Here is a 57,671-nt window from a genome sequence, read left to right as displayed (position 1 = left end):
AGGAGTGAAAATTGTAATTACTGGAGGAAGACCGGAGCCCTTAGATTTCAAAAATTATCCAAGCTATCTATATTTCGATGGTGATCTGGATAAAAATTATTCTGCTGATCAGCTAAAAAGAGTAGGAATGTTTAGTGCAGATTTACCAGCATTGGTCAAGTGGAACGGAAAAGGTATTCCCCGAGATGAAGAAACAGAAAAAATAAAAAATGCTGTAGGAAAAGCTCATGCTCAACAAAAGCCGATGCGTTTCTATGGTGCGCCTGATTTCCCTAATGCTTGGGTGAATTTAATGGATCTGGGAGTAGATTATATCAATACCGATCATATTCCTGATCTTAAGAAATTCATGAATACAATTCCGAAAAATTTCTATAAAAATACAAAAGAATACAGCACGTACACTCCCACATATAAAACAGACGGAGTAAATAAAAAGGTGAAAAATGTAATCCTTCTCATCCCTGACGGAACGTCTTTACCTCAATATTATGCTGCTTTTACCGCCAATAAAGGAAAACTTAATGTATTCAATATGAAGTCTACGGGTTTATCCAAAACCAACTCTTCCAATGCTTATGTTACCGATTCTGCACCGGGATCTACAGCTTTTGCAACAGGAATAAAGACTAAAAATACATTCGTGGGTGTAGATAGTATGGGAAAAGCGCTGGCTCAGATTCCTGATATTGTTGCAGAAAAAGGATTGGTTTCAGGACTGATTTCTACGGGTGATGTAACGGATGCAACTCCTGCGGATTTTTATGCACATTCAGATAATAGAAACAGCTCGGAGCCTATTCTTAAGGATTTTGTTACTTCCAAAACAAAAATACTGATAGGTGGTCCCACAAACGGATTAACACAGGATGCAGAGCAAAAATTGAAAGATGCAAAAATAGATTTATATCATAATCTTAAATCTGCAAATAAAATCAATAACCGAACTCTGATTATTGATCCTTTGGCTTCAATACGAGTAACGGAAGGAAGAGGAAATTGGCTTGCTGATGCCTTTGATCTTACTTTAAATGATCTGAAGAACAATAAAAAAGGATTCTTTATGATGGTGGAAGCATCACAAACCGATGGTGGCGGACACAGCAACAATATAGAACAATTGGTTACTGAATTACTGGATTTTGACCATGTTGTAGGAAAAGCAATGAAGTTCGCAGATGAAAATAAAGAAACATTGGTTGTAGTGGTAGGAGATCATGAAACCGGGGGGCTGACGCTTTTAGATGGAAGCTTAAAAGATGGTTGGATATTCGGGAATTTCAGTACGAATGATCATACGTCAATTCCATCAAGTGTTTTTGCATACGGACCGAATTCCAAAGAGTTTACAGGGCTGTTTGAAAATACCGAGATTTTCAATAAAATACTTGCAGCCTACGGGATTCAGAAATAGTTTTGCATTTCAAAAAACATAATGACTGTTTCATTTTGAAGCAGTCATTTTTTATGAGTAATTGTTAATAACACAGAAGTTATCCACAATTGTTCGTTTTGATTCCCTCTAGCTGTGGGAAAAATATTTTATAATATACAAAGGCTATCCCTAAACAGAGATAGCCTAACAATAAATCTAACAAATAAATTAATCTAGAAATTGGTTTTTACAATCAGTCCGGATAATTCTGCATTCACAAAATCCATCGGCATAATTCCAAAAGAACCTTTAGTGTTGGATTGAAAATATGTTTTAAGTCTCGGATTAATGTTATTTGAAACAGTAGGAATACTTGGAATTCCGAATATTCCAGGTTTATAACCGCTTGTAAAATTGATGAAAAGTCTGTCGCTGTTGCTGTTTTTCGCTTCGTTGAACAGATTGGAAATACCATTCCATTTATCATCATTGTTTGTCACCTTATAATAATCCTGAACTTTTAGTTGGGCGCCTGGATTATTGATTTCAAATGTTGTATTATCTGCCCATGATGTTGCGTTGATTCCTTTTGCTGTTTCAGCAGAGAATCTTCTTAACAATCTGATTTTCCCTCTTACTTCTCCAAGCGTTGGAATATTAGTTCCAAGATTCCACTTTGCCGAGTTTTTCTGAACATAAGCATCAAAGGTTTTCTCAAAACTTCTGGTATTATTTGAAGGATCATGCTCTTCTTTTACAGACATGATAATCGTTTCCGAAGGATGACTCTCCAGAAATGAATAACAGGCATTAAGAACATCATCAAAATTTAAATTCTGATAAATAGGACCGTGATGAATTGTAAAAGAATTATCAATATGTCTACAACGGATATCAAGGAAACGAACTCCTGCATTCAGTTGTTCTGCAATACTAAGATCCTGGGTTTTAGCGGTTCCTGATACTACAGGAGCATCTATACGCGCTCCGGAATCATGAGTTCCAGGGATTGAAATTTTTGAAATTGAAATATTATCCTGTAAACCGGACATCCAGCTGTTCATTTCAATTGCAGCTCGAGATGAAACCTTATAATTTGCCTTTTGAATAGTAGACATTTCATTTGAATCTCTGTCAAGAGTACTTTCCGAACAAGAAAAGAAAACAGTTGCTGTCGCGATACTCAGTGTAAAATTTTTTACATATTTCATGTGGTGTTTGAACATAGTTTATTTTTTTAATTGTATTTTAAAAATAGTAATATTTCAAACAGATAGGAGTTAATTTAACTTTAAAAGATGGTTAAGTTGTTGAGAGGTAAATAACGTGATCAAATTAAAATATGAAATCTTCTTTCAGCCGGGAAAGGAGTTCATAGCCGGATGCTTTTTTATGTGAATCGTTACGAATTATAATCCCGTATCTTCTTTTTCTATTAATGTAGATTCCTCCAGATTACATATACAGCCCTTTATTGTTTTATAAATTCCGGGAATTTCAGTTTCCTTGCCCCTACTATCAGTTATAGTGATTCCTGTATTGTAAGAACCATCTTCTGCATAATACGTTTTATAGAGCTGGTACTGATAACCCTTGTTAGTAAAGGTTAAGTAACTAAGCTCCATTGCAGCATTTTGTTTTCCACCACCACGCATATAAGATTTGTATTTGAATTTTTTCCAGCTGTCTTTTGTTCTTTCAGCAGGAAATTGCATATCTACATGATTTTTACTTCCGAATCGGTATTGTATATATTGATCTTGTTTATCCTTTACCAAAGTCATTTTCTTTCCGGCTTTTGTCTCAAAGGAATAAATGATTTCTTCATTAGGAAGAAGATACTGTGCCCAAAGCGACAAAGGAAGTGCTAAGGCAAATAAAAAGAAATACTTTTTCATGAAATGGCGTCTATATAATTAATGAATGCAGTAATTTAAAAGAAGTATAATCACCCTTTTTCAGATTACTGCATTCATAAAGTTTTCAAATTAATTCATCACATTGGCAAGATCTTCCCAAAACATCGGATAAGACTTTTCTACGACATTTTCATCTTCGATATTAAGCTCTTTAATCAGGCAAAAAGGTGCAAAACTCATTGCCATTCTGTGATCCTGATATGTTTTAATGGAAATATTATTTTCAGGTTCTCCAAAGCTTACAGATTCAATGGTAAGGTCTGTAATTTCTGTCTCAGTGCCCAGTTTTTTCAGTTCATTATATAATGCCTGAAGTCTGTCAGTTTCCTTTACTCTTAACGTTCCCAGTCCTGAGATTTCAAAAGGAATCTTTAATGCTGCTGCCGTTACACAAAGTGTTTGTGCGATGTCCGGGCAATTATTCATATCCAGAACAATCTTTTCAGGGAATACAAAACCTTGTTGAGGTTCTAAAGTTAATTTGTGCTCATCTTCAGTAAAAATAGTTTTAACTCCGAAGAAGTCTTCATATATTTTTGCAATTGCAGAATCTCCCTGGGTAGAAGATCTATAAAAACTTTTCAGATGAATAGTTTCTCTTCCCAAAGCACAAATAGAGTAGAAGTAAGACGCCGAGCTCCAGTCACTTTCTACCTCATAGCTATCTGTTGTAGATCCATTATCCGGATTGAAAGGCTCTACTTTAATCGTATTTCCTTCAAAACTGTTTTTAATTCCGAACCTTGTCAGAATATCAAGAGTCATTTCAATATAAGATCTCGAAGTTACTTCACCCACAAGATGAATCTCCAAACCATTTTCAAGCTTTCCGGCAATAAGAAGCAAAGAAGTGATAAACTGGCTGGAAATATTAGCAGGAACATTCACTGAAGTCTGTGTAATCTTTTTTCCTGTGATTTTTAAAGGCGGAAAACCTTCATTTTCCATGTATTCAATCTCAGCACCAAGATCTCTTAAAGCACTTACTAAATTCTTGATAGGTCTTTCCTTCATTCTTCCAGAACCGGTAAGTACGGTTGTTTTTCCTTCCTGAATAGAATAATATGAAGTAAGAAAACGCATTGCAGTTCCCGCGTGGTGGATATCCACAACATCTGTAACTTCAGATAATGCCTTTTTAAGTAATTGAGTATCCTGAGAATTAGATAAGTTCCCAATCGTTATATTTTTAAATAAACTTTCCAAAATCAATAAACGATTCGAAATACTCTTCGAACCGCTGATCTGTACCGTCTTATTTCCTGTTAATTTTGATTTTTCCAGCTTCTTCATTGTTATTTACTGCATTAAATTAAAAAATTATGAGTTAGCAATATTGTGATGATTGATAACTCATAATCTATAATTATTTTAATTTTTCATTATTCTGATGACGGTCCTTATCGCGGTCCGTTTTGATCTTCATTTTTCTGTCAAAAGCATCCTGTAGATTCACTCCGGTTTGGTTGGCTAGGCATAACGTTACAAAAAGCACATCTGCCAGTTCTTCCCCAAGATCTTTACTCTTGTCACTTTCCTTTTCACTTTGCTCACCATATCTTCTTGCAATGATTCTTGCCACTTCGCCTACTTCTTCGGTAAGCATTGCCATATTGGTCAGCTCATTAAAATATCTTACGCCGATGGTTTTGATCCATTCATCGACTTGTTGCTGTAGTTGTGTAATTTCCATTATTGATAAGCACCAAGAGTTGGATTAGTAGTTCTGGATACATTGACAATATCAAGAGGAACAGTTCCTGCAACAGATACATTTCCTTTATTAATAGCCGGAGATGTAGGTTTTACTCTTAGGTTCATTTTTGCCATAAAATAGTTCATAAACTGTGGCTCCTCATTTTTAATACTCTGTATGACCTTTGTATTATTATCAAAAGGGAAACCTGCTTCAGACGTTCCTGAATATTTCAACAGGCAGTTTTGAATTAAAAATTCAAACTGCTGTCCCGGAGTCTGTTCAAATTGTACAGAATTATCTCTGTCAGAATAGACGATACTGTTTCTTATATTAAGCTCCTGTAAAGCTCCTTGCTCGGTTTGTCCTGCATCATTTTTCCATTCATTCGTTGCGAAAATCCCATTTCTGTCAAACGTTCCCATAGATTTGGAATAGTTGGCAATCGTAGCATGAGTATAATTGTGCTTTCCACCTCTGAAAATTCCGATACAAGATAATCCGCAATTGTTCATCACAAGGTTGTTCGCATCAATTGTAGCACCTACAGCGTAAATTCCATATTCAAAGAATGTATGAATAAATGAATTCGTAATATTAGCTTTCGATTGTCTCAGTTCCAATCCTTTCGTTCCTCCGAAAAGTCTTGCATGATTCATATTAAGAATAGAGTTGGCTTCCATCCTTATAGAATTCCAGTTTTTAGAAATAGTATCATAATAAGGATCATTTCTGTCTCCACGTAGAATTACCTGATCATCCTTTGTTCCATTGATATTCAAAACACCGCCCTTGGCAACCTTCATTCCACTGTTTTTGTGGAAGTATACTTTGGTTCCCGGATCTATATCCAGGGTCACATTTTCATCAATAGTAAGATTTCCGTAGATAATCTTAGCCTTATTATTATGCCAGGTTGTAGAGCTGGTAATGGTATTAGGGTTCGTAGGAGTCTGAATAAAGAATTCAGCATCCTGAACTACTGAAAATAAAGTCACATGCTGCTGTCCAGCCGGACCGGTGAAAACTACTTTATCTTCAGCAATAGCTTCTGGTCCTGTTGCCTGTGGAGCAATTTCAACGAAAATATAAAGACTGTCTTTCTTTCTTAAAGGAACATCCTTAAAATCATATCCCGGTTTTCCGTCTACATTGATTCTATATAATGAAGTTGCTCCTTTTTCAAGATTTACCCTTGGAATTAAAATATCCTTGTCTTCATTATTATATACCTTTACAACATAAGTCTCTGAACGTACCTGATGATAAACTGTATCACAGAATACCGTATCTTTTGAAAAACTTAACTGCTGTGAAGGAGTATCAAACGTAATGTCATCCTTATTACATGATACTGCGACAAGTAGCATCCAGAAAGAAAAAGCCAGTAATAATTTGAATTTCATCGAAATTAAAGTTTAAGTAGGTTCCAAATTTAACGAAAATACTTTGAATTTCTTATCATTAAAAAAATATTGGATTCAGTATTTGGAAATTAGAAAAAAAGTTGTACTTTTGCAACCTAAAATTAGCAGAGAAATATCCATTACTATTTCGAAAGCAAACTTTAATTTTTTTAAAAATTGTATTATGAAAAACGGAATTCACCCAGAAAATTATAGACTTGTTGTTTTCAAAGATATGAGTAACGACGAGGTGTTTCTTTGCAAGTCTACTGCAGAAACAAAAGACACTATCGAGTTCGAAGGACAAGAGTACCCACTAATCAAAATGGAAATCTCTTCAACTTCTCACCCTTTCTACACTGGTAAAGTTAAATTAGTTGACACTGCAGGTAGAGTTGATAAGTTCATGAACAAATACAAAAAATTCGCTAAGTAATTTTTGTAATTTAAAATATAAAAAAGTCTTCCAATTATTTGGGAGACTTTTTTATTGTAAATTTGTTAACCTTGAATTTTAAACCTTAAATTAAAAACTGAGTGATGCAATTAGTATTTTCAGACGCACAATATTGGGAAGACTTCCTTCCGCTTACTTTTACCAGACCTGTTGCCGCAATGCGATGTGGAATCCTTACATTCTCTGAGAGATGGCAAAAGATCCTCGGGAATACTGAAGTTACCTATTTTACAGAAACGTATCTTCAGGATAAATTTAAAAATCCGGAAGATAAAGAAAGCCTTTTTCTGGTTCCAAACTTCATTCCTACAGAAACTGTTATTCAACAGATAAAAGATCTTAAACAGGGAGAAGCACTGGTATATGAAGATGAATTGGTAGCTGCAAAAATTAATATGAAAGGATTTTCTTTGAATCAGATCGAGAAGATGACCGATATCAAAGAAGAACTGATTTTCTTTAAAAAACCTAAAGACCTCTTTACTTATAATCATTACGCCATCGATTTCGATTTTGATCTGCTTACCAAAGGTAGAACTTCTCAGGAACTGTCTTCTACAAATGGCTTTTTAGGGGATAAAAAAGACCTTTTCATCGAAGAGGGAGCGTCTATTGAATTTTCAACGATCAATACGAAAACTGGTAAAATTTATATCGGTAAAAATACTGAAGTGATGGAAGGCTGTCATCTTCGTGGACCCATTGCACTTTGTGATGATTCCAAATTTAACCTTGGCGCAAAAATTTACGGAGCAACTACAATAGGACCGCATTGTAAAGTAGGAGGAGAGGTGAATAATATTATCATCTTCGGATATTCCAGTAAAGGGCATGAAGGTTTTGTAGGGAACTCAGTAATTGGAGAGTGGTGTAATTTCGGTGCAGACACAAATTCTTCAAACATGAAAAACAACTACGGAAATGTAAAATTCTGGAGTTACAGAACCAAAGCATTTGAAGATACAGGATTACAGTTTGCCGGACTTATCATGGGAGATCATTCTAAAACAGCAATCAATACACAGCTAAATACAGGAACTGTGATTGGGGTAGCATCCAATATCTTCAAGCCAGGTTTTCCACCAAATCTTGTAGAGAGCTTTTCTTGGGGCGGATTGAAAGATGATGAAAGATTTAAACTTGATAAAGTCTATGAAGTAGCGGAAAGAGCTATGGCAAGACGAAAAGTAGCTTTAACAGAGGAGGATAAGTCTATCCTTAAACATATTTTTGATACGTATTAATCCGATTATAATAAAAACTTCAATTTTTTTTGAAGTTTTTTTATTTTTGATGTAATAGATTTGAAACTTTAGTTGTCTTACCTATAAGAAACAAAACTCATGACCCAGGAAACTTTCAAGAATACGGTGTTTATTCTCAAAGACGAGATGTATCGTTTTGCGAAGCGATTCGTCATGAGCAGTGATGAAGCGGAAGATGTGGTACAGGATCTCATGATGAAGTTTTGGCAGAAAAGGGATGAGCTTGAGCAGTTTGGAAATTTAAAATCCTATGCACTGAAGTCCGTCCGGAACGAATGTCTGAATCGGCTGAAGCATCACGACGTAAAGATCGGCTTTGCGGATATGCAGCTTCACAGATCGGAGCTTTATAGTATGGAAGTTGATAACCTTAAGGAACATATTATAGGATTTATCAATCAGCTCCCGGAAAAACAGAAGATGGTCATCCACTTGAAAGATGTAGAAGACTATGATGTTTCCGAAATTTCTGAAATGCTGGAAATGGAGGAAAATGCAGTAAGGGTAAACCTTATGCGAGCGAGACAAAAAGTAAAAGAACAAATCTCACAACTGATGAGCTATGAAAAAAGATCAATTACAAGATAAATACGATAAAGTCTTCCAAGATATAAAGGAAGAAAAAATGGACTGGAGTTTTGAAGACTTTCTTCAAAAAGCAGAAGGTACAGAACCAGAACAAAGCGTAACTCCTATTATTCCGCTGGAAGAAAAGAAAAAACCGTCTTTTCCTAAATGGTTCTGGATGGCAGCCAGTGTGATGCTGGTGTTCAGTATCGGGTTATTCCTTAATAATAGAGATTCCGGTGCTGGTGTGCTGGATCAGGAAAAACTGGTAAAAGATGAAGTTTTAAGACAAAAATCCAGCTTCATTGAAGAAAATAAAGATCACGAAGCACAAGTAGCAGTGAATCATACAGATTCTATTTCCGGAACAAAAAAAGATTCCATCTTTCAGGAAAACCCTGTTGCTGAAAAAGATGTTCTGGATGAAATACTGCCCAAAAGAGGAAGACTGAAAAAAGAAAGAAAACCAAGATATGCAGACAACTCTTCTATCAGTAATAAAACCTCCAATGACTCTACAATGTATAATGACTCTTATGTAATTGTAAACGGAAAAAGGATCAGTAGTGAAAAAGAAGCAATCGATGTTACAAAATATTCCTTTATGAAACTTGGAAACGAGTTTAAAAAGACTGTGGCATCTTCTCAAAGAAACGAAAACCTTGACAACGAATACTAAAACCAGATTAATCCCATGAAAAAAATATTTTTTATAATAGCGATGATTTTAACCAGCTTTGCGACTTATTCTGCGCAAACTGATAAATTAAATAAACTTTTTCAGGATTTTGAAAAGAATGGAGGAGTTACATCTATCAATATTAAAAAACCTATGTTCAAACTATTGAACACGATAGATGTTAACGATGCTTATGTTGGAAAGATTAAACCTATTTTGAATGAGGTTGACGGACTTAAAATTCTGATTATCCCAAAAGCAACATTCCCGGATGATTTAAAGAACGAAAATGGTCAAAATATAAAACTGAATGCTCAGCAAAGCGAAAAAGTTAATAGAGCATTGAAATCCCTTAATTTCAACGAACTGATGACGCTGAACAGTGATGGTACTTCGATGAAATTTCTGGCTGAAGAAGAAAAGGATAACTATCTTGAAAATCTTGTGTTCAATGTGGATTCTGAAGATGAGAACGTTATTTTTATTCTGAACGGGAAAATGAGAATGTCCGATGTGAATAAAATCATTAGCTCTGGAGAAATTGCAGCAGTTCCGGCAAAAACAGCTTTAAAAAACGATCTTACAGCAGAAAATGCATCTTCTTACCTTAATGGTGACAGTAGAAATGTAGGTGAGTTCTCAAGGATAGATGTAAGCATGGGGGTTAATGTTGTCTATAAGCAGGAGAGCCCAAGAAGTGTAAAAGTCATTGCTGATGCGGATAAGCTTCAGAATGTAATTACTGAAGTTGAAAACGGAGTATTAAAGATCTATGTAGATAATAAAGGAGCAAGAAACCTAAGATTTAAAAATTTGAATGTAAATGTTTCATCTCCTCATCTAAACGGGATAAAAACTTCTTCAGGAAGTGTATTTACTGCCGTGAATCCTATTGCTGAAAATGCAGTGAACATAGATGCGGAATCAGGTTCCATTATTAAAGGAAAGTTTAATATCAATCAGGCTGCGAATGTTGTGGTAGGTTCTGGTTCTATATTAAAAACTGAAATTAATGTTCCTAAAATCAATTTAGATATTTCAAGCGGAGCAAGTGTTAATTTATCAGGATCGGTAAATACTGCCCATATGGATGTTAGCAGTGGCTCTTCATGTAAGGCAGAAGAACTTAAAATAAACACAGCGGTAGTAGAATCTACATCAGGATCAAGTCTTTCTCTGTTTGTAACGGATAAATTGAAAGTAAGTGTATCATCCGGTGCTGCTGTTAAGCTGAAAGGAGATCCTGAATTGAATGCAAAAATAGACAAGGTATCAGGAGGAAGTTTTAAGCAAGTGAAATAAAAAAACAAAAACTATGAAAATTCTTATAAAAACTTTTCTCATTGTTTGGGCAATAGGTATGCTTCAGTCATGTATTGTTTCAGAGAAACCTAATATCGATTTCTTTGCCAATTCAAAACAGGATTTTAAAGGAGCAAAATTTATGAGCGTAAATGTTCCGATGTTCTTAGCAAAGTCTTATATAAAAAAAGCATTAAGGGAAGAGGGAGAAAGTGAAGAAACAATTAAGCTTGTAAAGAAAGCGTCAAAAATAAAAGTTCTTACTGTAACCAATGGAAACCAAGATATGCTGAATGACTATGCACAATATTTAAGTGATAATCATTATGAAGATTGGGCAACCATTAAACATGACGGTGATAATATTAATATACGAGTGAAACAGAATGGAGATGTGATAAAGAATATGCTGCTTACAGTGGATTCCAAGAATAAAGAATTGGTTTTTGTGGATGTAAAAGGGAATTTTACGCCTGAGGATATCTCAAAAATGATCAATTCCGTTAGCTATAAATAAAAATAAAGCAAGTATTTCGTACATACCAAAATTATTTTGTGAAGAAAAGCCGTTCCTGTAAAGGAATGGTTTTTCGATTTAAGTTATTGATTATTAAATTTTATTTAAACTATCAAAAAGGATTTTCATATCTCGTCAAAATAACCTAATTTTGCAAAGAAAGTAAAGATGTCTATTCATAACAAAATTGTAGAGACAGCCATCACTTTCGATGACGTTCTTCTAGTCCCTTCTTATTCAGAAGTTTTACCTAACCAGGTTTCATTAAAATCAAGACTTACCGACAAAATCACGCTGAATGTTCCGATAGTTTCCGCTGCGATGGACACAGTTACTGAAGGTGATTTAGCAATTGCGCTGGCAAGAGTTGGAGGTTTAGGCTTTATTCACAAAAACATGACGATTGCCGAGCAGGCAGCACAAGTAAACCGCGTAAAGCGCTCCGAAAACGGAATGATCTCTGATCCGGTTACTCTTTCTAAAGATCACACTTTAGGACAAGCTAAAGAAATGATGTCTAAGTTCAAAATTTCAGGTTTACCGGTGGTAGATGCTGATAATGTTCTTATCGGAATCATTACAAACAGAGATGTAAAGTATCAGGAAAATCTTGATATCAAAGTGGAGGAGATCATGACAAAAGATAACCTGATCACTTCAGACAAAGATACCAACCTTGAAAAAGCAAAAGAAATCCTTCTTAAAAACAGAGTGGAAAAACTGCCTATCGTAGATAAAGATAACAAACTTGTTGGATTAATTACGATCAAGGATATTGATAATCAATTAGAATATCCAAATGCTAATAAAGATGGAAACGGTCGCCTAATCGTAGGAGCCGGAGTTGGAGTTGGAGAAGATACATTAGAAAGAATTAAAGCTTTAGTTCAGGCTGGAGTGGATATTATAGCTATTGACTCTGCTCACGGGCATTCTAAAGGAGTATTGGATAAAATTTCTGAAATAAGAAAAGCATATCCAAACTTAGATATCGTGGGAGGAAATATTGTAACTGCAGAAGCAGCAAAAGATCTTATCGAAGCAGGAGCAAATGTTCTTAAAGTAGGAGTAGGACCTGGTTCTATCTGTACAACAAGAGTAGTTGCTGGAGTTGGTGTTCCTCAGTTATCAGCTATTTACAACGTATACGAATACGCAAAATCTAAAAATGTAACAGTAATTGCTGATGGTGGTATCAAGCTTTCAGGAGATATTGTAAAAGCTATCGCAAGTGGAGCAGGAGCAGTGATGCTTGGATCTCTTTTAGCTGGTACAGATGAAGCTCCGGGAGAAGAAATTATTTTCCAGGGAAGAAAATTCAAGTCTTACCAAGGTATGGGAAGTCTTTCTGCAATGAAGAGAGGAGGAAAAGAAAGATATTTCCAAAGTGAAGCTAAGAAATTCGTTCCGGAAGGAATTGAAGGAAGAGTACCACACAAAGGAAAATTAGAAGATGTAATTTTCCAATTAACAGGTGGTTTAAGAGCAGGTATGGGATACTGTGGAGCTAAAGATATCGAAGCTTTACAGAAAGATTCCAAATTGGTAATGATTACAGGAAGTGGATTGAAAGAATCTCACCCACACGATGTAATTATCACTCAGGAAGCTCCGAATTATTCTTTATAAAAAAGATTTTAATTCATATTATAAAAGCCGCACATTTGTGCGGCTTTTATTTTTGTTTATAATTAGAGTTAATTCGGTTTATTGCTTTTTTAGTATTGATTATTAAATAGTTGTTTGATTATTTTGCGACTTTAATAAATATTATTTTAAGTGAATTTTTTATTAAAATAACCTATTGTTGTAATTCGGTTTAAAAAATATTCATTTAAATTGTTAAGTTTGAATTTTAGTAAATGTAACAAAAAAGTATTTTTTACTACTAACTGTAATGATATTTATGTTTTATTTGTGTTTTGATTGAAAAAAATAAGTAAAATATACGTTTGATTATTGTAATGTTGTAAATTTAAAAACTTTTTAAAAATTATTGAAATGAAGAAAACTTTCCTTTATGGAGCAATGCTATTTTCCCTTTCATTTGCTGCGCAGCAACAACAAAGAGTCTGTGGATTTGAAAAACTTTTGAAAGAAAATGATCAAAAGTTTCCAGGAGCAAGATTAGCAATGGAGAAAATCGTAAGAAAAATGCGAGTGGATAGAAATAACCCATCTTCTGTGTTTCATAAAAACGTAAATGGAGTATATGAAATTCCTGTTGTTGTTCACGTCATTGAAGGAGGTGGTAGTTCATTTAATAGAACAGATGCTCAAATTCAAAACTGGATAGAGAATGCAAATAAAATGTATGCTGGTACATATCCTTGGCCAGTTGGTGGGATACCTGGAGATTTTGGCGCATCCGCTGTTTTTCCAATTAAATTAGTATTAGCAAAAAGGACACCTAATTGCACAGAGACTACTGGAATTGTAAGATATAATGGTAGTACTATTCCAGGGTATAGTACTGGAGGGGTAGCACAAGAGACAAACATAGGTGCAAGCATGGATGCAATTAAAACATTAGCTCCGCACTGGTCAGAGGAATCTTATTTTAATATTTATTTAATTAGCATGTTTGATGGGGATACTTCTCCTAATTCTGGTTTAATGGGATTTGCTGCATTCCCTAATTTTGCAAATTCTAATTATGAATCATTTATGAAGGCGGGAGTGGTTACAAATCTACACGATACAACATTTGCTCATGAATTCGGTCATGCAATGGGATTATATCATACATTTGGTGAGGCCGATTATTCATTGCCAAGTACCGATCCTGATTATTGTCCTGAAACCACTGGAAATTGTGAAGAAGATGACGATATGGTTTGTGATACGGAAAGAGCTGGAGCTGCATTTTATGGAGCTCCTCCTACGAATGCAACAATTAATCCTTGTACTCAAACCAATTATCAAGGTGTACAGTATAATATGATGAATTATAGTAATTCAATTGCTCAAAAATTTACTCCAGGGCAGGGAGATAGAATTGATACATTTTTTATGTTGCTTAAAAGTAGCTTAACAACATCAAAAGGAGCAACTGCTTTACCTGTTACAACTCTTCCTACTACACCAGTAGCAGCTACATGTCTTCCTTCCGGTAGAACGAACTCAGCAGCAGGAGGTACTTTAGTAGGACCTACATCTGTTAAATTAGGCAGTATTAATAATTCTACAGCAGGTGCCTGGGGAGGGAATCCTGAATTTTATATGGATTATACTACAAAGAATTGTATAATGAATGCTCATACAGAATTAACTGTTAATCAGCCTCAGAATGTTCAGGTAGGATTCTTAGGTAATCCTCAATCTGTAAGAGTATGGATTGATTATAACAATAATGGAACATTTGAAACGTCAGAATTAGTTGCTTCAGGAAATCAAGTAGCTGTTGATCCTGTGAGTGAAATAGGCAATTTTTCTGCTACTTTCACTCCACCTGCTACAGCAGTTTTAAATACTCCTTTGAGAATGAGAGTTTTATCTGATTTTACAAACCCTGCATCAATAACAGCTTGTGGGCAGTTAAATTACGGACAAGTAGAAGACTATTCTGTAACTTTAAGAACAAGCTTGAGCACAAACGAAGTAAAAGCTAATAATGATGATCTAGTAGTTTATCCTAACCCGGTTGCAACTGGGGATAAAATTTTCATCAAAGCTAAAAATGGTAAGAACTTAAAAGTTTCAATCTCAGACATGGCAGGAAGATTGGTAGCAAGCCCAGCTGTAGCTGAAGAAGGAAATGGAATCTATAAAGTGAACCAACAATTAGAAAAAGGAGTTTATATGATTCAAATTTCTAATGGTAAAGACAGCAAAACGTCTAAGTTGATCATTAAATAATTTTGATTCAAACAAATACATAGAAATACCTCCATTTAATGGGGGTATTTTTATTTAGCTTTGGGGGAGTATAGAAGCCTTAATATCTGAGTTTTTATAAAAATAAAAACCTCCCAGAATAAACTGAAAGGTTGAAATATATTTTAAAATAAATGATCTAGGAATTCAATAAATTATGATACTCTGCAATGTGAAGATATCCTTCCTCTTTAATGCTCACTTTTAATTTATGTTGAGTAGCAATATCATAAATTTCTTTTGGGGTCATGTTTCCTTTTTTGCTAAGCCCTATACTCATGTTTTTCAGAAGATCTATATGTAAAGTGAGGTCTTCTTTTGTTTTTTTTGCGAGTTCCTGCATCAGTTTTTCTATCTTATCATCTGTAATATGCTGTTGCATACGATGAGAATAATCTTCCAGATTATAAGTTGCCTGATAATCATCATCAAAGCCATATTTTCTGATATAATCTATAGCAAGACTTGTAGCCTGTTCTCTATCATGACTTCGTCCGATGCTGGCATTTTTATCTCCAAAAATTATTTCTTCAGCAATTCCGCCCGCAAGATAAATCTTAATTCTATCCAGAAGGCTTTCTTTTGTATCATGAATTTGATGAGGGAATGTAAAGCCTGCCGCATAACTACTCGCAACCTTACTTTTAAGCTGTAATGGAGCAAAACCTGTATATAAAATATAGGAGACAGCATGACCACATTCATGAACACTGATATTTGCCACCGCATCCTGTTGATTAGCTTGTCGTATACTGTCAATTCTTCCTAAATAAGGAATCTCAACCATTCTTGTACCGATTTTCCCGATAATCATTTTTTTATCCTGCAGATAATCTATTTCTATGTTCTTGTCATCATGAATAATAGCATCAAACAGAAATTTACTGAGATTGGTATCCAGAATATCTACCACACTACTGAATACAGGACGTACTCCTTGTACTGGAAATACACCGTTTCTGTAGATCAGATCATTGATATTTTTATTTATTTTTAATGAAACGCCAAATTTATTCTTAGTTTTTTGTTTCAGATTATTGATTTCACGTTGAATAAGTTTTTGAAAATCCTCAGTCTTTAAAGAAAAATAGATTAGGTGAATATTTCCGAATCTTGCCACCTGCTCAGGACGGAATTTTCTGGCAAGAGCATTCTTAATATCAACCATCGTGATCTTTTTAGTGAATGCATGATAAATATTCGCATCTACATCAGCTTCACTTGTTTCCTTTGACATTTGAAAAGCTTCATCAAGGTTTCCACTGATAATGATAAGCATTTTGCTGTAATCTACAGGCTCATAAATTTTCTTTTCCTTTTGTTTCTTACGAATCAGCTTAATCATATCCTCCTCTTTCATATCAATGATGCTCATTACATCATCTTCCATGCTAAGGTATTTCTTCAGTTCCTTTGCATCCCACATGTTGAGATAAGGGTTTTCATCTAGCTCGGTTTCACCATTACGCTTGCGTCTGTCATTCTCCTTTTTCCTGAAAAGATACGAGAACAGATAATGTTCTAGATCATCGCGTTCCTTTTTACTTAGACGTCCATCACTTAAAAGTTCCCAGAAATCCGTAAACTTAGTTTGTGAAACCGGAGTTCCGTCAGGATCTATAGTATAAAAACGTTGGATTTCATCAAAAAGAGCGATGCTTGGCTTTTCATCACTTAAACCATTGCTTTGTAATATGTCGGAAACATTTTTACTCCATGAAGTTTCATCCGTATTATTTAATTCAATTTCTACGAAACGGTTTTGGAAATCAAGAAAACGAACCATCTTTCTAACAAGGTCTGTTTTTCCTACACCTGTCATTCCCCACAGATTGATCACAACAGGTCTTGTCAGGATTTCAGGCATTAAGTACCAGATCTGGATATATTCCATAAGGTCATCGATAATTTTATCTATTCCGATGAACTCTTTTTTTAGGAAAGCTTTACAATCGTCCAGCTTTTTCTTTTTCTTCTGAATTTCTTCTTTATCAATAATCATGTATGAAAAATACATTAATTTTTTAAATTATCCTTGAAGTCTTCGATTCTAAAATCTGTAAGAGCATTTCCTTTCTCAATTTTTTCTTTGGAATACAGTTTAAAGTCATTTTCAGTTTTTTCCAAAAGGTAATCATAAGGTCCTACATGAGAAATTAATTTTACCAAAACCGGAGAAATCTCAAGACAGATAAATAATCCCATGATAAAAGTTGCTGCAAGACCTATTATTGCAGAATTTTTTCCTAACTCGTCTAATGCCTGTAATCTAGCTGCAAAACCATTGAACTTATCTTCAAAAGTTTCTGTAGATTTTCGTTCTGTTTCCAGATTAGTATATACTTTTGAAATCTCTTTATCAAGATATTCTAATCTTGGAGCAGCCTGTTTCTGATAGTTTTCAAGATCTTGTCTGCGTTGTTCCTTTAGTTGTTGTTTACGTTTGGCATTAGGTCCGAAACCTTCTTTACCACTCGTTAAACCAGATTGTTTTCCCAAAATTTCCTTCTCAAGTTCCACAGACGCGGAATCATAAGCTTTCTGATATACAGCAACTTTTTCTGCAATCTGTTTCTTTTCTGTCTCAAAAGGTCCGCTTTGCTGGAGAATCCTTCCGGTCATTTCACCTTGAAGTTGTTTTTTATTTCTTTGAATAATGGTATTCAGCTGTTTGTTTACTTCTTTTTCAAATATTTTAAGCTCTAAAGGTTTGGAAATAATAATTCCTAAAAATGTAGCAAGTATCAAACGTGGAATAGACATTAGAATCTGATTCCACCATGTTCCGGTTTTCTTAATGGAAGAAACGATATAGCGGTCCAGATTAAAGATCATTAATCCCCATAAGATTCCAAATCCTACAGATGTCCATATATCATCGAATACTGTATACATAGCATAGCCTGCAGATAATGTTGCAAATACCGCGGTAAAGAGTACAATACCGCCAATTCCTGCGAATTTATTCCATTCACTAGGTGTCTTTCTTAAAATATGAATGTTTCCGCCTGAGCAGAGCATCAGAAACTTTTGGAACCAATTAATTTTATGATTCACTTGATTTATAGTTTGTTGGTTTGTTTTCATCATAGAAAATTTATACAAAGGTAGTATTAAAAATCATACCAATGTAAAAGATAGTATTATGTTTTACCAAGTAATTTCATTAATAGACTTAATCTATTAATAAATAATATAACTCAATTAATCAAAAGGGTTTTGTTTTTTTTTGATGATTAACTATTAAATATGTATTTTTGTTTTGTTATAAATAAAAAAAAATATAATAATGAAGAAAATTACTATTTTTTCTATGCTTTTGTTGTTTTTTAATGCTTTTTCTCAGAATCAAGGTCATTTTTGTGGTTTTGATGAAAATATGAGAAAATTGGACATGAAATATCCTGAATTGAAGAAAAGACGGGAAGCGGTAGAAGAGAAATTAAGGAGTATTGATAAACAAACTTATCTCAACAGAGTTGGGGGTACTACCTCTTGGAATGGTCGGTATAACGGGCAGTTGTTTGAGATACCTGTTGTCGTACATGTCATAGAATCCAGTGCTTCAGCAAATTCTAATTTAAGTTTAACCGATCAGGAAATTATTAATTGGATTGATAGAGCCAACAGAATGTATGCTACAACTTATGGAAATGGTTTTTATCCTGAAGGACCAGGACCAGATGGAGGAAATGTGATCCCATTCAAATTAGTGTTGGCAAAGAGAACTCCAGAGTGTACTCCTACAACAGGAATTGTAAGATATAATGGAAGTTCAATTCCATTATATGATACAAGAGGGGTTGATTCTGATGGTGCTGGTAATGGAGCCAATGACAGTCAGGTGAAGACCCTAGCGCCCCATTGGCCGGAAACTTCATATTTTAACATTTATGTAGTAATTGGTTTTGATGGAGAGCAGCAATTATCATATGGACTTATGGGATATGCTGCATTTCCCGATTCTTATGATTACTCCTATGAAAGTTTTATGAAGGTTGCAACGATCAAAAATAATAATGATACTACGCTTACTCATGAGTTGGGGCATGCTTTTGGACTCTATCATACATTTCAGGGTGTAAGCTATGCCAATCAGACGTCATGTCCGTTAAATACAAATTGTGCAGTAAATGGAGATAGAGTTTGTGATACTTCTCCATCAAGAAGTATGTATGGTGTTGCTATTCCTAATAATACGAGTATTGATCCTTGTACAGGAGTGAATTATGATGGAACACAATATAATGTAATGAATTATACAAATTCTAACCGTAAATTTACAGCAGGACAAAGAGATAGAGCAATTATGCTGATGATGGAATATAGAAAAAATTTACTTAATTCCACTGCTGCTCAGGATCCTTCTATTATAATTCCTTCCCCAGTTTCTATTGCAGCTGCTCAATGTAACCCGACTGGGATTTTACATCCGACCAATAATAATTTTGCAATTGGACCTTTTAAAGTTCAGTTAGGCTCTATCAATAGTACAACAAATGGTTACGATTCTGATGAAGTTGCACCTATTTATTATGCAGATTATTCTGCTGCAACTTGTATAAGACCTGCTTATTACACAGATATCCCATCAGGATCTAGCTCTGAGTTAAAAGTTAGCTATTTGAATGGATTTGAGCAAGCTGAAAAGTTTAGAACAAAGGTTTGGATTGATTATAATAATAATGGATCTTTTGACGAATCAGAATTAGTTGTAAATAATACTTCAAATTTATTGAACAGCGGAAATATCACAACTCTTACAAATAATATTACACCTCCTGCAACCGCAGTAAAAAACACTTATCTGAGAATGAGAATTGCGGTAGATGCAGCAACATACGGAGGAAGTAATCTTCCAGATATATCTGCTTGCTCTCAACTGCAATATGGTCAAATGGAAGATTATGCAGTGAGAATTACAAGCTCAGAACTGAGTACTGTTGAGACTCAAAATGTTTCAGAATCAAAAATTGTTTATCTGAAATCTGAAAATAAACTAAAATTAGTTGGAAATAGAAGTGATGTATTTGGAAATTATCAGATCTATGAAATGAGTGGTAGACTTATTCAGAAAGGGAATACTGATAAAAATGAAATCCAAATAGACAAAGAGCTATCAAAAGGATCATTTATTATTAATTATTCTAGTAAGAATAAAAAAGAGTCTAAAAAATTCTTGAATGATTAAAGAAAGAAAAATTTAATATCAATTGCCCCTAAAAAATTAAATGTTTTTAGGGGTATTTTTATTTCAATCTGTCCGGATTCTGCTTCAAAAAGCTATCCCATCCAGAGTATGATTTTGTATCTGCAATTGTTCCGGAATTAAAATGATGACATACGGCAACGGCAAGACCATCTGATGCATCCAGATATTTTGTTGGGAATTCTTTTAATTTAAGAAGGTTTTGAAGCATGCCTGCGACCTGTTCTTTACTGGCATTACCATTTCCTGTAATAGCCATTTTGATTTTCTTTGGAGAATATTCTGTGATAGGGATATTTCTATAAAGGCTTGCTGCCATAGCTACACCTTGGGCACGTCCCAGCTTCAGCATACTCTGTACATTTTTTCCAAAGAATGGGGCTTCCAATGCTACTTCATCAGGGTGATATTCGTCGATTAATGCTAAGGTTTTCTCAAAAATATATTTAAGCTTGGTTTCGTGGTTTGGATATTTTTTTAGAATTAATTCATGAACAGAAACCATTTCCATTTTACCTTTTTTAACGGAAATAAGACCAAAACCCATAACTGTAGTTCCTGGGTCAATACCTAAAATTATTTTCTCTGAAATCATTGGTTCAAAGATATGACTTTATAAAACAATATTGAAAGCAGAAAAGAGGTGAAAAACTTTTTATATATGGTTGAAATTTTAGTCTGTAAGACTTTTCTCTGCTATTGGAACCCATGTCCCTTCATGACGCAGTAATAGAATTTTATCAACTATGAATTTAGTTTTATATTCTTTGTTCTGATATTTTTCCCATGCTTTAAGGTAATTTTCCCATGTGAGATTTCTGTAGCCTACGGTTATATGTGGATTAAAAGAAAAATGGGCAAAACTGAACTGTTGCTTTACTCTGTTGTGAAGATCTGTCAGATGAATATTATCTTCAGGATGTACAAAGACCACAGGGTTATTAGGGTTTGGAAAACTTCCAAATCCGTTCAACTCAACTTCAAATGGGGATATCTGCGTATCTATTTTTTGAAAAGCAATATGAATATCGGTTTCCAGTTCAAGTTCTCTGAGAAAGGGAGGTAAAAGAGTAATATGTGCCTCATTGCTTAATGCCTTGGAGTTGTCATATGAAATAGCAAAGTCTCTTTTAAAAACTTTGACTTCTTCTATAATTTCCCTTGGGGGGTAAATGGCAATAAAGTACCTCTTTTTCATGACGGTAATTTAAATAAATTTCATAAAATTTTTATACATAAGAAAATTATGCATATGTTTGCAATGTATTAATATAATTCCATGAAAAAGAATAGTCTTTACAAAGGTACTTTACAGAATATCATTTTGAAGCTGCTTGCAAAAGAAGTTAAAATGTATGGCTATCAAATTACCCAAAGAGCAAAAGAGCTTACCCAAGGAGAACTTGAAATGACTGAAGGCGCCTTATATCCATTGCTACATAAACTGGAAAGTGATGGAATGATTACCTCAGAAGTTCAAAAGATCAATGGAAGAGACAGAAAATACTATCTGCTTACTGAGAAAGGAAAGAAACAGCAGGTAGATCAGGAGAATGAAATGAAAAGTTATCTGGTAAACCTGCAAACAATCTTCAGTATATGATGACCCAGACACAGGAAAACAGCATAACAGATTATCTGGTTTCCAAACAGCTTTCAGTGGATCTTCTCGTGGAGATCAGAGACCATATGATCGACCAGATTATGGATTTACAGTTGGAAGAAAAACTTGATTTTGAAGAAGCATTTTCAAAGGTAAAAGAATCCTGGAAAGAAGAGTTTATTCCCGTGAGTTACTGGATGTTTTTTTCAACACCTATTCCTTTTATTGCAAAGAAAATAATCAGGGGAAAATATAACAGATTTATGAAAACATCTTTTCTGGCAGGTTTAGTTGCTTTTATAATCAATATAGTATTAATTTTTATTTCCAATAGCCAAGAAACTTATACCGTTTTTTTTAAACTATTTAACGCATTATTTTTATTCATTCTTGGAACAACATGGATCATGAATTTTAAGATTTGGAAATACCTGAAGACAGATTTTAAATACAGAGGCAGATGTTTTTATACGATGTATCAGCAAAATATGGGATTGATGCTGATCTGTACTATTTCTATGTTCCAAATTATTACTAAGAACGGACATTATGCGTATCAGTTTTTCAGAGAGCAGAATGGAGCAAATTTATTGATGATCATCATTACATTGATTGTACCGTTTATACTTCAGACAGGAGTAATTTTCACCTTGCTTAATTTTTTCGAGCATAAAAAAAGCTTGTTGAAAATGAAGGATTTCCTTAGCATCAATATATCTTCAAAATAGTATATCTTCATTCTCATCGTAGATCACTAACCTTAAAACTTAAAACAAATTTATATGATAACTTTACTACAAGAAAGATAAATTATATAATATCTTTTTACCAAAGGGATTAAACCTTTTGGTAGTAAAGAATGCTATTATTAGAATTTTACTGTTTTCGGTAATTTGTTTATTGTATAATGATATTAAAGCTGCTGTTATGAAAGCTTTCTTTTTATATGATATGGCTGTTAAAATTAAACTTCTTTATTACAATACGAAAAAAGTTAATGTTTTGATCTAAGCTGTGTCAAAGTATTTTCAAGATTATCCGTAATCTTTTTCACTTCGATATGAGGTCTGAAGACAAGTCCTTTTCCTTTTTCTTCATCTGCAATATTAGAAAGAATAATCACTGAGCTCTTCGTTTCCGGATAGTAAATATTCAGAGACGGTGACCCTTTTACATATCCGCTGTGAAAGTAAGAGTTGGGCTTTCCGATATTCAGCATGATTCCATAAGCATAGCCCATTTTCCCGAAAATGGCATGACGTCTTTCCGCACTTTTTGCCATAAACTGCTTCAGTGTTTCCGGCTTAAGGATTTTTCCACTGTATAAAGCATTATTCCAAATATGAAGATCGTCAATGGTAGAAAGTATACCACCGGCAGGAGTACCTATCTCTTTTCCGCCTAATCTTTTGGGCATATTCGGAACCTCTTGAGCTGTATTGCCATTACCCACATAAGCGGATGCAAAATTATTTCCTTTAAAAATATTGCCTGTCGATGAATGAGTCATTCCCGCTTTTTTGAAAAGTTCAACCGCGTTTTCATCATATGATTTTCCGGTTACTGTTTCTACAACCTTTCCAAGAGCATTAAATCCGTCATTTGAATAATAGAAGTCAGAACCACTTTTAAACATAAGCTTTCCTCCCATCATATTCAGCCCGGAAGTATGATTCAAAAGCTGGTGAATCGTAATGTTCTCATATTCTTTAAGCTGAAATTCCTTTAAATATTTTGAAACTTTATCCGTCACATTCAGTTTTCCCTGTTCCATCTGAAGTAAGATCATTACAGCAGTGAATTGCTTACTCACCGACCCAATGGCAAAGATGGTGTTGCTATCAATTTTCACTTTTCTTTTAAAATCAGAATATCCGTTTTCTTTTCTGTAAAGAGGAATAGAATCTTTAAAAACAGCAATGCTTCCATTAAAATGATACTTTTTAAAGACAGAATCGATCTGTTGTTCTAAAAGTGTTTTCTGAAAAACAGCAATGGTAGAATCTACAATCGCTTTTTTATCAATAGGAGGAGGTGGAGTTTCTGTTTTACAAGATAGTAAAAAGCAAAAAGGCAAAAGGAAAACTAAATTTTTGATCACGGGTGTTTATTTTGAAATTAAAATTGATACTCTTAAAGATACTGAAATTTTTAAGAGCGTTGTAGGATGCAAAATGCGTGCTAAGAAGGTTTTTTGCAGATAAAATAAGCACTCGGAGAATATATTTTATGCTCCTTATGTGATTGAAGAAATTAAATACAGATCGCTTATATACAGTGAATCATTTTATTAATACATCAGTAGCTAAATAGATCGTTATTTTGGAAGCAGATCACAAAACCAAAAAATATATTCCTCCTCTTCATCTTCCGGTTTTACTTTAGGCTTGGGGTAGGTTTTCTTTACTGTTTCCCCAATTACAAACTGAACAGGACTTTTAAAAATAGGACCGTCAAAAGTAAAGGTGTGAAACTCTCCATTTTCTCCACAAGGATCTATATTGTCCGGTAAATCATCAAGGAATTGCTGATCAATAATTCGTCCTGCAAAACTTTTGTCTAAATATGAACCATTTACACATGTTACAATAGTTTTGAATCCCAATTGTAAAAACTCCTGGATGAGGTCTGAAGTATCTCGTTTCCAAAGAGGAAATATAGCTTGCATTCCAATACTATTTAATTGTTCTTCTCTGTATTTACGAAGATCCTCGAGGAAAATGTCTCCAAAAATAGAATGAGTGATACCCTGAGCCTGTATTTCAGACATTGTTTTACTCATGATTTCCTGATATTCTTCCATTGATGGTTCCTTTGGTAGTTCCATTTTAATAAGAGGAATGCCAAGAAGAGAAGCCTGTTGCTCCAAAAGAGAGACATGAACACCATGCATAGAAATCCTTTGGAATTCTTTGTTAACGCTGGTGAATAATGTAGCGACTTCATATTGGTCTGCCTGCAATATTTTATGAAGAGCTAATGCAGAATCTTTTCCACTGCTCCAGTTGAATAAGGCTTTTGGTTTCATTTTCAAAAATAAAAATCTCCCAAAAATAAGGAGATTTCAATTATAATGATTTGTTTATCGAGAATATAGTAAATACAGATTCTTGATAAAGCCTTTACCGGATAATTCTTTTGCAGTTACTTTATCATAAAAAGCCAGATACTTATATTCGGGATGTTCTTTTCTTATCCTCTCAAATTTTCTTTTTCCAACTTTTTTTCCATCGAAGAAATAATAATCGGGAGGTTGTGGATCTGTAAGTGAAATGGCGCCAATAGTGGTATATTGTTTTTCAATTTCAAAATTCTGTTTACTCAGCAGTTCATTTGGTTGTAGAATAGAGGTCGTGTAATCTATGAATTCTTTATTATTTGAACCCATTACAGAATAATCTATTCTGATGATATTTTGTTTTACTAAAACTTTTTCGGGAAAAGTTAAAGTGAAATTTCCTTCTTCATCTGCCTTTGCAGTATACAGTTTTCCCAATGTTACCAGAGAAATTTCTCCTGAGTTGAGTTTTAAATTGTTTCTAGAAATCAATTTACCGCTGATGGTAATATTTTTTTGGTAGGTATTTTCTACACCAGGAATATTTGTTTGTGCCTGAATATAGGTTGCCGATGTTAAAGTTAAAGCTAACATTACGCTTGATAAAGCAGGTTTTAAAAAAGAAATCTTTCCACAGATAGATTTTTCCTTTTCTAAAATCTCATCAATTTCTTTCTCGGAAAAACGGTCAAGATCCCAAATTTTCTTAGTACATACCTCGCAAAATTTACCATCCGATACATTCTGCATTTCTTCCCAATTTTGTTTACACGGCTCTTTAATTTGAAATTTTTTGGTCATTAAATGTTTTTTTATCCCTAAAAATACAAAACCTCAAAGATTTCTTTGAGGTTTTGGTATATGATTTTTGTAAGTATTAATGAGAAGACTTACATATTTCTTCTGTATTTACCACCCACTTCAAATAAAGCATTGGTGATTTGTCCTAAAGAACAGAATTTTACAGCGTCAATCATCACTTCGAATAAGTTTTGTTGGTTGATAGCCGCATGCTGAAGTTTTCTCAGAGCTTCCTCAGATTTTTCGTCATTAGCTTTCTGAAAGTTATGAAGTGATTCAATCTGTGCCTGTTTTTCTTCTTCAGTAGAACGGATAACCTCACCCGGAAGTACTGTTGGAGAACCATCTTTTCCTAAGAAAGTATTTACCCCGATGATTGGATATTCACCTGTATGCTTCAGCCATTCGTAATGCATGGATTCTTCCTGGATCTTAGAACGTTGGTACATAGTTTCCATTGCTCCCAATACACCACCCCTTTCTGTGATTCTATCAAACTCTGCATATACAGCCTCTTCCACAAGATCCGTAAGCTCTTCAATAATGAATGATCCCTGAAGTGGGTTTTCATTTTTAGCAAGACCTAATTCTTTGTTGATGATCAGCTGGATTGCCATTGCTCTTCTTACTGACTGTTCTGTAGGAGTAGTAATTGCTTCGTCATAAGCATTCGTGTGAAGTGAGTTACAGTTATCGTAAATCGCATAAAGTGCTTGTAAAGTAGTTCTGATATCGTTGAAATCAATTTCCTGAGCGTGAAGAGAACGACCTGATGTCTGAATGTGATATTTCAGCATCTGGCTTCTTTCATCTGCTCCGTATTTCAATTTCATTGCTTTAGCCCAGATTCTTCTTGCTACACGTCCGATTACTGAATATTCAGGATCGATACCATTAGAGAAGAAGAAAGATAAGTTTGGAGCAAAATCATTGATGTCCATTCCTCTGGACAAGTAGTACTCTACATAGGTGAAACCGTTTGCCAATGTGAAAGCAAGCTGGGAAACAGGGTTGGCACCCGCTTCAGCAATATGGTATCCGGAAATTGAAACAGAGTAGAAGTTTCTTACTTTTTCTTTGATAAAATATTCCTGAACGTCACCCATTAATCTTAAGGCGAATTCCGTAGAGAAGATACAGGTATTCTGAGCCTGGTCTTCTTTTAAAATATCAGCCTGAACGGTACCACGAACGGTAGCAATTGTTTTTGCTTTAATTTCAGCATATACATCTGCAGGAATTATTTCGTCTCCGGTTAAACCTAAAAGCTGTAATCCTAAACCGTTATTGGATGGAGGAAGTTCTCCGTTATATTTAGGTCTTTCTAAGCCTTTGTCATCGAATTTTTCTTTAAGCTTAGCTTCAACTTTAGCTTCTAAACCATTTTCTTTAATGTATTTCTCAACATTCTGATCGATAGCGGCATTCATAAAGAAAGCCAATAGCATCGGAGCAGGACCATTGATGGTCATTGAAACAGATGTCAGCGCGTTTACCAAATCAAAACCTGAATATAATTTTTTAGCATCATCCAAAGTTGCAATGGAAACTCCGGCATTACCGATCTTACCATAGATATCCGGTGGTAAAGCTGGATCCTGTCCGTATAATGTTACCGAGTCAAAAGCTGTGGATAAACGTTTTGCAGGCATTTCAGCTGATACATAGTGGAATCTTCTGTTGGTTCTTTCAGGACCTCCTTCTCCTGCGAACATCCTTGTTGGATCTTCACCAGTTCTTTTGAAAGGGTAAATCCCTGCCGTATAAGGGAAGCTTCCCGGAAGGTTTTCCTGTCCTTTCCATTTGATCAGATCACCCCAGTCGTTGTATTTTGGTAATGCAATTTTTGGAATTCTTAAGTGGGATAAAGATTCTGTTGAAGTCTCTACCTTAATTTCTTTTCCTCTTACAAAATAGGAGTAAAACTCAGCATGGAAAGCTTTTTTAGTATCATCCCATGTTTTAAGGAAGTCAATGTTTTCTTGTTGCAATTCCTTTTCTGCCTTTTGATATTCATTATCTAAAGCTTCATTGGAAAGAATATTTTTTACTCCTTCAATATGATACATTGTTCTTGCTAAAGCAGCCTGCTTTTCAACATTTGCATCATATTGTTTGTTGTTTTCAACGATTTCAGAAAGGTAACGAACTCTTTTCGGAGGGATAATAGTTACTTCGTCAGTGATTTCCTGTTCAACGAAAGTTTTAAGCCCTAAATCTGCAAACTTATCATTTACTTTTAAAACTAATCTGTTGTAAAGCTCCGTTGTTCCATGGTCATTAAACTGAGATGCTTTTGTAGCATATACCGGCATGTCTTCTAATGGGCTTTCCCATAAAAGGTGGTTTCTCTGGAATTGCTTTCTTACCGCCTGAAGTGCATCAAGCGCTCCACGTTTGTCAGACTTATTTAAAGCAACCAAATCTGCATAATCTAACATATCGATTTTTTCCAGCTGTGTAGAAGCACCATATTCAGGAGTCATTACATACATGGAAACATCAGCAAAGTCAGAAACTTCTGATCCGGATTGTCCAATACCTGAAGTCTCAAGAATGATCACATCCGGGTGAGCCAGTTTCAATACATTCAAAGCAGAATGGATGAATGGAGAAACGGAAACATTGTTTTCTCTGGTTGCCATAGAACGCATATAAACTCTAGGATCGTTGATGGCATTCATACGGATTCTGTCTCCCAATAAAGCACCTCCTGTTTTCTTTTTAGAAGGGTCAATAGAGATGATTGCAATCTTTTTATCAGTATTGGCACGTAGGAAACGTCTTACCAATTCATCCGTTAAAGATGATTTCCCGGCACCACCGGTTCCTGTAATACCAATGATCGGAATATTTAAATCTTTTGATTTCTCGTCAATAGCTTTTACCAATTCAGGTTTTTCCTCAGAAAAGTTTTCAACGGCAGAAATTATTCTTGCAATACTAGTTGAATTTTCAAAGCTGATTGCATCCAGGTCTTCTGCTGTAACATCTTTTCCGGTAGCAAAGTCTGATCTGTGTACCAAATCGTCAATCATTCCCTGAAGACCAAGCTCACGACCGTCGTCTGGAGAATAGATTCTGTCAATTCCATAAGACATTAGATCTTTGATCTCCTCCGGAAGAATTACACCTCCGCCACCACCGAAAATTTTAATCTGTGGAGAGTTCTTTTCTCTTAAAAGGTCATAAATATATTTGAAATATTCATTGTGACCTCCTTGATAGGACGTTAAAGCAATAGCATTCGCATCTTCCTGAATAGCTGTGTTTACAACTTCTTCTGCTGATTTATCATGTCCTAGGTGAATCACTTCACATCCAGTTCCCTGAATGACACGACGCATAATATTGATCGCAGCATCATGTCCGTCAAATAATGACGCAGCTGTTACGATTCTTACCTTGTTGGTTGGAGTATATTTTTGGGTTTCCATAAAAATTCTAGAAAGTTTCTAAGTTTTCAAATATAATAATAAAAAAACAACCTTGTGTTTGATTTTATTTTATTGGTTTTCATTGTTTTATATTGGGTTATTTAATAAAATATCTCCAATTTTATGTTTAATGATTTCAAAGTGCTGAGGTTCGGTAGTTACAGAATTAAAAATAATTATCGGATTTTGTTTAGAAATCGGCAGGTCGGCAATTACTAGAATTAAAATCTTTATTTTTGCAGCATATTTTACAGACATGCAAAAAGCTTTGATATATTTCGTATTGGGAACAGCAGTAAGCTTTCTTATCAATTATTTCCTATTAAGCTCAGAGAGTATAGCTCTTGAGATTTACTATGCTGTTGCTTTTGGAGCAGCATGGGCTGTTGCTTATTATTTGGATACTCCGGATATTACACTTCCTAAAAAACTGGGACTGTCTTTTATTGTAATGGCTATTCTTGTTTTTATAGGAACTTTAATTTTTAAACTTGAGCTGGCTATTCCATCCATACTGAAATTTTCAATGGTGTTTGTAGCCTATTATGTGATTGCAAGTTTCAGGGCAACGAAGTCATTAAGAAAATAAAATAAAAGGCTGTCATCATCTGACAGCCTTTTATTTTAATGAAGCATCATAAAACTTACCAGAGCGAGCCCTGCAAGTAAAAACATGAATGCAAAGAAGTTTATAGCAATTAATATAATTCCAACCATAATGCTAACCAACCCATGTGAGCGATAAACCCTTCGATGAGCAATAAAGAAATACCCCATACTGTAGATTGTAATGATGGTGATTACGAAATAGATGAGAGCATTCAGAGCTTTAATATCTGTTAGTTTTGTAAGTTTTCCAAATAAGAATATCAATAAAATGGTAAGTAATAAGAAAGAGAAGTAATGCAGGGTAAAAATACCATGATCAAAATACCACCATTTTTTCTTATTGTGAAATACCCATAAGAAGAAGGCGAACAAAGGAAGATAGATGAATAAGGCTTTAGGCAGATTGTGAAAAGATTTTTCTATCATATTGCTTAAAAGCTCCTTTTTAGTAATACCGTGGTCTTTAAGCTCGAAGTATTTATGAATAATAGGCTTTTCTACAAAATCTAAGTATCCTGGATTTTTAGCCTTAGCTGAGTCATAGGATTTTTTTGTCTTATAGTTTCCGTCCCCGGAATCTATTGTTTGGTCCATATCCAGTATTTTTTCAACCTCGGCAGAATCGGGAACCATTTTTAGCTTTTCAATAGCAAGAGAATCATCTTCAGTCAGTATTTTTTTAGCTTTTATACTATCAATTATTTTCTGTGTTCCGATAGCTTTAATAGGTTTCATAATTTTTACAAGACCTGTATCGCTTTGTTTTTCATCATGCTTATCATTGGATCCTATATTTACCATAGGAAATAAGGCAAATACAAAAAATGTAATAAAACTGACGAAAATATAAAGCTTTACAGGAGGAACAAATATCTGCCTCTTTCCTTCAAGATAAGTATTGGTCAGTTTACCTGGTTTAAACAATAAATTTTTTACTGTTCCCCAGAACTGCCCATCGTAATGGGTAAAGTCTTCAATAAAATGGGTGAAAAGGAAATAGAAAGGTTGTCTGCGTTCAGTATTTTCCTGTCCGCAATGAGGGCAGAATCTTTCTTCAACGTGATGCCCGCAGTTCAGGCAGGTTTTATCTTCTCTGATTTTTCCGTGACTCATGGGTAGTTTCTTCTGCGACAAAGATAATTATTTCATGAAATAAATAAATATTCTAATGTTTTTTTGAAGAAATTATTAATATAAATATAAAATGACTGGGAAACATCTTATAAAGAGTAAATCTGAAACAACAGATAAATCTAAAAGTAAAAAATAGAAAAGGAGGGTTAATAAAGAAAGAGTTGAGGGAATAAACTCTTGCTTTATCATATTTGTGTTCTTAGAATCATCTAAGCGTTTTTTTTCATCGCAACAACAATTTACAAGATTTATGCCAAAATATAAAAACTGTTAAAATCTAATGGTAGAAGGTTGAATAGCAGATATTATATAGATTAAATGAAATATGTTTTTGCGTTACAAAAATAATTTGTACCTTTGCACACCCTTTTAGGGGTAAATTATGTTTAATCTTTAACTAAAACGTGTGAATACATTAAGTTACAAAACTGTTTCAGCGAACAAAGCTACTGCTAATAAAGAATGGGTTGTGGTAGACGCTGAAGGACAGCCGTTAGGAAGACTAGCTTCTACGGTTGCAAAGATTTTGAGAGGTAAGCACAAAACGAACTTTACACCTCACGTAGATTGTGGTGATAACGTAATCGTTTTGAATGCTGGGAAAATTACACTTTCCGGAAACAAGTGGGCTGATAAGACTTATATCTGGCATACAGGATATCCTGGTGGACAGAAGTCTATGACTGCGGCTGAACTTCAAAAGAAAGATTCTTTAAAGGTATTAGAGAAATCTGTAAAAGGTATGCTACCTAAAAACAGATTAGGAGCTGCTATCCTTAAGAACCTTTATTTATATGAAGGAACTGAGCACAAACATGAAGCTCAACAGCCTAAAACAATTAATGTTAACGAATTTAAATAATTAATTATGTCTATAGTTCACAAAATCGGAAGAAGAAAAACTTCTGTAGCAAGAGTTTATGTAAGACCAGGTTCTGGAAACATTACAGTAAACGGTAAAGATGCTAAAGAATATTTCTCTACAGACGTGATGGTTTACAAATTAAACCAACCGTTCATCCTTTCTGAGACTGTTGGTCAGTATGATGTTACCGTAAACGTATTCGGTGGTGGTAATACAGGTCAGGCAGAGGCTATCAGATTAGGTATTTCAAGAGCTTTATGCGAAATCAACGCTGAGTTCAGATTAGCATTAAAGCCAGCTGGTTTACTTACAAGAGACGCAAGAATGGTGGAAAGAAAGAAGCCAGGTCAGAAAAAAGCAAGAAAGAGATTCCAATTCTCAAAACGTTAAGATTTGCTGTTGGCGAATGGCTATCGGCTATTGGCTACAGAAATGTACTACATTTTATTTAAACTTAATCTCGGCGAAAAGCCCATTGCCAAAAGCAATAAGCAGACCGCCCATTGCCCGTTACGTTTAGCATCCAAACGCTTCTCCCATCTAAAGAAGTTGTTGATTGTTTAAAAAACGGAAAGTAAACTAACAAAAACAGAAAACATGGCAAAAGCAAATGTAAAAGACCTTTTAGAGGCTGGTGTACACTTCGGTCACATGACTAGAAAGTGGAACCCAAATATGGCTCCATACATTTTTATGGAGAAGAACGGTATTCACATTGTAGACTTACATAAAACAGCAGTTAAATTAGATGAAGCGTGCAGCGCTTTAGAAAAATTAACTTCTGCAGGTAAAAAAGTTCTTTTCGTAGCTACTAAGAAGCAAGCGAAAGAAGTTGTTGCAAAACACGCTTCTGAACTTAATATGCCTTATATTACAGAAAGATGGCCTGGAGGTATGTTAACGAACTTCGTTACTATCAGAAAGGCGGTAAAGAAGATGAACTCTATCGACAAAATGAAAAAAGACGGTACGTTCGAAACTTTATCTAAAAAAGAAAGATTACAAGTTGACAGACAAAGAGCTAACCTAGAGAAGAACTTAGGTTCTATCGCTGACATGGTGAGACTTCCTTCTGCTGTATTTGTAGTTGACATCTTAAGAGAGCACATCGCGGTAACTGAAGCTAAGAAACTTGGTATTCCAGTTTTCGGTATCGTTGATACAAACTCTGACCCTAGAAAAGTTGACTTCGTTATCCCAGGAAACGATGATGCTTCTAAGTCTATTGATATGATCCTTAGCGTAGTTTCTGAATCTATCAAAGAAGGTCAGTCTCAAAGAAAAGCTGATAAAGAAAAATCTAAAGAAGAAGGAGAAAAAGTATCTGCTGATACAGATGCTGATTTCGATGCAGAATAATTAAAGATTTATACTTTATATATTTAAAAACCACTGAATTTTATTCGGTGGTTTTTTTTGTTTTTATTTATAATTTTCGGCTTTAAATTCGATTTTATTCGAATTTGAAGTGTTTTTTTAAATACTTATCACTGAATATTTGTTTTTGTAGTGAATTGTATATTTTTGAACTGCAAAAACTATACAATGAAGAAACAATTATTTCTTGGTGTCGCATTGACATTGAGTTCATTAGGCACCGCACAAAATTATCTGGGCTCTGAGTATGTGGAGACAAAAAAAGTGAATGAGAAAGGGATGATAAAGTTCATTTCCTTTAAATCCGAGGTCAATGTGTCTGTAAGAAATGCTGAAAATATTCTGAAACAGATTACTCAAGTGAAAGGATCTTTCAACACTCTGAAAAAAGTAAAATCAGAAACAGATCTTTGGGGTTCACAGCATGACTTTTATAAACAATACTTCAATGAAGTGGAAGTTGCCCACAAAATGTATGTTGTTCATTCAAAAAACGGAACAATCACCTCCATGAATGGAAATGTGAGTAATATTGAAATTCCTTTTACTTTATCCTCTCTTAAAACCCCTGAAGAAATCTATAAAATAGGTTTGGCTCAGCTGGGAAACAATTATTCCACACCGGATGAATTTAAAGGAATTATACCTAAAAGTTCTTTAGTTGTTTTGTCTAAAGATATTTCAGGAACTTCAGATCGCTATGCTTATACCTTTGCTATGGTCTCCAGTAAACCGGGAGATCTTGAAAGAGTATATATGGATGCAGTAACAGGAAAAATCCTGAAAAAAGAGGGGCTTCTTAAAACTCATCAAGCTAAAAATACAGTTTTTAATAAAGAACAGACAAGTTATATAGATCATTTGAAAGATTTAAAAAGGACATCTGAAATCATTTCTGCTGAAACACCTGCGCCCTTCTTTACAGCCGGAACTGCCGATACAAGATACAGTGGACAAAGGTCAATAGAAACATTACAGACTACAAATGGCTATGAACTGAATGACGAGTCCAGATTTGTGAAAACGTTGAATTATACCGGTGGAGAAGTTTTATCGGCTATTATAGCTACCGTTTTTTTAGGAGGTCCTGATGCGGCGGAAGCATTAACGACTAAATATGTAGATGCAGATAATAACTGGACTACTGCCGAATATGCCTCCACAAAAGATGATGGTGCTTTAGAGACTCATTGGGCGTTTTCTCAGGTTTATGATTTTTTTAAGAACGAGTATGACCGAAATGGGTTTGATAATCAGAATTCACAAGTAAGATCTTTCATTCATCCGACTATTAATGGAACTCCTTATAACGCTTCCTGGGTAAGTCTGTCTACGATAGATGCTAGCTTATCAGGTGGGTATATGTTTATTGGTAATGGCGGACAGCCAAATTCCTCCACTAACTGGGATATCGTAACAGGGCTTGATGTGGATGCTCATGAATTTGGTCACGGTGTTGATTCAGCTTTTGGAAATCTTGTATATGAGAGAGAATCCGGAGCTTTGGATGAGGGATTTGCTGATATTTGGGGAGCAACAGTAGAAGCTAAAATGGCTCCTGAAAAACAAAGATGGATTATGGGGGAAGATTTTGTTCTTTCCCAGCCTGATGGGATCAGATCCTTTGAAAACCCTAAATTATTCAATCAGCCGGATACTTATATGGGGCAGCATTGGAAAGATACATCAGCTAACTGTACCCCTGATACCAATAATGATAAATGTGGTGTTCATACCAATTCGGGAGTATTGAATCATTGGTATTATTTGCTGGTAGAGGGAGGTTCAGGAACCAACGATAATGGCTATGCTTATAGTGTATCAGGAATCGGTATCAAGAAAGCTGCCGATCTGGTTTACTCCACCCAGCAAAATTATGTTCAGTCTCAGTCTGTATATGCCGATGTCAAAGATTTTACAATTCAAGAATCTGGAATATTATATGGAGTAAACTCGGCAGAAGTTAATGCTGTTAAAGCTGCATGGTGTGCAGTGGGGGTAACAACAGGAGAAGAGTGTGCTAATCTTTCTATTTCAGAAACTAAAAATGTACCTTTATTTAGTATATATCCTAATCCAGTTAGTAATGAGCTTACTATTATTTCATCTGCAAAAAATGCTGGAAAATTAAAATATAAAATTACCAATGTTGTAGGGCAACTTATTCAAGAAGGCAATGTTATAGATAGCAAAGTAAATGTTTCAATATTACAAAAGGGAAATTATATTATTTCTATTGATGGAATAGGTAACTATAAGTTTATTAAAAACTAAATATATTTTTTATTGATAAAAAAAGCTCCTTTAGAATAACCTGAAGGAGCACTTTTATTTTAATTAGTAAGCTTTATTGAGTATGAACTCGTAATAAACTTTGTAGATTGATAAGATGAATTACAAAGCATTCCGGATAATCTGTAGTTTTGATTTTTAGGAAGCATTGTGTAACCTATTTTTCCGGCACCTATGGGAATTTTTTTAAAGAAATTGTTTCCGCTTATGGTAAGCACCATATTGCAGCGAGACTTATTCTCAACCGAAATGGATGTTCTGGGATTAGCCGGATCATCATTATTGAGAAGATCGTTTAGTACCTCTGTTGTTTCCGGTTTATAGGTTTTGATAAGCTCATTGTATTCTCTTTCAGTATTGGCTGCGTTACCTGCATTACCACGATTATTAGTTGGATAAGGGTTTCTGATAGGATAACCGCCATAATTCACATTACAGCTGGTAAGAATCAGTGATACTCCTGCGAGAACGAATAGCTTTTTCATACCGTTTTATTTTTTCCTTGTTAAATTAATAAACTGTATCAGTTCATTAGTTGATTCGGAATTTAATGTAAGTAATTGTTTTACCTTTAGATGAGAACAGCTCTTCATAATATGTTTTGATGTCTCTCAAATGTTCCGTATTAGGATCATATTCCGGAGCTCCATAGATATCATGGTGAGCAGAGATGATTTCATATCCGGCACCTTGCAAATATCCTAAAGTATACCCGTGAAGAAACTCTGAATCTGTCTTTAAATGAACGATTCCTCCAGGTTTAAGAAACTTTTTATATCTGTTTAAAAAGTCAGGGTGAGTTAATCTGTGCTTTGTTCTTTTATATTTTATTTGTGGATCCGGGAAAGTGATCCAGATTTCATCCACTTCATTTTCTGCAAAGAAATAATCAACAAGTTCAATCTGTGTTCTTAAAAACGCCACATTGTTCATATTGTTGTCCACAGCTTCCTTAGCTCCAAACCAAAATCTTGCTCCTTTAATATCAACCCCGATAAAGTTCTTTTCAGGGAATGTTTTTGCAAGCCCTACAGAATATTCTCCTTTACCACAGCCTAATTCAAGAACGATAGGATTATCATTTTTGAAGAAATTGTCTCTCCATTTTCCTTTCAATTCGAAGCCTTCTAAGGCATCTTCTCTTGTAGGTTGAATTACATTTGGTAATATCTTGTTTTCCGCAAATCTTGCTAATTTATTCTTGCCCATTGAGTCATTTATAAAATGACTGCAAAAATACTAAAATTTACATAGAATTAAGGGCTTTTAAAGCTAAAAGACCAATGTGGAAAATATGATATTGATTTGATTATTTTACTGTTGTGCTTCCCAAAGCCACCATAATTGGTTTTTGAATGGTTTTTTGTGAAGCATACTGTGCACCACAAACCAAGCTGGTAAAAAGGTATTGCCCCTTCTCAATGACAATAGAATTATCACTTCGGGCGGGGATAGCGAGCCTGTATTTGGTAGTTCCAACACCTTCCATCCTTACAATAATATTACAGTCCGATTGATTTTGAATGAGTACAATACATTCTTTGGCATTAGGGTCATTATCAAACAGGGAATTGAGGATTTTTACAGTTTTATTCTGATGTTCAATAGGAGAAATATTCATCAGCATATTAAATTCTTCAGCTTCTGCGTTAGGAATGGCAGCATTTGATGCCGTATTTACAACAAATGTATTCTGAGCATTGCTTGGAGTGTATACTGTTGTGGGTTGTTTTGCAGCAAGCTCAGCTTTGTATTTTGCAATCTGTTTTTGTTTGATGATTGCATTCATTTCATCAAAAGTAATCTTTGTAGAAGGTCTTCTTCGAAGTAAAGCAAGCATTTCCTGCATGTCTTTTACTTTCTGATCTGCCGGGTGTGCATTTTTAATATACTCTTTCATGAGTTCCATTACTCTTGGTTTCAGTACAGAACGCCTTGGATCATCAGGATGGGCATCTCTCAGGAAAGCATTGATTTCATAGATATTATTACTTTTGATAATATCACTATAGTCTTTTCCTCTTTTTTGGGCAGATAGACAAAAAAACATGACTGAGCCAATAAGTAAAAGTAGTCTTTTCATTAATAAATATTAAGTTAAAAATGGTGTACTTCTCTTAATCTGTGTTTAGGTCTATAGTCTTTTTCTTTGATAACGAAATAGTATTGTTTTTATTTTAAACACTTGATCGTGACATAAATTTACACATATTTTTGATTATTTGTTAAAATTATTTGATAAAGTTTCAATAATCATGATTGTAAAATAAAAAATCCATGCAGAATATACATGGATTTTTATTTATAAATAGTTGTGGAATTATTTATTGTCAACAATTTCCTGAAGATGGGAATTTCTTAATCTTCTCTGATAAATCGGAAGATATTTTTCAATAGGAATTTTTATAGCTTCGAAGTTTCCTGCAAGCACATAAGCTTCAATATTTTCCGAACTATAAACAAATTGTAGGAAGTTGTCTATCAGATTCTCAGGAATCTTAAATCTTGTGAAATAATCTTTACCAAGGTAGTTTTTAATCTGAGTCACAGAACTATTCATTCTTTCATAGGCAAGATAACGCTGCTTTTTCTTTCTTTCTCCGGAAAGTACATCATAAATACTCTCGAGGCTGAAAGTAAGCCCACCATCTCTTAATCCGGCAACAGGAAGTTCTGGTGAATTTCCATCACCTTTTGGTTCTGGAAGCCCAATTACCTTTTTGATTGCAAGTGCTTTGTCTTCTTTTCTGAGTGAATTTACATCATATCGAAGGTTCCCTGTAGGTTTGAATCTGCTGAGTACAATTTCCTGAATTTCATAGTAGGCAATCTTAAGTTCCACCAGGTTTTTCTGTTCCATTAATTGTGGAGTCAGTTTTATATCTTTTCTTTCGGTGACGATAGAAGTGAATCTGATAACGTCACCGGGATTTGCAGGAACGGTAAAATTGCCGTTATAGTCAGTAAGAACGGTCTTTTGAGTGTTAAGGTTAGTTACATATACCTGATTAAGATACAGGATTGAGTTATCTCTTAAGAATACCTCTCCAGAGTATGTTTGAGCATTAATTTTTGCAAGAAAAACCAATAGCAACAGAGTAAACAGTTTCTTCATATAATTGGCAAAATTACATAGAAATACAGCAATTTGTGCTTATTTAGATAAGGAATAGTGGTTAAAGTTATATTAAACTTTAGCATTAATTTGTTAATGAGTGTTATAAAAGATTCCTACAATGGTATTATAATGAAAAATATAAAGAAAGAATGCTGGAATACAATGTTATTCCAGCATTTCTTTTATCGATGTCTTACCAGTAACCAACTGGAATATTTTACAGAAACTGTTGATCCAAACTCCGTCCAGCTGATGAAATACCAATAGGTGGCTGTAGGAACGTATCTTCCGCCCACTCTTCCGTCCCAGGTATATCTGTTTTCCGGACTTCCTCTGAAAATTTCGGCTCCATACCTGTCAAAAATTCTGAAAACTAGATTTTCGTTTGCCATCAAAGCGGAGTAATCTATGGCTTCATTACGCCCGTCTCCATTTGGAGTAATGGTATTGATAAGGTTAATAATAGCGAATTCTTTTTTTACTTCTGCACAAAGTTTAGAATCTCTTACGAAAATCTGGTGAGCTCCTCTCGGAACATTATTGAAAATATTGGAGGCTTGCCATATTACTCCATCAAGAGAGTATTCATAAGGAGGATTACCGCCGGTTACACCTACTTTTACTGTGGTTCCGTCAATTTCAATAGAGCTGATCACCGGAAGCTGATATTCTGTAACATTTACAAATTGCTTGTAGGTACAGCCATTAGAGGTAAGCTCAACCCAATAACTTCCCGCAGGAACATTGTTGATAGAAGAAGTAGTAGCTCCTGTACTCCATAAATATTTATCAAATCCTGGTCCTGCATCCAGTTTAGTTAATGCTTTAGGGCAAATACTCTGATCTATTAACACGTCTGATTTTTTAGGAATCTTAATGTTTATTTTAATAGATTCTACTTCCGGGCAGACTCCATTTTTTTCAAAACGGACATAGAATGTCTGAGAGTTTGTAATATTTACTGTTGGTGCAATGGGGCTGATATTATTCCGGGCATTAGCAAGACTTTCATGAAATGTATATGTTACGCCAGGGTCTAATGTAAACTGGGGAATAAATTGTGTCAGATTTACAGACTTTAGACCGTCTAAATCATCATCACATACACTTTGGGTAACAGCTCTTGTTAATAATGGAACCCTAGGTCCGATGCTAAGTTGTAAAGGTTTGATTACTGTTGCACATCCATCTGGAGAATCTACTCTGATATAAATTGTAGTCGCTGCTGTATAGCTCCAGTTATTGGGAAGAGTATTATTGTTTCCGGCATTGGCATTGGTCAAATCCTGATAGTACCTTACTGTAAAATAGGTAGGGTTGTTTAGTACAATAGGTGTTAAATTAGATAATGTGATTTCGACTGTTCCATCGAGATTATCATCACAAAAGGTTCCATTGTAATTATCTACAACTATAGCTTTGTTGTAAAGAGAAAGGGTGATTTGTGCGATATTTTTGCATCCAAGACTATTCTTTACAACGGCATAAATGATTGTTCCGTTAGGAGCAGTATAAGATGTATTACCCGTAATCAATGTTGCTGGGTTTTCTGTTTGTGCGTCTGCTAATGTTGGATAATAAGTGATCGTAACGGGAGAAGCAGAAGTTATATTTGCAGTTGTCAAGTTGAAGGTTCCCTGTCCATTAATGTCACAGGCTGATAATGTTACATTCGTTACAGCAATTGCTGTAATATTGATGCTTACTGTTACTGTTTCACAATCAGGAAAATCCGGGTCGTTACCGCAGAAAGTGTAAGTAAATGTATCATTTCCTGTAACTCCTGGTGTATTTACAGTGTAGGTAATTACTCCGGTAGTCGGATTAATTACAGCAGTACCTGATGTAGGTGGGGTGGTAATCGCTATTGTGCTTACTACTGGTGTTTGTGTTGAATTACTGAAACCTGGAGTAATCGCTTGTGTGTTACAAACATTATAAGTGGTGTTTGTTAGCTTGGTACAATTTAGCACTTTATATCGCTCAGTAACCAGCGGTGCACAGCTTCCCATAGTAACGGAACAAGTGTAATAACCGGATTGTGTAGGATTGATGGAAGATCCGGTAGCTCCGGTGATGAGTATTCCGTTTCTGTACCATTGATAAGTATCGTAAATGATGGGATCCACTGTAAGTTCTATCCCGGGTGCACAATCTCCTCCTGATTTTAAAATGACAGGTTGTGTAGGAAAACCAGCGAAAAAACCTCCGTATCCTACAGCATCGCTTCCTGCAGTGATTCCTCCGGTGATCGCTTTGGTGGAAGTTATGGTTATTGTTCCTGTAGTATTAGGTATTCCATACGTTACCCAATTGGTAGTTCCTGTCATATTGTAAGGTCCGGTGCTGGTGGGAGGATCTATTCCGTTTACTTTTACGATGGCTCCTCTTTCAGTGATAAGGTTTAATTTTGTTGGAATATTAAGGATTCCTGTAGGGTTTCCGTTTGAAAGAACGAAGTTTTCATCTATAAAGCCGAGTTCATTAATCTGCTTCGGAAGATAGCAGTTGAGGGCAGGGATAAAATTGAATCCTCCAGTAGCTACTTCATTTCCAGTAGCTGAACCACCAGCTAAAAGCTGATAGACATATGCATTTTTAGATGTTTTAATATATAAATTAAAATGTCCTCCTCCCTGATTACTGTATTTGGTATCAGGAATTACAAAATACTTTCCTGTATTAATGGTCGCAACGGGTAATATTTCATTATTTACATAGATTTGGGTATTGTCTTCTGTAGCGATAACGACAGCACCTTCCATATTCGAACCAACGTTTCCATTACCTTTTACAAGAGCAAACTCATTTCCCAATCTGTTTACAGGGACAGCCTGATCCATTAAAATATCAGAACTGGTGGAAAAATTTCCGGCATATTGACCGTTAAAGTTTCCGTTGGTGACATTTACAGGTTTATTTGCTGTGATTTTTGCTCCTATAAATCCATCGAAGTTTCCGGTAATGTTTCCGATTCCGTCAATGATATAGGATTGTCCTTTGTTTAACGTAAATGTCATTGTAGGATTAGTGGCTCCTGTTGTTCCGTTTGAAAATTGAACTAAAGGGCTGTAGCCTGTGATTGTTACTGTAGTATTGTTTTCCGTTGCCAGGATGCTGGTCATAAAATTAAGAATGTCATAGCTTACCGAGATCGGTGCTGAAGCGGCAAAGAAATTATTTCCTGTAGAAGGAATTCCTTTAGAAGTAATGATTTCCGCATGGTTGAATACAGAAAATCTTAAGTTGGCATAAAAAGGAAATTCTGCCTTTAAGTATAAACCTTTTGTTGTAGGTGTAAATAAGTCGGCTTGTTGAGTTGTGATGATATAATTTCTTAAAACGTCAAATTTCTGGGGATTATTTTTACTGATATTAACGGTTCCAATCAGAACATTGTTATTGTAAATACTTACTGGAAACGGAGTAGTCCTGTTGGTAGAAAGATAAAGTTTCTGATAAGGATTGGGTGCGCCGGACCTGTCTACCATTGGAGCAAACCAATGTTCTCTATCCAATTGAGCAAATGTTGAGGAGAAAAAATAAAATAATAGTAAAAAAGATAAAAATTTCTTCATTCAGTAATGGTATTTATCACAAATTTAATAATAAAATATATTGTACTGTTGAAAATATAATAAAAAAACCACGATTTTAATATCGTGGTTTTTGAAGTTTTATACTCGAATTGTTATTCTCTGTTTTTTACAAGTACCCAGCCTGTATATTTTACTGGAGTTCTTTCTTTATTAGACTCATTCCAGTTGATATGATACCAATAAGTACCGGTTACCATTTTCTTATCAAAATGTTTTCCGTCCCATTTATAGTTATTGAATTTATTTCCGGTAAATACCATGTTTCCATATCTGTCATATACTACAAAAGAAAGATTGTCTTTATAAGAAAGTTCGCTGTAATCTATAAAGTCATTTACGTTATCTCCGTTAGGTGTAATCGCATTCAATAGATTTGGAATTGTAATTTCTACTGCAACAGGTGTACAGTTGTAAGCATCTTTTACATAGAATGTGTGCTGTCCTCTGGATAATCCTGTAAAAGTATTAGAGTCTTGCCAGCTACCCGTTCCATCAATAGCAAATTTATAAGGTGCTTTTCCACCTGCTACCATCACAGATGCATTATTATTATTGATTTCAATAGTTTGAATTACAGGATCTTGAGCTTTGTTTACTCTTACTACTTGAGTAAGGAAACATCCGTTTTTACTTAAAATTACGGAATATTCTCCTACTCCTACATTTCTGATACCTGAAGTAGTAGCTCCTGTGCTCCATAAGTATGAATCATATCCAGGTCCTGCATCCAGATTGGTTCTGGCATCTATACAGATATACTGATCTACCAGAACTGGTGATTTTTTAATAGGAAGAGGAACAAGTTCAATTCTTGCATTTGCTGTACATCCTTCGTTGGTTGTTATTTTTACAAATACAACACCGCCGGTTGCCGGGAATTTATCCGGAGCAGTGATTTCATTTATTCCGGCATTTAAGTCATTTAACGTACGGTAGTATTTTTTAGTAACAGCTGTATAATCTGTAACATTAGCTTTAGTAAGATCAAAATAAGCATAAGGATCTACATCATACCAACAAGCAGTAATGGAAGCATCTTTTACAACGAAAGGTACTACAGTGAGTTCAAGGGTAATTTCTTCACAGTCTGTAAACTCCGCATTATCTCCACAGAAGGTATATACAATTTTATCCGGTCCTGCATAATTGGCATTTGGAGTATAAGTAATGGTTCCGTTAGGATTTACAACTGCAGTTCCTTTTGTAGGAGGTGTAAGGATTTTTACAGTAGTCGCCACGGGAGTTTGGGTAGAAGAGGTGAAAGCTGGTGTAATAACCTTTGTGGCACAGATGGCAAGGGTCTGTTTAGTTAATTTCAGACAGTTCTGTACTTTATAGATTGGTGTAGTAACAGGCGGGCATGTTCCCATAGTTACTTTTACCGTATAATTTCCTGATTGAGTAGGTGTATAGGTGAAAGCGGTAGCCCCTGGAATAGCCACTCCATTACGATACCATTGGTAAGTTTCATATCCGTCATCTACTTCAAGAATAAGACCAGGAACACATTCTCCTGATTTTTTAGAAATTACAGGAATAGAGGAGAAACCTGCAAAGTAACCTCCATAGCCAGCAGAGCCAAATCCTCCATTGATACCAGCCGTCACAGCTTTTGTAGAAGTAATAACAAGATTATCTATCACTTCAGGTATGGCATAAGTTACCCATTGAGTATTTCCTGTTAAAGGAAACGGTCCCTGATCTGCAGTTGGTTGGTTACCATTTACGAAGACAGTCGCTCCTGTTTCTGTTAAAATATTCAGCTTTAATTTAATTGAATTGGTTGCAATGCTAGGCATTTCATTAATCTTACCAATTTCATCAATTTTTCTTGGTAAGAAGCAGTTCAATGGTGGTATATAGTTAAAGCCATTGGTTGCATCACTATTATCAATTCCGATAAACTGGTATAGATAAATATTTTTAGATGCTGAAATATACATATTAGAGTGATTACCAGCACCAGGCTGAAGCGCATAGCTGGTTTCATCAATTCTGTAATATTGTCCTTCACTTAAGCTGGCAATAGGAGTGGTTGCTCCATTTATATAAACGTCTGTATTATCTTCTGTAGCAATAATAAGTCCTCCTTCCATATTTAACTCTGGTCTGAGTGATCTGGTTTTTACCATTGCAAAAGTATTACCCAACCTTTCCACAGGAACAGATTGATCAAGAATAGGATCGGAACCGGTTGGAGATTTTGTAAAGTTTGCATTACAGCTTCCGTTGGTAAGAGTTACCGGTTTGTCTGAAACAATTTTTGCTCCGGTAAAGAGCCCTTTACTGGTTGCTGAAGGGTTATCATTTCCAGTAAAAATAAAGGACTGTCCTTTCTGTAAAATAAAAGTTTTTGTATTTCCTGTAAATGTTCCGCTATTCGTAAACGTAACATTGTTATTCCATGATACGGTCACATTAGTATTGTCCTCAGTAGCAAGAATACCGGCAGTAAAATTATAAAATGAATTTGTACTGTTATTGAAAGTACTGGGACTTGTAGCTACATAGAATTTTTTACCAATTCCAGCTTTTCCTTTGCTGGTGATGATCTCACCATGAATAGATTGAGCCATTCGTAAACTACAATAAAAAGGCTTATCCCCTTTTAAATATAGACCTTTATTGATAACAGTAAAAGCATCAGCATCAGCAGTAGAAGATATTCGTGCTTTGTCAACATCATAGGTCTGTGGATTTCCCTTACTCACAGTAATTGTTGTAAGAAGCATATTATTACTGAATATTTGAACAGGAAAAGGAGTGACAGAATCAGTAGAAATATACAATCTGTTATTATATACATTACTTACGCCAGGTGATACAAAATAAGGAGCTATCCAATGTTCAGTATCCCTTTGCGCAAAAAGGGTATTAATTGATAAAAAAATTAATGCCAGACTGAGTAAAAATCTTTTCATGAATAAGGAATTAGGATTTCTACAAAAATAAAATAAAAATTCAAATATGTTTGAAAAATTGTAAATAAATGTTTGAAATTACTCTCTATTTTTAATTAATAGCCATCCTGAATACGAAACTTGTAATTGAGAATCCGGTTCTGTCCATCTGATTACATACCAATAAGTTCCGGTAGGTAAATTTCTTCCATTGGATTTCCCGTCCCAAATATAATTCTTGTCAGACGACTTATAAACTGAAGCTCCATATCGGTCTGCAACTTCTATTACAACATTCTGTTTGATCTTTAGTTCCGAATAATTAAGAACATCATTGATGCCATCTCCGTTAGGTGTAATTGTATTGATAAGGTTTATCACTAAAAACTCTTTGCTTACATGGCGACATCCGTCAGATCCCAATACATATACAGTGTGAATCCCTCTTGATAAGCCTGTGAAAATATTGGATGACTGATAATCAAAACCATTCAATGAATATCGGTATGGTGGTGTTCCTCCTGTTACATATACTGTCGCTGTAGTTCCTGTAACCTCTATTCGTGAAATTATCGGAGCTTGTGTGGTAGCTACATTTACATGTTGGCGATACACACATCCGTTAAATCCTAGGTCTACATAATAGCTTCCTGCTGACGCAACAATTGTTGGAGTGGTAGCTCCATTACTCCACAGGTAAGAAGAGAATCCGGGACCTGCGTCTAGAAGTATTTTTTCATCAGAGCAGATGATCAGATCTTTAAGTTTTCCAGATTTTTTAGGGGCTTTTAAGTTAATTGTTAAAACTGCAGTATTAGGACATCCTGTAGTACTTTGAAATCTTACATAAAAAGTACCTCCTGCAGCAGTAATGATTTGTGAAGCAGCGATAGGGTTAATTCCAGCCTGTGCATTGGCTTGTGTAGTATGAAATGATAAAATAACAGAAGGATCAGTCGTGAATAGCCCTTTATAGTCATTAAGGTTTACAGGTTCTGATCCGTTGATGTCATTATCACAAACATCTGTTTTCGCATTATTTGTAAATAAAGGAATTTTGTTTCCTATGGTGAAATTGATCTGTCCAAGGGCAGGAGGGCAGTCTCCCATATTAGGAGTTACTCTTACATATACCGTTGTATTTGCCGTATACGACCAGTTAGGAGGAAGATTGCTTGCATTTCCAGCGTTGGCATCAGCCTGACTAAGATAGTATCGTACTGTAAAGTTTGCAGAATTGTTTACAATCAGTGGTGTTATATTATTAAAATTAACATTTACAGTTCCATCAAAATCTTCATCACAAATATTAGCATTATAATTACTCGTATTAATGTTGGGAGTAGGATAGATATTCAATGTAATGGTGGCTGTCTGTGAACATCCATAGATAGAAGTTACTTTTACATATATTGTTCCTGCCGGTCCTGAATAGGTATTTGGGCTAGCGATCTGTCCTGTTAAATTAGCATTAGTAAAATAATCTACTGTTGCTGTAAGATCCGGAGTAACATTTACACTTTTCAGGTTGAACGTTCCGTTTCCGTTGATATCAGAACAAGAAAACATTACATTATTAGTTGTTTGAAGTACATGAGTATTTACTATAATTTTAAAATATTCGAATGCTGCAGGATTTCCGTTTCCTTGAATATAATAAGTGAAAGTATCTGTAATATCCGCTGTAATCCCTGCATTAGGAGTATAAGTAATTTGCCCTGTAGTAGGATTAATGGAAACTGTTCCGTTGGTAGGTTGTACAATTATACTCGTGTTAGCAGGAACTGGTTGCTGCGTTGAATTCGTAAATACAGGATTGATGACTTTAGTGTTGCAAGAGCCTATTTCATAAGTTGTCGTCGTAATAGGAGGACACTTTGTATAATCATATTCAGCTGTAAATCTTGATTCACAATTGTTTTTAGTAATATAACATGTGTATATTCCAGACCCGTGTGAATCAGGGTTGATTGTTGGGTTGGTTTCTCCTGGAATTAAATTTCCGTTAAGATACCATTGATAACCGTCGTGACCGGAATCTACTTCCAGCAAAACCCCATTATAACAGTCTCCTGTTTTAGTAATCACCGGGATAGAAGAAAAACCTGCGAAATATCCACCGTATCCTACAGCACCATTTCCGGCTGCAATTCCAGCAGTCACAGGTTTCGTAGAGGTTACAGTAATATTTCCTGTTATATTATTCGTTTTAGAATAAGTTATCCAGTTGGGATTTCCGTCTACCGTTACAAATCCTGTTACAGGAACTCCATTCACGGTTACTGTTGCCCCTGCCTGTGTAATGATATTCAGTTTAGTATTGTATGTATCATTACCTATTTTGTTGATATATCCAATTTCATTGATTTCCTTAGGTAAGAAACAGCTTAAGGGTGGTATAAAATTCATTCCTCCTGTCTGATAAACCGTATTACCCGAAGCACCTGCAAGAAGTTGGTATACATAAACATTTTTGTTTGAAGAAATACTCATATTGTAATTTCCATTACCTTTATTGATGTATTTATTACCTTCAATCATGCGATAATCTCCAGCATTAAGAGGTGTTCCGCCAATTGGAACTCCATTCACGGTAAGAGTAGTGCCGTTTTCAGTAGCAATGATCATGGCTTTTTCCATTCCCTCTGAATTAGGTCCGTTACCTTTTACCATTACAAAATCTTTCCCAAGTCTTTCTGTTGGAACAGCCTGATCCATCAATATATCTACATTTGTACTATTTTGAGTTGTATACAGTCCGTTAAAATTTCCGTTGGTAACCGATACTGGCTTATCTGCAACAAGTTTTGCTCCCAATAGCCCTCTTTTGTTAGGCGTACCACCCATATCACTGTTTACATCAAGGATATAAGATTTCCCTTTAGCAAGGGTGAAGGTTCTTGTAGTCATTACACTACCGTCAGCAAAAACAATACTTGGATTATAACCTGATACGGTTACTGTTGTATTATCTTCTGTAGCGGTTACTCCTACTGTAGAATTTACATACTCCTTTGGAGAAGTAGTAGGAGCCGTTCCTATAAAGAATGTTTTTCCCACACCTGCCATTCCTTTGGAGGTAATAAATTCAGCTTGTTGAGGAACCGAGAACCTGAAGTTGGCATAGAACTTTTTAGGTCCTTTTACATGCAGTCCCATTGTATTTTGTGTAAAAAGATTATTGGGAGTAGAGGCAATCATGTAATTGCTGGGAATAGCAAGTTCAACAGGATTGTTTTTACTTACCTGAATAGTTGTAAATACCGTATTGTTATTAGAAACCTGTACGGGAATGGGTGTTGTTTCATTAGTTGATAAATATAGATAACAACGTGGTTGGGCATTTCCCTGGAGAGAACTTGCCGACATTGGAGCAAACCAATGTTCTGAGTCTAATTGTGCGTTAACAATTAAGCAAATAAAAGAGCAAAAAGCTAGTAGAAATTTTTTCATGCGTTATTATAAGGGGCGCAAATTTAAACATTATAAGTTGCTTTTTCACATAAAAAAAACTTTGATTTTTAGTTTATTGTGTAATTGATGCATATTTAAAATTTGCTTCACTTTCTGTTCATATTCATGAAAAATAAGCATAAAAAATCCCGATGATTTTTTCATCGGGATCAAATATTTTTGAAGTATGGATTATAAGCTTACTCTGATAAATCCTGTTACTTTTAGATCTGCATTTACAGATTTTACATAGTCAGCAACTGAGATACTAGAATCCTTAATGAAATCTTGGTGTACCAAAGTGTTGTCTTTGTAGAATCTCTGCATTTTACCTTTCAAGATATTGTCGATAATGTTTGCAGGCTTACCTTCTTCAGTAAGTTTGTGTCTTTCGATCTCTAATTCTTTGTCGATAGTTTCCTGAGAAACTCTAGTTTCGTCAAGAGCGATTGGGTTCATCGCAGCAGCTTGCATAGAAACAGATTTAGCAACTTCATCAGCTCCGTCTACTTTTGCAGAAAGAGAAGTGATTGCAGCAATTTTGTTTCCAGCGTGGATGTAAGCTCCTAGGAATGGTCCTTCGATTCTTTCGAATGTACCGATTTCGATTTTTTCACCGATAACACCTGTCTGCTCAATTAGTTTTTCAGCAACAGTCATTCCGTGGAAATCTGTAGCTAATAATTCTTCTTTAGTAGCAGCGAAGATTGCCATCTCAGCTAATTCGTAAGCTAGCTCGATGAAAGCTTCGTTTTTACCAACGAAGTCAGTCTCACAGTTTAAAGAGATAATAGCACCTAAAGTGTTATCCTCATTTACTCTTGCGATTACAGCTCCTTCAGTAGATTCTCTGTCAGCTCTGTTAGCAGCAACTTTTTGTCCTTTTTTTCTAAGGATATCTACCGCTTTTTCGAAGTCTCCTTCAGCTTCAACTAGAGCTTTTTTGCAGTCCATCATACCTGCACCTGTTTGGTTTCTTAATTTAGCTACGTCTGCAGCAACTGGTGTATAAGACATAATATCTATTATTTTTTATTTAAGATTAGTATTAATTTTTAGCTTAATTTTAAAGCAGTGCAAAGATAATGATTTTAATGATAAACTAAAAAACGACTTTTCACGTTATTAATATATTTAATACTATTTTAAAGATTTGATTAATGAAAAAAATCTTCTTTCTCCTTTTTATATGCATTTTCTCTTTAGGTTTTTCTCAAAAAAAGAAAAAAATAAAAGCTAAAGCGGTTGTAGAAAAAGAAACAGTCATCATTTATACAGAGCAAGAAGCTGAAACTTCCAAAGAAACGAGAGTTATTGCCGGTTTTATCAAACAGAATCCGGGACACGCCAGAACAGATTACTTTAAAAAAAGGCTGATGGAAATCATTATGGCAGATAATTCTCCTGAAGCAAAACCTACTATTAAGCCAATCAGTAAAGAGAAAATTGAAAAAATAGTTAAAAATAATGAGCTGAACAGTGGGAAAACAGTAGCCACAAATAATAAAGCTGCCACTACAAATACTACAAAAAATACTGATAAAATAAATGATGCAATCAATGCATTGAAAGAAGAAAGGAGAGTAGCTTATGCCTCGGCAGGATCTGTAAAAAGTACAGGAACCTCCAGCTCAGGACCAAGTGAAGAAAATAAGAAAACAGCAGCAATGCTTACTCATCTTTTTAATAATGATATTAATAAAAATGAAGCATATATCAATATTAAGAATAGATCCAGCTGTAATCTGATCGTAAAAATCAGTGGTAAAAAGTATTATAATCTAAGTGTTCCTGCGAAAGGACAGAATTTTATTCTGATAGATAAAGGAGAATATGTGCTGACTACCATGGTATGTGATGCCAAATATTCGTCATTAAAGAAAATTACTCAGGATATTGAGATCGCTCTCAATGTTGCAGAGTAACGTAGAAGAAAACTAAAGTAAAAAAGGTTAAGAAATTTTCTTAACCTTTTTGTTTTTTTATCCTTTAAACTGACCCATCGTAATGAATTTATCCTGTCTTTGGGTTTCAAGTTCCTGTCCTGTAAATTTAGAAAAAGCCTTGATATTTTGTAAAATAGAATTTTTCAAGTTTAAATAGGTAGTCTCTGTATCATAGTGAGCGCCTCCTAGAGGTTCTTCGATGATTCCATCAATGAATTTCTCTCTCAGTGCATCCTGTGGAGTAAGGTTTAATGCATTTGCTGCATCTTCCTTGTGATCCCAGTTTCTCCATAAGATAGATGAACAACTTTCCGGTGCAATTACAGTATACCATGTGTTTTCCAACATATATACTTTGTTACCTACACCTATTCCTAATGCTCCACCACTGGCACCTTCTCCGATGATATAAGTGAAGATTGGAGTTTTAAGCTGTACCATTTCAAAAATATTTCTTGCAATAGCTTCACCTTGTCCTCTTTCTTCAGCTTCTAAACCTGGGTATGCTCCCGGTGTATCCACTAATGTCACTACAGGAATGTTGAATTTTTCAGCAAGCTTCATTAGTCTTAAAGCTTTTCTGTAGCCTTCCGGATTTGGCATTCCAAATCTTCTGTGCTGTCTTTCCTTTGTAGTTCTTCCTTTTTGAGTCCCTATGATCATTACTTTTTGACCATCCAAGGTAATCAATCCTCCAATCATTGCCGGGTCATCAGCGAAATTTCTGTCTCCGTGAAGTTCTAAGAAACTGCCTTTGTCTGCCATTCCGTTGATATAATCCAATGTATAAGGACGATCCGGGTGACGGGACAGTTGTACTCTTTGCCAAGGTGTAAGATTTCCATAGATTTCTTTTTTCTTTTCTAAAATCTTATCCTCAATCTGGCTGCATGCTAATTTTACATCAACACCACTTTCTTCTCCTACTAAAGAACACGTCTGGTATTGGTCCATCAATTCTTTGATAGGAAGCTCGAAACTTAAATATTCCATTTCTTGAAGTAAATTAAATCTTTCAAATGTATGAAAAATTATGGTAATTTTATTTAAAATTATTTATAGCATTGCTTATTCTGGCGATACTTTCCTCTTTACCAATGATTTCCAGAATGTCTGGAACATCTGGTCCTTTCAGTTCTCCTACCAAAGATAAACGTAAAGGCATCATTACTTTACCCATTCCCAGACCTTTGTTCTCCGCGAAATCATGCATAGTCTGCTTTAATGTTTCCGCAACAAAGTCTGTAGATTCAAACTGGGCAGCTAACTCTCCTAAAATGGTAGAAGTTTCGTCATTCCAAGCTTTTTTAGATGCTTTTTCATCATAAGAGGTCGGAGCTTCAAAGAAAAATTTTCCGTTTTCATAGATATCTTTCGGGAAAGTAGCTCTTTCTTTCATCAAAGGAATTACCTTTAAAAGTTTTTCATCTGTAGCATTAGAAAGATCAAGACCTGAATTTTTAAGCATTTCAAGAAGCTCAGCATCAGATTTCATCTGAATATACTGGTGGTTAAACCATTCAGACTTCTCTTTACTGAATCTTGCTCCAGCCTTGTGTACTTTATGAAGGTCAAATTCTTTAATCATTTCATCTAAAGACAAAATTTCTTTGTCATCAGCAGGTGACCATCCTAATAATGCAACCATATTGATGAATGCATCAGGAAGGTAACCGTTTTCTCTGTATCCTTTAGAAACGATTCCTGTTGCCGGATCTTTGAAATCAAGCGGGAATACAGGGAATCCAAATTTATCACCGTCTCTTTTGCTTAATTTTCCTTTTCCTTCAGGTTTTAAGATTAGAGAAAGGTGTGCAAACTGTGGTGCTTCCCACTGCATTGCTTCGTATAATAAAGTGTGTAGTCCAAGAGAAGGTAACCATTCTTCACCACGGATCACATGAGAAATTTCCATTTCGTGGTCATCAATGATATTGGCGAAGTGATACGTTGGCATTCCGTCATTTTTTACCAAAACTTTATCATCTAAAGTATTGGTATTTACAGAGAATTTTCCACGGATGATATCTTCCAGGTTCAAAATTCTGTCTACAGGCATTTTGAATCTTACCACATATGGCGTTTTTTCATCCAGTAATCTTTGAACTTCCTCTTCAGAAAGGGCAAGGCTGTTTCTTAAACTGTTTCTGGTTTTATTATCATAAGAGAATACATCACCTCTTGCTTCATACTCTGCACGAGCAGCATCCAGTTCTTCAGCAGTATCAAAAGCGATATAAGCATAGTCTGTTTTTAAGATCTGCTCTGTATATCTGTCATAGATGTCTCTTCTTTCAGATTGTCTGTAAGGAGCAAATTTCCCTCCTTTTTTAGGACTTTCATCAGGGATGATTCCGCACCATTCCAAAGCTTCTTCAATATATTCTTCAGCTCCTTCTACATATCTTGCGGTATCTGTATCTTCGATTCTTAATACAAATTCTCCTCCTTGATTTTTAGCAAAAAGGTAATCATATAATGCAGTTCTTACGCCTCCCAAATGTAATGGTCCTGTAGGACTTGGAGCAAAACGTACTCTTACTTTCTCCATTTCAATTTAAATTTTTGCAAATTTACTTAAAATTATGCGTTTACGGGATGATTTATGATTAGGATATGATATTTTATTCTTGGTTTTTCTGTTTGAATTTACTTAAGAATATGGTGTGAATTAATGAATAAGAGCTAATCAGGAAACAAAAAAGCTGCCCAAATGATTCAGGCAGCTTTTTTATTGTGTTTAAGGAAAATTATTCTTTTTTAACCCCTATTATCTTTAAAACCTTATTGATTTTATATTTCATTGTTCTTTTGTAGCCCAGAAGTTTTATTCGCTCTGTCAATTGAATATTTTCATGCATTGTTGCCAAAAGCTCATGTCTGAAAAATTCTCTTAACAGCTCTTTATCAGAAACTACCTGCTCTAGTTTTTCTAAAGCTTTTATTTTGCTTTCATACATGAAAGTCTGGTTGTAGGTCATTCCCGAAGAGCTCATTCTGTACGCAAGAAGATACTCTTTGATGAAATGGGTTTGTGGGTTGTTTTCATATACCTGTAACCAAAAAATCCAGTCTTCCTTGGCTTTTAGTTCTTCGTCAAACTTATATTTTTCCACCAGATCTTTGGAGAAAAGTGCACAGTGTATAGGAATAGAAAAAGTATTATCCCATTTCAATAAAATATCTCTCTGATTGAAATATTCTGATTTTAGTACACAATGAGGAGGAATGATCGTCTGTGTTACATTATCAAATCTTTGGAAATCTGTAATAATAACCGTATTAGTTTGCTGATCAAGTTCTCTTACGGATTTTTCAAATTTTTCTTTATATAAAAAATCATCACAATCCAGAAATTGTATAAAATCTCCGGTTATATTCTGAATTCCGGTATTTCTGGCTGAGCTTAACCCTCCATTCGCTTTTTTGACATACTTGATTCTGTTGTCTTTCTTTTGCCAGTTCAGCGCAATATCTTCCGTATTATCTGTACTTCCGTCATTTACAATAATGCATTCCCAGTTCGTATAGGTCTGATTCATTAATGATTCAATACAGCTATCCAGAAAGATCGCCTGATTGTAGCAGGGAACAATGACAGATATCTTTGTGGAGTGATTCATAAGGGCTTGGATTATTTGTTTTTATATATTTTTTTACCATCCTTTATTCCCTTCCACATTTTGGAAATAAGTAGCTTCTTTTCTGAAAACGGATATTCTTTTCCTTTAATAATCATCATTACTTTTGAGAAAAAGTCTCTGTAAAGATTCTTATAGAACATTGAACTAAAGTTTTCGGGGAAATAAGGTCTGATATTTTTTCTCAGTAAAAAGATGTTTCTGTATTCATAATACGCCTGCAATGGTCTGATTTTATAAGAGATATTAGCTCTCTTACGATACATTGCCGCTGTTTTGGTATACATTACATTAGTGTGAAGATTGGCTAGAATACCATATTCTGTATCATCTCCGGCAATGAAATATTCTTTATTTGGGAATCCAATTTTTTCAACCAGATCTCTGTGAATAAGCATCCCTTCAAAGCATGCCGTATTTACATAACAAAAGTCTTTGTTTTCTAAAGATATATTATGGTGCAGCACAGGCATGCATATTCTGTAATCGAAATAATGTTCCCATTTAAACACCTCGTTATTATCACTGAAAATCCTTAACGGATGAATACATTGTGATAATTCTTTATATTTCAAAAGGTTCTCAAGACAATCTTTAAAAGGTTCTACATCATCATCCATTACCCAGATCCATTCGTAGCCGGCTTCATAAGCCTTCTTAATTCCTGTATGGAAACCACCGGCACCCCCAAGGTTTTCTTGAGTTACAATTTCAATTTGAGGTTGATGTAACGTTTTAAGATAAGCGTCAGTGCCATCTGTAGACCCATTATTTACAATAATAATTTTGTCTGGTGGAGTCGTCTGATCCAGGATTCCCTGAATACCTTCTTTAAGAAACTCTAATCTGTTATAAGTCACTACAACAGCACAGACAGAATTGGTATTAATCATAAGTTTGAAATTAACTGTTGTATTCTTTGAACGGCTTTTTCGTATTGAAGATTTTCAACGGCAAAGTCATAAGCATTTTGAGTAATGTTATTGTAATAATCTTCACCTTGTTGTTCTACAAATTTTATCTGATCCATCAGATCCGAAAGATCATTTTTTACTGGAATAAAATGTTTATAAGGTTCCAGTTCAAAATGATAATAAGATTTCCATTGTCTATCCTGAATAAACAGAAGTCTTTTAGTAAACAGAAGCATTTTTATCCTTCCGCTGTATCCTCTGCCTTCAATATCTATGAGATATTTATATTTCGCATGATCTATTAATGAAATATAAGGAATATCTTTTTTTCCGCTTACCGCCTGATCTACGTAAGTATTGTAAGCTTCAATGATATCAGGATGCTGCTCAGAATATTCTATAATTTTATTTCTGTTGGGATGGGTTTGGGTATTTCCGATCCACAACATTCTTGAGTGAATATATTTTTTCTCTGCTGCTTCCTTAATTTCCGTTACCGTTTTATTAAACTCAGGAATCCCTGCCTGCTGCCAATGATCAAATATAAAATCCGGAAAAACAAAATCCAGGTCTTCCTTTTTATCACAACAGTAATAGAAATTTCCTTTAATTAATTGTTCGGTAGGAAAGTCTCCTGTATGCAGGCTCAGCTTGATCTCATGTTGAGGAATGCCCAATTTGATGGCATCCAGCACTTGCTTAAGGGATGATTCTGCTCTGGTTTGAAAGGAATTGTAGTTTTCCACAGAGGCGATTTGTCCACTTTTAGTAGAGATATTCAGTAATTCCCTTGGTGGTTCCTGCACCTTATTCTTTTTCCACCACATATTATTGGAATTGTTTAGCTGTTTCCAATGCTTCTGCAATTACGTGGTGCATATCCATATAACGATATGTAGCAAGTCTTCCTATGAAAGTAATATTGGAAAGTTTGTCTTTTTCTTCAAAATACTTCTCAAGCATTTCCATATCACCTTGTAATCTTTTAGGATAATAAGGAATATCTTTTTCATCCGTTTCTTTACTGAATTCTTTGAAGTATACAGTTTTATCATGCTCTTCCCAAGGTGTGAAGTGCTTGTGCTCGTGAATTCTCGTATGTGGAGTTTCCTGATCGGCATAATTGATCACTGCATTTCCCTGAAAGTCACCTTCATCAGTGAATTTCTCAAAAAATACGGTTCTGTAGCCTAATCTGCCATATTTATAACCAAAATAAGCATCAATAGGTCCTGAATAGAACACATGATCATATTCTGAGAAGTCAATTTCTTCAGCCGTTATTTTTTTATTTAATGTTACAGTGATATTAGGATGGTTCAGCATCTTTTCAAAGATCTCTGTATATCCGTTTCTTGGAATTCCCTGAAGTGGCATTGCGTAATAATTGTCATTATAATTAAACCTTACAGGAAGTCTTTTCAATATGCTTGCTGGAAGTTCAGATGGCTCACAGCCCCATTGTTTTTTAGTATATCCATAGAAGAAAGCCTTATAAAGATCTTTTCCTACGAATTTCAATGCCTGTTCTTCAAAGTTCTGAGGAACATCAATGGAAGTATCACTCAATGATTCAATAAAAGACTTTGCTTCTTTAGGAGAAAAATCTTTTTTGAAAAACTGATTAATGGTATGAAGATTAATAGGAAGGGAATAAACCTGGTTCTGATATATAGATTTTACACGGTTGATGAAAGGAACCATTTCACAAAACTGTTGAATATAATTCCATACTTCTACATTATCCGTATTGAAAATGTGCGGACCGTATTGATGCAATGTAATACCTGTTTCAGCATCCTTTTCCGTATAACAGTTACCCCCGATATGGCTTCTTTCTTCTACTACATGAACGATGTTGTTCTCGCAAAGCTGCTGAGCCAAAACACTTCCTGAGAAGCCACTTCCTATAATTAAATATTTCTTCATTGATTCTTATTTAAGAGCAGTTTAATCCTTGATAATTTCTTTGATCCAGTTACTGAAACCGTATTTTTTTACAATGTCATCCGGAAGTTCAAAGTAAGGTGTACTTATAAACTGTTCAATATTTTTATAATTCTCGTTTTCCAGAACAAAGATATTGTCAGGATGGTAAAAATCATAATTTTTTACTACTAAATTATCCGTTATTATCTTTTTCTTATAATACAAAGCTTCAAAAAACCTGATGGAAAGACCGTCTTGTCTTGGGTCTACGAAATCAAGTAATAGATCAGCATTTTTTACATAATTTAGGTTTTCTGTAAATGAGATTCTGTCCTTTATGTACGTGATCTTAGGATTTTTATTTTCATTAGGTGTAAATTCCTGTAAGAAAAACTGAAGATCAATATTAAAATCACCGATACTTTTAATGAATCCATCTATTTTTTTTCTTCTGTTTTCCAGATCGAGTCCTACGAAGTAAAGTAGGGGATGAGTAAGGTTGTATTGTTTATAAGTAGGCTTTTCTATCTCAAAATAAAAGTTGGTGGTTTTGTAGATGTGGTTTTCTACATCCGTATTTTCAAAACAGAAAAATTTGTCAACCAAAGGAATATAATTTCTTACTTCAGGATATTTTTCCATCCCATCCCATTGATAAGCAATTAACTTCTTTGTTCTTGTTTTTAAATTTTTCACAAAAGAAATCGGAAAGTTATCGGGACGGATT

The 57,671-nt window shown here is 34.8% G+C and carries 47 protein-coding genes (2 of these 47 only partly in view); 18 read left to right on the top strand and 29 right to left on the bottom strand.

Annotated elements, in window-relative coordinates; all coding sequences use genetic code 11:
• Positions 1–1,414, top strand: the 3' portion of a protein-coding gene (locus tag BBI01_RS14655) for an alkaline phosphatase (RefSeq protein WP_065395431.1). It extends 413 nt beyond the left edge of the window; the window shows 1,414 of its 1,827 coding nt (coding positions 414–1,827); the start codon falls outside the window, past its left edge; the stop codon is at positions 1,412–1,414.
• A gap of 194 nt (positions 1,415–1,608) precedes the next feature.
• Here the strand turns inward: BBI01_RS14655 and BBI01_RS14650 are convergent, their stop codons facing one another.
• The 5 genes from BBI01_RS14650 to BBI01_RS14630 all read right to left on the bottom strand — a co-directional run bounded on the left by BBI01_RS14650 (position 1,609) and on the right by BBI01_RS14630 (position 6,396).
• A complete protein-coding gene (locus BBI01_RS14650; RefSeq protein ID WP_228394014.1) occupies positions 1,609–2,601 on the bottom strand; it encodes a phosphatidylinositol-specific phospholipase C in 993 nt (330 codons plus the stop codon).
• 183 nt (positions 2,602–2,784) lie between these two features.
• On the bottom strand, positions 2,785–3,273 hold the full coding sequence (locus tag BBI01_RS14645) for a hypothetical protein (RefSeq protein ID WP_065395384.1): 489 nt from the start codon (positions 3,271–3,273) through the stop codon (positions 2,785–2,787).
• Positions 3,274–3,363: 90 nt separating this feature from the next.
• Positions 3,364–4,587, bottom strand: coding sequence for a 3-phosphoshikimate 1-carboxyvinyltransferase (locus BBI01_RS14640; RefSeq protein ID WP_065395383.1), 1,224 nt, complete (start codon positions 4,585–4,587; stop codon positions 3,364–3,366).
• 73 nt (positions 4,588–4,660) lie between these two features.
• Positions 4,661–4,987: a nucleotide pyrophosphohydrolase gene (locus BBI01_RS14635; protein ID WP_065395382.1), complete on the bottom strand. Its 327-nt coding sequence runs from the start codon at positions 4,985–4,987 to the stop codon at positions 4,661–4,663.
• Positions 4,987–6,396 carry a hypothetical protein gene (locus BBI01_RS14630; RefSeq protein ID WP_065395381.1) on the bottom strand — a complete coding sequence of 470 codons (1,410 nt, stop codon included), beginning with the start codon at positions 6,394–6,396 and terminating at the stop codon, positions 4,987–4,989. Before BBI01_RS14630 ends, BBI01_RS14635 begins: the two co-directional genes overlap by 1 nt.
• Positions 6,397–6,580: 184 nt before the next feature.
• Between BBI01_RS14630 and BBI01_RS14625 the strand changes: the two genes are divergently transcribed.
• The 8 genes from BBI01_RS14625 to BBI01_RS14590 all read left to right on the top strand — a co-directional run bounded on the left by BBI01_RS14625 (position 6,581) and on the right by BBI01_RS14590 (position 15,041).
• Positions 6,581–6,832, top strand: a complete 252-nt coding sequence (locus tag BBI01_RS14625; RefSeq protein ID WP_027375398.1) for a type B 50S ribosomal protein L31 — start codon at positions 6,581–6,583, stop codon at positions 6,830–6,832.
• A gap of 104 nt (positions 6,833–6,936) precedes the next feature.
• Positions 6,937–8,097, top strand: a complete 1,161-nt coding sequence (locus tag BBI01_RS14620) for a GlmU family protein (protein ID WP_065395380.1) — start codon at positions 6,937–6,939, stop codon at positions 8,095–8,097.
• Positions 8,098–8,196: 99 nt separating this feature from the next.
• Complete coding sequence (locus tag BBI01_RS14615; protein ID WP_065395379.1) at positions 8,197–8,706, top strand: GFO_1088 family ECF-type sigma factor; 510 nt, start codon at positions 8,197–8,199, stop codon at positions 8,704–8,706.
• On the top strand, positions 8,681–9,364 hold the full coding sequence (locus BBI01_RS14610) for a hypothetical protein (protein ID WP_065395378.1): 684 nt from the start codon (positions 8,681–8,683) through the stop codon (positions 9,362–9,364). The genes BBI01_RS14615 and BBI01_RS14610 overlap by 26 nt, the downstream gene beginning before the upstream one ends.
• A 15-nt stretch (positions 9,365–9,379) precedes the next feature.
• A complete protein-coding gene (locus tag BBI01_RS14605; RefSeq protein WP_065395377.1) occupies positions 9,380–10,666 on the top strand; it encodes a DUF4252 domain-containing protein in 1,287 nt (428 codons plus the stop codon).
• Positions 10,667–10,679: 13 nt separating this feature from the next.
• A complete protein-coding gene (locus tag BBI01_RS14600; protein ID WP_065395376.1) occupies positions 10,680–11,183 on the top strand; it encodes a DUF4252 domain-containing protein in 504 nt (167 codons plus the stop codon).
• 168 nt (positions 11,184–11,351) lie between these two features.
• A complete protein-coding gene (gene guaB, locus BBI01_RS14595) occupies positions 11,352–12,812 on the top strand; it encodes an IMP dehydrogenase (RefSeq protein ID WP_065395375.1) in 1,461 nt (486 codons plus the stop codon).
• Between the two features lie 372 nt (positions 12,813–13,184).
• Complete coding sequence (locus BBI01_RS14590) at positions 13,185–15,041, top strand: GEVED domain-containing protein (protein ID WP_065395374.1); 1,857 nt, start codon at positions 13,185–13,187, stop codon at positions 15,039–15,041.
• 157 nt (positions 15,042–15,198) lie between these two features.
• On the opposite strand, the gene BBI01_RS14585 is transcribed toward BBI01_RS14590, so the two are convergent.
• Both BBI01_RS14585 and BBI01_RS14580 read right to left on the bottom strand, forming a co-directional pair.
• Positions 15,199–17,076, bottom strand: a complete 1,878-nt coding sequence (locus BBI01_RS14585) for a M41 family metallopeptidase (protein WP_228394013.1) — start codon at positions 17,074–17,076, stop codon at positions 15,199–15,201.
• Positions 17,076–18,146 carry a DUF4407 domain-containing protein gene (locus BBI01_RS14580; protein ID WP_065395429.1) on the bottom strand — a complete coding sequence of 357 codons (1,071 nt, stop codon included), beginning with the start codon at positions 18,144–18,146 and terminating at the stop codon, positions 17,076–17,078. Before BBI01_RS14580 ends, BBI01_RS14585 begins: the two co-directional genes overlap by 1 nt.
• 202 nt (positions 18,147–18,348) lie before the next feature.
• On the opposite strand from BBI01_RS14580, the gene BBI01_RS14575 reads away from it, so the two are divergent.
• Positions 18,349–20,250 carry a GEVED domain-containing protein gene (locus tag BBI01_RS14575; protein ID WP_065395372.1) on the top strand — a complete coding sequence of 634 codons (1,902 nt, stop codon included), beginning with the start codon at positions 18,349–18,351 and terminating at the stop codon, positions 20,248–20,250.
• 58 nt (positions 20,251–20,308) lie between these two features.
• Here BBI01_RS14575 and ruvC read toward each other — a convergent pair whose 3' ends face one another.
• Together ruvC and BBI01_RS14565 are read right to left on the bottom strand one after the other, a co-directional pair.
• Complete coding sequence (gene ruvC, locus BBI01_RS14570) at positions 20,309–20,863, bottom strand: crossover junction endodeoxyribonuclease RuvC (RefSeq protein ID WP_065395371.1); 555 nt, start codon at positions 20,861–20,863, stop codon at positions 20,309–20,311.
• 78 nt (positions 20,864–20,941) lie between these two features.
• Positions 20,942–21,466: a 2'-5' RNA ligase family protein gene (locus tag BBI01_RS14565; RefSeq protein WP_065395370.1), complete on the bottom strand. Its 525-nt coding sequence runs from the start codon at positions 21,464–21,466 to the stop codon at positions 20,942–20,944.
• Between the two features lie 81 nt (positions 21,467–21,547).
• Between BBI01_RS14565 and BBI01_RS14560 the strand changes: the two genes are divergently transcribed.
• The gene (locus tag BBI01_RS14560; RefSeq protein ID WP_065395369.1) at positions 21,548–21,871 is read left to right on the top strand and encodes a PadR family transcriptional regulator; all 324 of its coding nucleotides are present in this window, start codon (positions 21,548–21,550) and stop codon (positions 21,869–21,871) included.
• The gene (locus BBI01_RS14555) at positions 21,868–22,599 is read left to right on the top strand and encodes a hypothetical protein (RefSeq protein WP_065395368.1); all 732 of its coding nucleotides are present in this window, start codon (positions 21,868–21,870) and stop codon (positions 22,597–22,599) included. The genes BBI01_RS14560 and BBI01_RS14555 overlap by 4 nt, the downstream gene beginning before the upstream one ends.
• Positions 22,600–22,865: 266 nt before the next feature.
• Here BBI01_RS14555 and BBI01_RS14550 read toward each other — a convergent pair whose 3' ends face one another.
• The 4 genes from BBI01_RS14550 to BBI01_RS14535 all read right to left on the bottom strand — a co-directional run bounded on the left by BBI01_RS14550 (position 22,866) and on the right by BBI01_RS14535 (position 29,167).
• Positions 22,866–23,972 (bottom strand): serine hydrolase domain-containing protein, encoded by a 1,107-nt coding sequence (locus tag BBI01_RS14550; protein WP_065395367.1) that lies wholly within the window; start codon positions 23,970–23,972, stop codon positions 22,866–22,868.
• A 216-nt stretch (positions 23,973–24,188) separates the two neighbouring features.
• Entirely contained in the window at positions 24,189–24,899 is a 711-nt protein-coding gene (locus tag BBI01_RS14545) for a Dph6-related ATP pyrophosphatase (RefSeq protein WP_065395366.1), read from the bottom strand.
• 54 nt (positions 24,900–24,953) lie between these two features.
• Positions 24,954–25,730, bottom strand: a complete 777-nt coding sequence (locus BBI01_RS14540) for a hypothetical protein (RefSeq protein ID WP_065395365.1) — start codon at positions 25,728–25,730, stop codon at positions 24,954–24,956.
• Positions 25,731–25,819: 89 nt separating this feature from the next.
• Complete coding sequence (locus BBI01_RS14535) at positions 25,820–29,167, bottom strand: methylmalonyl-CoA mutase family protein (RefSeq protein WP_065395364.1); 3,348 nt, start codon at positions 29,165–29,167, stop codon at positions 25,820–25,822.
• A 256-nt stretch (positions 29,168–29,423) separates the two neighbouring features.
• On the opposite strand from BBI01_RS14535, the gene BBI01_RS14530 reads away from it, so the two are divergent.
• The gene (locus BBI01_RS14530; protein ID WP_065395363.1) at positions 29,424–29,756 is read left to right on the top strand and encodes a hypothetical protein; all 333 of its coding nucleotides are present in this window, start codon (positions 29,424–29,426) and stop codon (positions 29,754–29,756) included.
• A 35-nt stretch (positions 29,757–29,791) separates the two neighbouring features.
• Here the strand turns inward: BBI01_RS14530 and BBI01_RS14525 are convergent, their stop codons facing one another.
• A complete protein-coding gene (locus tag BBI01_RS14525) occupies positions 29,792–30,889 on the bottom strand; it encodes a DUF3667 domain-containing protein (RefSeq protein WP_065395362.1) in 1,098 nt (365 codons plus the stop codon).
• Positions 30,890–31,316: 427 nt separating this feature from the next.
• Here BBI01_RS14525 and rplM point away from each other — a divergent pair, with 427 nt between their 5' ends.
• The 4 genes from rplM to BBI01_RS14505 all read left to right on the top strand — a co-directional run bounded on the left by rplM (position 31,317) and on the right by BBI01_RS14505 (position 35,426).
• A complete protein-coding gene (gene rplM / locus BBI01_RS14520) occupies positions 31,317–31,772 on the top strand; it encodes a 50S ribosomal protein L13 (RefSeq protein ID WP_027375420.1) in 456 nt (151 codons plus the stop codon).
• 6 nt (positions 31,773–31,778) lie between these two features.
• Positions 31,779–32,165: a 30S ribosomal protein S9 gene (gene rpsI, locus BBI01_RS14515; protein ID WP_047373582.1), complete on the top strand. Its 387-nt coding sequence runs from the start codon at positions 31,779–31,781 to the stop codon at positions 32,163–32,165.
• A gap of 207 nt (positions 32,166–32,372) precedes the next feature.
• A complete protein-coding gene (gene rpsB, locus BBI01_RS14510) occupies positions 32,373–33,134 on the top strand; it encodes a 30S ribosomal protein S2 (RefSeq protein ID WP_034692922.1) in 762 nt (253 codons plus the stop codon).
• Between the two features lie 186 nt (positions 33,135–33,320).
• A complete protein-coding gene (locus BBI01_RS14505) occupies positions 33,321–35,426 on the top strand; it encodes a M4 family metallopeptidase (RefSeq protein ID WP_065395361.1) in 2,106 nt (701 codons plus the stop codon).
• Positions 35,427–35,485: 59 nt separating this feature from the next.
• Here BBI01_RS14505 and BBI01_RS14500 read toward each other — a convergent pair whose 3' ends face one another.
• From BBI01_RS14500 to tsf, 8 genes are all read right to left on the bottom strand, one after another.
• Complete coding sequence (locus BBI01_RS14500) at positions 35,486–35,929, bottom strand: DUF6759 domain-containing protein (protein WP_065395360.1); 444 nt, start codon at positions 35,927–35,929, stop codon at positions 35,486–35,488.
• Between the two features lie 46 nt (positions 35,930–35,975).
• A complete protein-coding gene (trmB, locus tag BBI01_RS14495) occupies positions 35,976–36,653 on the bottom strand; it encodes a tRNA (guanosine(46)-N7)-methyltransferase TrmB (protein WP_065395359.1) in 678 nt (225 codons plus the stop codon).
• Between the two features lie 100 nt (positions 36,654–36,753).
• On the bottom strand, positions 36,754–37,527 hold the full coding sequence (locus BBI01_RS14490; RefSeq protein WP_065395358.1) for a DUF6759 domain-containing protein: 774 nt from the start codon (positions 37,525–37,527) through the stop codon (positions 36,754–36,756).
• Between the two features lie 237 nt (positions 37,528–37,764).
• Positions 37,765–38,559 (bottom strand): hypothetical protein, encoded by a 795-nt coding sequence (locus BBI01_RS14485; RefSeq protein ID WP_065395357.1) that lies wholly within the window; start codon positions 38,557–38,559, stop codon positions 37,765–37,767.
• 185 nt (positions 38,560–38,744) lie between these two features.
• A complete protein-coding gene (locus BBI01_RS14480) occupies positions 38,745–42,140 on the bottom strand; it encodes an FIDD domain-containing protein (RefSeq protein WP_065395356.1) in 3,396 nt (1,131 codons plus the stop codon).
• Between the two features lie 113 nt (positions 42,141–42,253).
• On the bottom strand, positions 42,254–45,082 hold the full coding sequence (locus BBI01_RS14475) for a T9SS type B sorting domain-containing protein (RefSeq protein ID WP_065395355.1): 2,829 nt from the start codon (positions 45,080–45,082) through the stop codon (positions 42,254–42,256).
• Between the two features lie 78 nt (positions 45,083–45,160).
• Positions 45,161–48,514 carry an FIDD domain-containing protein gene (locus BBI01_RS14470; RefSeq protein WP_065395354.1) on the bottom strand — a complete coding sequence of 1,118 codons (3,354 nt, stop codon included), beginning with the start codon at positions 48,512–48,514 and terminating at the stop codon, positions 45,161–45,163.
• A 192-nt stretch (positions 48,515–48,706) separates the two neighbouring features.
• Positions 48,707–49,531, bottom strand: coding sequence for a translation elongation factor Ts (gene tsf / locus BBI01_RS14465; protein WP_065395353.1), 825 nt, complete (start codon positions 49,529–49,531; stop codon positions 48,707–48,709).
• Between the two features lie 143 nt (positions 49,532–49,674).
• Here tsf and BBI01_RS14460 point away from each other — a divergent pair, with 143 nt between their 5' ends.
• Complete coding sequence (locus tag BBI01_RS14460) at positions 49,675–50,439, top strand: DUF6759 domain-containing protein (RefSeq protein WP_065395352.1); 765 nt, start codon at positions 49,675–49,677, stop codon at positions 50,437–50,439.
• A gap of 57 nt (positions 50,440–50,496) precedes the next feature.
• On the opposite strand, the gene BBI01_RS14455 is transcribed toward BBI01_RS14460, so the two are convergent.
• From BBI01_RS14455 to BBI01_RS14425, 7 genes are all read right to left on the bottom strand, one after another.
• A complete protein-coding gene (locus tag BBI01_RS14455; RefSeq protein WP_065395351.1) occupies positions 50,497–51,453 on the bottom strand; it encodes an acetyl-CoA carboxylase carboxyltransferase subunit alpha in 957 nt (318 codons plus the stop codon).
• A gap of 49 nt (positions 51,454–51,502) precedes the next feature.
• The gene (gltX, locus tag BBI01_RS14450; RefSeq protein ID WP_065395350.1) at positions 51,503–53,011 is read right to left on the bottom strand and encodes a glutamate--tRNA ligase; all 1,509 of its coding nucleotides are present in this window, start codon (positions 53,009–53,011) and stop codon (positions 51,503–51,505) included.
• Positions 53,012–53,210: 199 nt separating this feature from the next.
• Positions 53,211–54,083 carry a glycosyltransferase family 2 protein gene (locus BBI01_RS14445; RefSeq protein ID WP_083190112.1) on the bottom strand — a complete coding sequence of 291 codons (873 nt, stop codon included), beginning with the start codon at positions 54,081–54,083 and terminating at the stop codon, positions 53,211–53,213.
• Positions 54,084–54,094: 11 nt separating this feature from the next.
• On the bottom strand, positions 54,095–54,994 hold the full coding sequence (locus BBI01_RS14440; protein ID WP_065395348.1) for a glycosyltransferase family 2 protein: 900 nt from the start codon (positions 54,992–54,994) through the stop codon (positions 54,095–54,097).
• Positions 54,991–55,842, bottom strand: coding sequence for a glycosyl transferase family 90 (locus BBI01_RS14435; protein WP_065395347.1), 852 nt, complete (start codon positions 55,840–55,842; stop codon positions 54,991–54,993). The genes BBI01_RS14440 and BBI01_RS14435 overlap by 4 nt, the downstream gene beginning before the upstream one ends.
• A 1-nt stretch (position 55,843) precedes the next feature.
• Positions 55,844–56,944 (bottom strand): UDP-galactopyranose mutase, encoded by a 1,101-nt coding sequence (gene glf / locus BBI01_RS14430; protein ID WP_065395346.1) that lies wholly within the window; start codon positions 56,942–56,944, stop codon positions 55,844–55,846.
• A 21-nt stretch (positions 56,945–56,965) separates the two neighbouring features.
• Positions 56,966–57,671: the 3' portion of a WaaS/CpsH family glycosyltransferase gene (locus tag BBI01_RS14425; protein ID WP_065395345.1), read on the bottom strand. Its footprint extends 272 nt past the window's final position; only the last 706 of its 978 coding nucleotides appear in the window; its start codon lies off the right edge, out of view — the gene reads right to left on this strand; it ends in the stop codon at positions 56,966–56,968.

Origin of the sequence: Chryseobacterium artocarpi (assembly GCF_001684975.1) — a bacterium.
Classification (GTDB): Bacteria; Bacteroidota; Bacteroidia; order Flavobacteriales; family Weeksellaceae; genus Chryseobacterium; species Chryseobacterium artocarpi.
The sequence above is the reverse complement of the archived record's forward strand: the minus strand, read 5'-3'. Positions and strand labels throughout refer to the sequence as shown.

Excerpts from the sequence above, each read along its gene's own strand:
- BBI01_RS14640 (WP_065395383.1), bottom strand. The coding sequence starts at position 4,587 with ATGAAGAAGCTGGAAAAATCAAAATTAACAGGAAATAAGACGGTACAG.
- BBI01_RS14560 (WP_065395369.1), top strand. The coding sequence starts at position 21,548 with ATGAAAAAGAATAGTCTTTACAAAGGTACTTTACAGAATATCATTTTG.
- BBI01_RS14565 (WP_065395370.1), bottom strand. The coding sequence starts at position 21,466 with ATGAAAAAGAGGTACTTTATTGCCATTTACCCCCCAAGGGAAATTATA.
- ruvC (WP_065395371.1), bottom strand. The coding sequence starts at position 20,863 with ATGATTTCAGAGAAAATAATTTTAGGTATTGACCCAGGAACTACAGTT.
- BBI01_RS14580 (WP_065395429.1), bottom strand. The coding sequence starts at position 18,146 with ATGAAAACAAACCAACAAACTATAAATCAAGTGAATCATAAAATTAAT.
- BBI01_RS14535 (WP_065395364.1), bottom strand. The coding sequence starts at position 29,167 with ATGGAAACCCAAAAATATACTCCAACCAACAAGGTAAGAATCGTAACA.
- rpsB (WP_034692922.1), top strand. The coding sequence starts at position 32,373 with ATGGCAAAAGCAAATGTAAAAGACCTTTTAGAGGCTGGTGTACACTTC.
- BBI01_RS14475 (WP_065395355.1), bottom strand. The coding sequence starts at position 45,082 with ATGAAAAGATTTTTACTCAGTCTGGCATTAATTTTTTTATCAATTAAT.
- BBI01_RS14545 (WP_065395366.1), bottom strand. The coding sequence starts at position 24,899 with ATGAAACCAAAAGCCTTATTCAACTGGAGCAGTGGAAAAGATTCTGCA.
- guaB (WP_065395375.1), top strand. The coding sequence starts at position 11,352 with ATGTCTATTCATAACAAAATTGTAGAGACAGCCATCACTTTCGATGAC.
- BBI01_RS14610 (WP_065395378.1), top strand. The coding sequence starts at position 8,681 with ATGAAAAAAGATCAATTACAAGATAAATACGATAAAGTCTTCCAAGAT.
- BBI01_RS14540 (WP_065395365.1), bottom strand. The coding sequence starts at position 25,730 with ATGACCAAAAAATTTCAAATTAAAGAGCCGTGTAAACAAAATTGGGAA.
- BBI01_RS14480 (WP_065395356.1), bottom strand. The coding sequence starts at position 42,140 with ATGAAGAAATTTTTATCTTTTTTACTATTATTTTATTTTTTCTCCTCA.
- tsf (WP_065395353.1), bottom strand. The coding sequence starts at position 49,531 with ATGTCTTATACACCAGTTGCTGCAGACGTAGCTAAATTAAGAAACCAA.
- BBI01_RS14650 (WP_228394014.1), bottom strand. The coding sequence starts at position 2,601 with ATGTTCAAACACCACATGAAATATGTAAAAAATTTTACACTGAGTATC.
- BBI01_RS14630 (WP_065395381.1), bottom strand. The coding sequence starts at position 6,396 with ATGAAATTCAAATTATTACTGGCTTTTTCTTTCTGGATGCTACTTGTC.
- BBI01_RS14585 (WP_228394013.1), bottom strand. The coding sequence starts at position 17,076 with ATGTATTTTTCATACATGATTATTGATAAAGAAGAAATTCAGAAGAAA.
- BBI01_RS14490 (WP_065395358.1), bottom strand. The coding sequence starts at position 37,527 with ATGAAAAGACTACTTTTACTTATTGGCTCAGTCATGTTTTTTTGTCTA.
- trmB (WP_065395359.1), bottom strand. The coding sequence starts at position 36,653 with ATGGGCAAGAATAAATTAGCAAGATTTGCGGAAAACAAGATATTACCA.
- BBI01_RS14605 (WP_065395377.1), top strand. The coding sequence starts at position 9,380 with ATGAAAAAAATATTTTTTATAATAGCGATGATTTTAACCAGCTTTGCG.
- BBI01_RS14445 (WP_083190112.1), bottom strand. The coding sequence starts at position 54,083 with ATGAATCACTCCACAAAGATATCTGTCATTGTTCCCTGCTACAATCAG.
- BBI01_RS14615 (WP_065395379.1), top strand. The coding sequence starts at position 8,197 with ATGACCCAGGAAACTTTCAAGAATACGGTGTTTATTCTCAAAGACGAG.
- BBI01_RS14575 (WP_065395372.1), top strand. The coding sequence starts at position 18,349 with ATGAAGAAAATTACTATTTTTTCTATGCTTTTGTTGTTTTTTAATGCT.
- BBI01_RS14500 (WP_065395360.1), bottom strand. The coding sequence starts at position 35,929 with ATGAAAAAGCTATTCGTTCTCGCAGGAGTATCACTGATTCTTACCAGC.
- gltX (WP_065395350.1), bottom strand. The coding sequence starts at position 53,011 with ATGGAGAAAGTAAGAGTACGTTTTGCTCCAAGTCCTACAGGACCATTA.
- rpsI (WP_047373582.1), top strand. The coding sequence starts at position 31,779 with ATGTCTATAGTTCACAAAATCGGAAGAAGAAAAACTTCTGTAGCAAGA.
- BBI01_RS14530 (WP_065395363.1), top strand. The coding sequence starts at position 29,424 with ATGCAAAAAGCTTTGATATATTTCGTATTGGGAACAGCAGTAAGCTTT.
- BBI01_RS14625 (WP_027375398.1), top strand. The coding sequence starts at position 6,581 with ATGAAAAACGGAATTCACCCAGAAAATTATAGACTTGTTGTTTTCAAA.
- BBI01_RS14435 (WP_065395347.1), bottom strand. The coding sequence starts at position 55,842 with ATGTGGTGGAAAAAGAATAAGGTGCAGGAACCACCAAGGGAATTACTG.
- BBI01_RS14525 (WP_065395362.1), bottom strand. The coding sequence starts at position 30,889 with ATGAGTCACGGAAAAATCAGAGAAGATAAAACCTGCCTGAACTGCGGG.
- BBI01_RS14440 (WP_065395348.1), bottom strand. The coding sequence starts at position 54,994 with ATGATTAATACCAATTCTGTCTGTGCTGTTGTAGTGACTTATAACAGA.
- glf (WP_065395346.1), bottom strand. The coding sequence starts at position 56,944 with ATGAAGAAATATTTAATTATAGGAAGTGGCTTCTCAGGAAGTGTTTTG.
- BBI01_RS14485 (WP_065395357.1), bottom strand. The coding sequence starts at position 38,559 with ATGAAGAAACTGTTTACTCTGTTGCTATTGGTTTTTCTTGCAAAAATT.
- BBI01_RS14590 (WP_065395374.1), top strand. The coding sequence starts at position 13,185 with ATGAAGAAAACTTTCCTTTATGGAGCAATGCTATTTTCCCTTTCATTT.
- BBI01_RS14470 (WP_065395354.1), bottom strand. The coding sequence starts at position 48,514 with ATGAAAAAATTTCTACTAGCTTTTTGCTCTTTTATTTGCTTAATTGTT.
- BBI01_RS14455 (WP_065395351.1), bottom strand. The coding sequence starts at position 51,453 with ATGGAATATTTAAGTTTCGAGCTTCCTATCAAAGAATTGATGGACCAA.
- BBI01_RS14620 (WP_065395380.1), top strand. The coding sequence starts at position 6,937 with ATGCAATTAGTATTTTCAGACGCACAATATTGGGAAGACTTCCTTCCG.
- BBI01_RS14600 (WP_065395376.1), top strand. The coding sequence starts at position 10,680 with ATGAAAATTCTTATAAAAACTTTTCTCATTGTTTGGGCAATAGGTATG.
- BBI01_RS14555 (WP_065395368.1), top strand. The coding sequence starts at position 21,868 with ATGATGACCCAGACACAGGAAAACAGCATAACAGATTATCTGGTTTCC.
- BBI01_RS14645 (WP_065395384.1), bottom strand. The coding sequence starts at position 3,273 with ATGAAAAAGTATTTCTTTTTATTTGCCTTAGCACTTCCTTTGTCGCTT.
- BBI01_RS14635 (WP_065395382.1), bottom strand. The coding sequence starts at position 4,987 with ATGGAAATTACACAACTACAGCAACAAGTCGATGAATGGATCAAAACC.
- BBI01_RS14460 (WP_065395352.1), top strand. The coding sequence starts at position 49,675 with ATGAAAAAAATCTTCTTTCTCCTTTTTATATGCATTTTCTCTTTAGGT.
- BBI01_RS14505 (WP_065395361.1), top strand. The coding sequence starts at position 33,321 with ATGAAGAAACAATTATTTCTTGGTGTCGCATTGACATTGAGTTCATTA.